The sequence below is a fragment of the Streptomyces sp. NPDC001781 genome, from assembly GCF_053596035.1.
Genome location: NZ_JBSFFI010000039.1, coordinates 1 through 50,025, shown reverse-complemented (window position 1 = coordinate 50,025; position 50,025 = coordinate 1). Strand labels below are relative to the sequence as shown.

41 protein-coding genes, 3 tRNA genes and 1 pseudogene are annotated in these 50,025 nt (G+C 72.0%); 20 read left to right on the top strand and 25 right to left on the bottom strand.

The genetic code is table 11. The annotated features are described in order from the left end of the window. Nucleotides 1-76: pseudogene (locus ACWCV3_RS26540) on the bottom strand (DNA repair protein RecO); the annotation flags it as partial. A gap of 13 nt (nucleotides 77-89) precedes the next feature. Continuing rightward, a complete protein-coding gene (locus ACWCV3_RS26535) occupies nucleotides 90-299 on the bottom strand; it encodes a hypothetical protein (RefSeq protein ID WP_451229080.1) in 210 nt (69 codons plus the stop codon). Between the two features lie 102 nt (nucleotides 300-401). Here ACWCV3_RS26535 and recO point away from each other — a divergent pair, with 102 nt between their 5' ends. Further along, nucleotides 402-1,148 (top strand): DNA repair protein RecO, encoded by a 747-nt coding sequence (gene recO, locus ACWCV3_RS26530; protein ID WP_030814776.1) that lies wholly within the window; start codon nucleotides 402-404, stop codon nucleotides 1,146-1,148. 30 nt (nucleotides 1,149-1,178) lie between these two features. Beyond that, nucleotides 1,179-2,030 (top strand): isoprenyl transferase, encoded by an 852-nt coding sequence (locus ACWCV3_RS26525; RefSeq protein ID WP_451229076.1) that lies wholly within the window; start codon nucleotides 1,179-1,181, stop codon nucleotides 2,028-2,030. Between the two features lie 79 nt (nucleotides 2,031-2,109). Here ACWCV3_RS26525 and ACWCV3_RS26520 read toward each other — a convergent pair whose 3' ends face one another. The 4 genes from ACWCV3_RS26520 to ACWCV3_RS26505 all read right to left on the bottom strand — a co-directional run bounded on the left by ACWCV3_RS26520 (nucleotide 2,110) and on the right by ACWCV3_RS26505 (nucleotide 5,335). Beyond that, nucleotides 2,110-2,526, bottom strand: a complete 417-nt coding sequence (locus tag ACWCV3_RS26520) for a Fur family transcriptional regulator (protein ID WP_451229073.1) — start codon at nucleotides 2,524-2,526, stop codon at nucleotides 2,110-2,112. 180 nt (nucleotides 2,527-2,706) lie between these two features. Then, nucleotides 2,707-3,600, bottom strand: a complete 894-nt coding sequence (locus tag ACWCV3_RS26515) for a metal ABC transporter permease (protein WP_451229070.1) — start codon at nucleotides 3,598-3,600, stop codon at nucleotides 2,707-2,709. Beyond that, nucleotides 3,600-4,379, bottom strand: a complete 780-nt coding sequence (locus ACWCV3_RS26510) for a metal ABC transporter ATP-binding protein (protein ID WP_451229067.1) — start codon at nucleotides 4,377-4,379, stop codon at nucleotides 3,600-3,602. Before ACWCV3_RS26510 ends, ACWCV3_RS26515 begins: the two co-directional genes overlap by 1 nt. Continuing rightward, complete coding sequence (locus ACWCV3_RS26505; protein WP_451229064.1) at nucleotides 4,376-5,335, bottom strand: metal ABC transporter substrate-binding protein; 960 nt, start codon at nucleotides 5,333-5,335, stop codon at nucleotides 4,376-4,378. Before ACWCV3_RS26505 ends, ACWCV3_RS26510 begins: the two co-directional genes overlap by 4 nt. 229 nt (nucleotides 5,336-5,564) lie before the next feature. Here ACWCV3_RS26505 and ACWCV3_RS26500 point away from each other — a divergent pair, with 229 nt between their 5' ends. The 3 genes from ACWCV3_RS26500 (at nucleotide 5,565) to ACWCV3_RS26490 (ending at nucleotide 8,741) form a co-directional block, all read left to right on the top strand. Then, complete coding sequence (locus ACWCV3_RS26500) at nucleotides 5,565-6,947, top strand: glycine--tRNA ligase (RefSeq protein ID WP_161150485.1); 1,383 nt, start codon at nucleotides 5,565-5,567, stop codon at nucleotides 6,945-6,947. 147 nt (nucleotides 6,948-7,094) lie between these two features. Further along, nucleotides 7,095-8,105 carry an aldo/keto reductase gene (locus ACWCV3_RS26495; RefSeq protein ID WP_451229061.1) on the top strand — a complete coding sequence of 337 codons (1,011 nt, stop codon included), beginning with the start codon at nucleotides 7,095-7,097 and terminating at the stop codon, nucleotides 8,103-8,105. Between the two features lie 39 nt (nucleotides 8,106-8,144). After that, a complete protein-coding gene (locus ACWCV3_RS26490; protein ID WP_451229058.1) occupies nucleotides 8,145-8,741 on the top strand; it encodes a TetR family transcriptional regulator in 597 nt (198 codons plus the stop codon). A gap of 55 nt (nucleotides 8,742-8,796) precedes the next feature. On the opposite strand, the gene ACWCV3_RS26485 is transcribed toward ACWCV3_RS26490, so the two are convergent. The 3 genes from ACWCV3_RS26485 to ACWCV3_RS26475 form a co-directional block, all read right to left on the bottom strand. Beyond that, entirely contained in the window at nucleotides 8,797-9,939 is a 1,143-nt protein-coding gene (locus tag ACWCV3_RS26485) for a serine hydrolase domain-containing protein (protein ID WP_451229082.1), read from the bottom strand. A 61-nt stretch (nucleotides 9,940-10,000) separates the two neighbouring features. Next, a complete protein-coding gene (locus ACWCV3_RS26480) occupies nucleotides 10,001-10,225 on the bottom strand; it encodes a hypothetical protein (protein WP_451229055.1) in 225 nt (74 codons plus the stop codon). Nucleotides 10,226-10,297: 72 nt separating this feature from the next. After that, nucleotides 10,298-11,731 (bottom strand): MFS transporter, encoded by a 1,434-nt coding sequence (locus ACWCV3_RS26475; protein ID WP_451229052.1) that lies wholly within the window; start codon nucleotides 11,729-11,731, stop codon nucleotides 10,298-10,300. A gap of 178 nt (nucleotides 11,732-11,909) precedes the next feature. Here ACWCV3_RS26475 and ACWCV3_RS26470 point away from each other — a divergent pair, with 178 nt between their 5' ends. Next, nucleotides 11,910-12,782: a helix-turn-helix transcriptional regulator gene (locus tag ACWCV3_RS26470; RefSeq protein ID WP_451229049.1), complete on the top strand. Its 873-nt coding sequence runs from the start codon at nucleotides 11,910-11,912 to the stop codon at nucleotides 12,780-12,782. A gap of 11 nt (nucleotides 12,783-12,793) precedes the next feature. Here the strand turns inward: ACWCV3_RS26470 and ACWCV3_RS26465 are convergent, their stop codons facing one another. Then, on the bottom strand, nucleotides 12,794-14,239 hold the full coding sequence (locus tag ACWCV3_RS26465; RefSeq protein ID WP_451229046.1) for an MFS transporter: 1,446 nt from the start codon (nucleotides 14,237-14,239) through the stop codon (nucleotides 12,794-12,796). Between the two features lie 157 nt (nucleotides 14,240-14,396). Between ACWCV3_RS26465 and dusB the strand changes: the two genes are divergently transcribed. Next, complete coding sequence (dusB, locus tag ACWCV3_RS26460) at nucleotides 14,397-15,527, top strand: tRNA dihydrouridine synthase DusB (protein WP_451229043.1); 1,131 nt, start codon at nucleotides 14,397-14,399, stop codon at nucleotides 15,525-15,527. A 122-nt stretch (nucleotides 15,528-15,649) separates the two neighbouring features. Here dusB and ACWCV3_RS26455 read toward each other — a convergent pair whose 3' ends face one another. From ACWCV3_RS26455 to ACWCV3_RS26445, 3 genes are all read right to left on the bottom strand, one after another. Then, a complete protein-coding gene (locus tag ACWCV3_RS26455) occupies nucleotides 15,650-17,551 on the bottom strand; it encodes a CDP-alcohol phosphatidyltransferase (protein WP_451229040.1) in 1,902 nt (633 codons plus the stop codon). 387 nt (nucleotides 17,552-17,938) lie between these two features. Next, nucleotides 17,939-19,867, bottom strand: coding sequence for an amylo-alpha-1,6-glucosidase (locus ACWCV3_RS26450; protein ID WP_451229037.1), 1,929 nt, complete (start codon nucleotides 19,865-19,867; stop codon nucleotides 17,939-17,941). Next, nucleotides 19,864-21,267, bottom strand: a complete 1,404-nt coding sequence (locus ACWCV3_RS26445; RefSeq protein ID WP_451229035.1) for an MGH1-like glycoside hydrolase domain-containing protein — start codon at nucleotides 21,265-21,267, stop codon at nucleotides 19,864-19,866. The genes ACWCV3_RS26450 and ACWCV3_RS26445 overlap by 4 nt, the downstream gene beginning before the upstream one ends. Nucleotides 21,268-21,386: 119 nt before the next feature. Here ACWCV3_RS26445 and ACWCV3_RS26440 point away from each other — a divergent pair, with 119 nt between their 5' ends. The 3 genes from ACWCV3_RS26440 (at nucleotide 21,387) to ACWCV3_RS26430 (ending at nucleotide 26,722) form a co-directional block, all read left to right on the top strand. Beyond that, on the top strand, nucleotides 21,387-22,607 hold the full coding sequence (locus tag ACWCV3_RS26440; protein WP_451229032.1) for an ROK family protein: 1,221 nt from the start codon (nucleotides 21,387-21,389) through the stop codon (nucleotides 22,605-22,607). A gap of 406 nt (nucleotides 22,608-23,013) precedes the next feature. Next, nucleotides 23,014-25,734: a pyruvate, phosphate dikinase gene (ppdK, locus tag ACWCV3_RS26435; protein ID WP_451229029.1), complete on the top strand. Its 2,721-nt coding sequence runs from the start codon at nucleotides 23,014-23,016 to the stop codon at nucleotides 25,732-25,734. Between the two features lie 382 nt (nucleotides 25,735-26,116). Next, nucleotides 26,117-26,722 (top strand): DUF6518 family protein, encoded by a 606-nt coding sequence (locus ACWCV3_RS26430; protein ID WP_451229026.1) that lies wholly within the window; start codon nucleotides 26,117-26,119, stop codon nucleotides 26,720-26,722. Between the two features lie 91 nt (nucleotides 26,723-26,813). Here the strand turns inward: ACWCV3_RS26430 and ACWCV3_RS26425 are convergent, their stop codons facing one another. The 4 genes from ACWCV3_RS26425 to ACWCV3_RS26410 form a co-directional block, all read right to left on the bottom strand. Then, nucleotides 26,814-27,434, bottom strand: a complete 621-nt coding sequence (locus ACWCV3_RS26425; RefSeq protein ID WP_451229023.1) for a class F sortase — start codon at nucleotides 27,432-27,434, stop codon at nucleotides 26,814-26,816. 120 nt (nucleotides 27,435-27,554) lie between these two features. Continuing rightward, nucleotides 27,555-28,097 carry a hypothetical protein gene (locus ACWCV3_RS26420; RefSeq protein ID WP_451229020.1) on the bottom strand — a complete coding sequence of 181 codons (543 nt, stop codon included), beginning with the start codon at nucleotides 28,095-28,097 and terminating at the stop codon, nucleotides 27,555-27,557. Nucleotides 28,098-28,397: 300 nt separating this feature from the next. Then, complete coding sequence (locus ACWCV3_RS26415; RefSeq protein WP_451229017.1) at nucleotides 28,398-30,044, bottom strand: M4 family metallopeptidase; 1,647 nt, start codon at nucleotides 30,042-30,044, stop codon at nucleotides 28,398-28,400. A gap of 158 nt (nucleotides 30,045-30,202) precedes the next feature. Further along, nucleotides 30,203-30,895 (bottom strand): SanA/YdcF family protein, encoded by a 693-nt coding sequence (locus ACWCV3_RS26410; RefSeq protein WP_451229014.1) that lies wholly within the window; start codon nucleotides 30,893-30,895, stop codon nucleotides 30,203-30,205. A 131-nt stretch (nucleotides 30,896-31,026) separates the two neighbouring features. Between ACWCV3_RS26410 and ACWCV3_RS26405 the strand changes: the two genes are divergently transcribed. The 4 genes from ACWCV3_RS26405 to ACWCV3_RS26390 all read left to right on the top strand — a co-directional run bounded on the left by ACWCV3_RS26405 (nucleotide 31,027) and on the right by ACWCV3_RS26390 (nucleotide 37,093). After that, nucleotides 31,027-32,301 (top strand): deoxyguanosinetriphosphate triphosphohydrolase, encoded by a 1,275-nt coding sequence (locus ACWCV3_RS26405; RefSeq protein WP_451229011.1) that lies wholly within the window; start codon nucleotides 31,027-31,029, stop codon nucleotides 32,299-32,301. Between the two features lie 106 nt (nucleotides 32,302-32,407). Further along, nucleotides 32,408-33,667 carry an NAD(P)/FAD-dependent oxidoreductase gene (locus ACWCV3_RS26400; RefSeq protein ID WP_451229008.1) on the top strand — a complete coding sequence of 420 codons (1,260 nt, stop codon included), beginning with the start codon at nucleotides 32,408-32,410 and terminating at the stop codon, nucleotides 33,665-33,667. A gap of 139 nt (nucleotides 33,668-33,806) precedes the next feature. Continuing rightward, nucleotides 33,807-35,708 carry a DNA primase gene (dnaG, locus tag ACWCV3_RS26395; protein ID WP_451229005.1) on the top strand — a complete coding sequence of 634 codons (1,902 nt, stop codon included), beginning with the start codon at nucleotides 33,807-33,809 and terminating at the stop codon, nucleotides 35,706-35,708. A 161-nt stretch (nucleotides 35,709-35,869) separates the two neighbouring features. Next, nucleotides 35,870-37,093: an RNA polymerase sigma factor gene (locus ACWCV3_RS26390; RefSeq protein WP_451229002.1), complete on the top strand. Its 1,224-nt coding sequence runs from the start codon at nucleotides 35,870-35,872 to the stop codon at nucleotides 37,091-37,093. A gap of 81 nt (nucleotides 37,094-37,174) precedes the next feature. On the opposite strand, the gene ACWCV3_RS26385 is transcribed toward ACWCV3_RS26390, so the two are convergent. The 4 genes from ACWCV3_RS26385 to ACWCV3_RS26370 form a co-directional block, all read right to left on the bottom strand. Continuing rightward, complete coding sequence (locus tag ACWCV3_RS26385) at nucleotides 37,175-39,103, bottom strand: ABC transporter ATP-binding protein (RefSeq protein ID WP_451228999.1); 1,929 nt, start codon at nucleotides 39,101-39,103, stop codon at nucleotides 37,175-37,177. After that, nucleotides 39,103-40,836 carry an ABC transporter ATP-binding protein gene (locus ACWCV3_RS26380; RefSeq protein ID WP_451228996.1) on the bottom strand — a complete coding sequence of 578 codons (1,734 nt, stop codon included), beginning with the start codon at nucleotides 40,834-40,836 and terminating at the stop codon, nucleotides 39,103-39,105. Before ACWCV3_RS26380 ends, ACWCV3_RS26385 begins: the two co-directional genes overlap by 1 nt. A 126-nt stretch (nucleotides 40,837-40,962) precedes the next feature. Beyond that, the gene (locus ACWCV3_RS26375; RefSeq protein WP_451228993.1) at nucleotides 40,963-42,417 is read right to left on the bottom strand and encodes a xylulokinase; all 1,455 of its coding nucleotides are present in this window, start codon (nucleotides 42,415-42,417) and stop codon (nucleotides 40,963-40,965) included. Nucleotides 42,418-42,514: 97 nt separating this feature from the next. Continuing rightward, nucleotides 42,515-42,844: a YtxH domain-containing protein gene (locus ACWCV3_RS26370; protein ID WP_451228990.1), complete on the bottom strand. Its 330-nt coding sequence runs from the start codon at nucleotides 42,842-42,844 to the stop codon at nucleotides 42,515-42,517. A 171-nt stretch (nucleotides 42,845-43,015) separates the two neighbouring features. Here ACWCV3_RS26370 and ACWCV3_RS26365 point away from each other — a divergent pair. From ACWCV3_RS26365 to ACWCV3_RS26355, 3 genes are all read left to right on the top strand, one after another. Continuing rightward, nucleotides 43,016-43,088 (top strand) — tRNA-Asn (locus ACWCV3_RS26365). 6 nt (nucleotides 43,089-43,094) lie between these two features. After that, nucleotides 43,095-43,167 (top strand) — tRNA-Asn (locus ACWCV3_RS26360). A 188-nt stretch (nucleotides 43,168-43,355) separates the two neighbouring features. Next, nucleotides 43,356-43,429: transfer RNA gene (locus tag ACWCV3_RS26355), tRNA-Ile, on the top strand. An 82-nt stretch (nucleotides 43,430-43,511) separates the two neighbouring features. On the opposite strand, the gene ACWCV3_RS26350 is transcribed toward ACWCV3_RS26355, so the two are convergent. The 4 genes from ACWCV3_RS26350 to ACWCV3_RS26335 all read right to left on the bottom strand — a co-directional run bounded on the left by ACWCV3_RS26350 (nucleotide 43,512) and on the right by ACWCV3_RS26335 (nucleotide 48,041). Continuing rightward, nucleotides 43,512-44,534, bottom strand: a complete 1,023-nt coding sequence (locus ACWCV3_RS26350) for a TolB family protein (protein WP_451228987.1) — start codon at nucleotides 44,532-44,534, stop codon at nucleotides 43,512-43,514. Beyond that, nucleotides 44,531-45,853, bottom strand: a complete 1,323-nt coding sequence (locus ACWCV3_RS26345) for an MFS transporter (protein WP_451228984.1) — start codon at nucleotides 45,851-45,853, stop codon at nucleotides 44,531-44,533. The genes ACWCV3_RS26350 and ACWCV3_RS26345 overlap by 4 nt, the downstream gene beginning before the upstream one ends. Nucleotide 45,854: 1 nt before the next feature. After that, nucleotides 45,855-46,742, bottom strand: a complete 888-nt coding sequence (locus ACWCV3_RS26340; RefSeq protein ID WP_451228981.1) for an alkaline phosphatase family protein — start codon at nucleotides 46,740-46,742, stop codon at nucleotides 45,855-45,857. 312 nt (nucleotides 46,743-47,054) lie between these two features. Continuing rightward, nucleotides 47,055-48,041 (bottom strand): ArsR family transcriptional regulator, encoded by a 987-nt coding sequence (locus tag ACWCV3_RS26335; RefSeq protein ID WP_451228978.1) that lies wholly within the window; start codon nucleotides 48,039-48,041, stop codon nucleotides 47,055-47,057. Nucleotides 48,042-48,233: 192 nt separating this feature from the next. On the opposite strand from ACWCV3_RS26335, the gene ACWCV3_RS26330 reads away from it, so the two are divergent. From ACWCV3_RS26330 to ACWCV3_RS26320, 3 genes are read left to right on the top strand one after another with little or no spacing between them, the layout of a single operon-like run. Then, nucleotides 48,234-48,635: a hypothetical protein gene (locus ACWCV3_RS26330; protein ID WP_451228975.1), complete on the top strand. Its 402-nt coding sequence runs from the start codon at nucleotides 48,234-48,236 to the stop codon at nucleotides 48,633-48,635. A 50-nt stretch (nucleotides 48,636-48,685) separates the two neighbouring features. Then, nucleotides 48,686-49,105, top strand: coding sequence for a hypothetical protein (locus ACWCV3_RS26325; RefSeq protein WP_451228972.1), 420 nt, complete (start codon nucleotides 48,686-48,688; stop codon nucleotides 49,103-49,105). Between the two features lie 40 nt (nucleotides 49,106-49,145). Beyond that, a complete protein-coding gene (locus ACWCV3_RS26320) occupies nucleotides 49,146-49,886 on the top strand; it encodes a D-Ala-D-Ala carboxypeptidase family metallohydrolase (protein ID WP_451228969.1) in 741 nt (246 codons plus the stop codon). Nucleotides 49,887-50,025: the final 139 nt, after the last annotated feature.

Here is a 50,025-nt window from a genome sequence, read left to right as displayed (position 1 = left end):
GTACGGCGGGCTCGCCCTCGTGGTCGGTGAACCGCTCGGCCGTCTCCAGCATGGCGGTACCGGCGGAGGCCGCCGCCCTGCGGGACGGCTCAGTCGAGGACCGCGATGCCGTCCGCCGTGACCGTCGGACGGCCCGACGTGCCGACGAGCACGATCTTCAGGGTGTGCTGGGCCGCGACCTTCGCCACGGAGGTGCCGTCCACGAGGACCTCCGCGCCCGAGAGCAGCGAGGTGGGCGTCGACGTGGACCAGCGCACGGTCATGCCGCCCCAGGCGGCCCGTGCGCACACGTGCGTCACGTCCAACGGGATCGTAGAGCCGGGCGTGGACCAGGTCACAGCCGGGGGCGGATGACCGGAGCGACGCCTTCGCGGGTCTGGGCGTGGGCGAGAATGGACGGCATGAGTCTGTTCCGCGACGACGGCATCGTGCTGCGCACCCAGAAGCTGGGCGAGGCGGACCGGATCATCACCCTGCTGACCCGGGGCCACGGCCGGGTGCGGGCCGTGGCGCGCGGGGTACGGCGCACGAAGTCCAAGTTCGGGGCCCGCCTGGAGCCGTTCTCCCACGTCGACGTGCAGTTCTTCGCGCGGGGCAGCGAGCTGGTCGGGCGTGGGCTGCCGCTGTGCACCCAGAGCGAGACGATCGCCCCGTACGGCGGCGGCATCGTCACCGACTACTCCCGCTACACCGCCGGTACCGCCATGCTGGAGACGGCCGAGCGGTTCACCGACCACGAGGGCGAGCCCGCCGTACAGCAGTACCTCCTCCTGGTCGGCGGCCTGCGCACCCTCGCGCGTGGCGAGCACGCCTCCAACCTCGTCCTGGACGCCTTCCTGCTGCGCTCGCTCGCGGTCAACGGCTACGCGCCGACCTTCGGCGACTGCGCCCGGTGCGGGATGCCGGGGCCGAACCGGTTCTTCTCGGTCGCCTCGGGCGGCTCGGTGTGCGTGGACTGCCGGGTGCCGGGCAGCGTGGTGCCCTCACCGCAGACCCTGATGCTGCTGGGCGCGCTGCTTACGGGAGACTGGGAGACCGCGGACGCGGCCGAGGCGCGGCACGTCCGCGAGGGGAGCGGCCTGGTGTCGGCCTACCTGCACTGGCATCTGGAACGGGGACTGCGCTCCCTGCGCTACGTAGAGAAGTAAGCAGCAAGCACGGCTGAGGAGACGAGAAGCATGGTCGTACGCGGATTTCTGGGGGGCCGGCGCCGGGAGTACCAGGCGCCAGAACCGCACCCGTCCGGCGCCCGCGCGCCGAAGCTTCCCGGTGAGCTGGTCCCCGAGCACGTGGCGATCGTCATGGACGGCAACGGACGCTGGGCCAAGGAGCGGGGGCTGCCGCGTACCGAGGGGCACAAGGTGGGCGCCGAGCAGGTGCTCGACGTGCTCCAGGGGGCGATCGAGGCAGGCGTCCGCAACATCTCGCTCTACGCCTTCTCCACCGAGAACTGGAAGCGCTCGCCCGACGAGGTCCGCTTCCTCATGAACTTCAACCGTGACTTCATCCGCAAGTCCCGCGACCAGCTCGACGCGCTGGGCATCCGGGTGCGATGGGTCGGGCGCATGCCCAAGCTGTGGAAGTCGGTGGCGAAGGAACTCCAGGTCGCGCAGGAGCAGACCAAGGACAACGACCTCCTCACCCTGTACTTCTGCATGAACTACGGCGGCCGCGCCGAGATCGCCGACGCCGCGCAGGCCATCGCCGAGGACGTGAGGGCGGGCCGCCTGGACCCGGCCAAGGTCACCGAGAAGACGGTCCAGAAGTACCTGTACTACCCCGACATGCCCGACGTCGACCTCTTCCTCCGCCCCTCCGGCGAGCAGCGCACGTCGAACTACCTGCTCTGGCAGAGCGCCTACGCGGAGATGGTCTTCCAGGACGTCCTCTGGCCCGACTTCGACCGGCGTGACCTGTGGCGGGCGTGCGTCGAATTCGCCTCGCGGGACCGGCGGTTCGGGGGAGCGGTACCCAACGAGGAACTGCTGGCCATGGAGGCGGCGATGAAGGGCGACGACCCCGCGTCGTAACCACCGCCGAGCGTGAGCCGATGTGAGAGTGCCCCACGCTGTCCGGCGGGGGGCACTGTCGTCGTGCGGTTCCTCCGGCTCAGCCGGCGGCTTCCGCGCAGTCCGCGCAGGTGCCGAAGATCTCCACCGTGTGGGCCACGTTCACGAAACCGTGTTCGGAGGCGATGGCCTCGGCCCACTTCTCCACGGCGGGGCCCTCCACCTCGACCGCCTTGCCGCAGGTGCGGCAGACCAGGTGGTGGTGGTGTTCACCGGAGGAGCAGCGCCGGTAGACCGACTCTCCGTCCGAGGTGCGCAGCACGTCGACCTCGCCGGCCTCGGCCAGCGACTGGAGGGTGCGGTAGACGGTGGTGAGCCCGACCGAGTCGCCCTTGTGCTTGAGCATGTCGTGGAGATCCTGCGCGCTGCGGAACTCGTCCACCTCGTCGAGGGCCGCCGCCACCGCCGCGCGCTGCTTCGTCGCACGGCCCTTCACGGGCGGTCCAGCGGTCGTCACCGGGTGCCTCCTCAATCCTGCGCCTCTGACCGGCCCATTGTGCCAGTCCTCACCCTCGGGTGGTCAGACGCGAAAGCGCCCGTGGCGGTTCGCAGGCGCGGGCACCGGGCCGCGAGAGGTCGAGGTTCCGGGAGGTCCGGTGCCTGCGGTCCGCACCCGGCCGCGCGACGGGAGCCGTGGTCAGACGCCCACCTCGTCTCCCGCCGGCCGCGTCGCCGGGATCGCGCACTCGACCGGGTCCGCGGTCGGCCGGGTCGTCCGGGCGCGGCGGCGGGCCAGGGGGGCGGCCAGGACGGTCATGACGGCGAAGGCGGCGATGGTGAGGAGGACGATCGTGGCGCCCGGAGGGACGTCCTCGTAGAAGGAGGTGATCGTGCCGCCGATGGAGACCGTCACACCCAGGGCCACCGCTATGGCGAACGTCGCCGCGAAGCTGCGGGTCAGCTGCTGGGCGGCGGCCACCGGGACGACCATGAGCGCCGACACCAGGATCAGGCCGACGACACGCATCGCCACGGTGACGGTGACCGCCGCGGTGACCGCGACGAGCAGGTTCAGCGCGCGCACCGGCAGCCCGGTCACCCGCGCGAACTCCTCGTCCTGGCTGACGGCGAACAACTGCCGCCGCAGCCCCAGCGTGACCGCGACCACCGCCGCGCCGAGCACGGTTATCGCGGTCACGTCGGCCGGAGCCACCGTGGACAGCGAGCCGAAGAGATACGACGTGAGGTTGGCGTTGGACCCGCCCGGCGCGAGATTGACGAAGAGCACACCGCCCGCCATGCCGCCGTAGAAGAGCATGGCGAGCGCGATGTCGCCCCGTGTCCTGCCGTACCACCGGATCAGTTCCATCAGCACGGACCCCGCCACGGAGACGAGGGTCGCCATCCACACCGGCGAGGAGTTCAGCAGGAAGCCGAGACCGACGCCGGTCATCGCCACGTGCCCGATGCCGTCGCCCATCAGGGGCTGGCGGCGCTGGACGAGGTAGACGCCGATCGCCGGGGCGATGACGCCGACCAGGACGGCCGCGAGCAGTGCCCGCTGCATGAAGGCGTAGTTCAGGAATTCCATCAGCTCAGCAGTCCCGTACGGATCGGTTCGGCGCCCTCGTGCGGATGCACGTGGTCGTGGCCGGGCAGGGCGTGCTGGCCGACGGCCTTCGGCGGCGGCCCGTCGTGCAGCACACAGCCGTCCCGCAGCACCACCGCGCGGTCGATCAGCGGCTCCAGCGGGCCCAGTTCGTGCAGCACCAGCAGAACGGTCGTCCCGGCGCCGACCTGCTCGCGCAGGGTGGCCGCCAGCACCTCCTGGCTGGCGAGGTCGACGCCCGCCATCGGCTCGTCCATGATCAGAAGCTCCGGCTCGGACACCAGCGCCCGGGCGATCAGCACCCGCTGGTGCTGGCCCCCCGAGAGCGCCGTCACCGAGTCCCCGGCCCGGTCCGCCATGCCGACCAGTTCCAGCGCCCGCTCCACCGCATCCCGGTCCGTCTTGCGGAAGAAGCCGAAGCGGGTCCGCGCCAGCCGCCCCGACGACACGACCTCGGACACCGTGGCCGGCACACCCCCGGCGGCGGAGGTGCGCTGGGGGGCGTAGCCCACACGGGCCCACTCGCGGAAGGACCGCAACGGCGTCCCGAACAGCTCGACGGTCCCGGAAGTGGCGGGCACCTGCCCGATCGCGGTCCGCACGGCCGTGGACTTGCCCGACCCGTTGGCGCCGAGCAGCGCGACGACCTCACCGGGCCGCACGCCCAGGTCGACGCCCCGCAGTACCGGCCGCCCGCCCAGCTCGGCCCGCACGTCCCGCAGCGTCAGTACGGGCGCCGGCTCCCGCTCGCCGCCGGTCACTTGGACCCCAGCGCGCTCTGGAGGGCCTTGAGGTTGGCCCGCTGGACCGCGAGGTAGTCCTGCCCGCGCGACTTCTTCGTGATGCCCTCGATGGGATCGAGCACGTCCGTCCTCAGACCCGCGTCCCCGGCGACGGTCTTCGCGGTCCTGTCGCTGACCAGAGTCTCGTAGAACACGGTGGACACCCCGTCCGCCTCGGCCAGCCTCTGCAGCTCCCGCACCCGGGCCCCGCTCGGCTCCGACTCGGGGTCCAGCCCGCTGATCGCCTCCTCGGTGAGGCCGTAGCGCTCGGCGAGGTAGCCGAAGGCCGCGTGCGTCGTGACGAAGACCTTCGACCGGGTGTGCGCCAGCCCGTCCTCGAAGTCGGTGTTCAGCTCGTCCAGCTGCTTCACCAGGGCCGCGGTGTTCCTCTTGTAGTCCGCCGCGTGGGCCGGGTCCGCCTTCTCGAAGGCCCGGCCGACCCCCTGGGCGACCTCGGCGTACCGCACGGGGTCGAGCCAGATGTGCGGGTCCTTGCCGCTCTCCCCCTCGTGGTCGTGGCCCTCGTGCTCGGCGGCACGGCCCCCGACCTCGGTGCCGTGCTCCTCCAATGTGGTCAGCGTGGTGGCGTCGATCTTCGTCTTCACCGGTGACTGGTCCACCGCCTTGTCCACCGACGGCTGCAGCCCCTTCAGATAGAGGACGGCGTCGGACCGCTCCAGGCCGCCGATCTGCCGCGGGCTGATCTCCAGGTCGTGCGGCTCCTGGCCCGGCGAGCTGAGGGTGGTCACATGCACGTGCTGCCCGCCGATCCGCTCGGCGAGGTAGGTCATCGGATAGAAGGAGGCGACGACGTCGAACTTCCCCGTGTCCCCCGAAGCGGCGCTGCTGTCCGAGCAGGCGGACAGCATGGCGAGGCCCAGCGCGGTGACGGCCGCTGTCGCGGACCCGGATATGAGGCGTCGTCGTACGTTCATGACAGTCATTTTCAACAAAGTTGGAAACGATTGTCAACAAGCTGTCCGCCGGGAACCGGCGAAGCGGATTCCCCGGGTCGGCTTGGTAAGGGTTCGGGCGGGCTTCGACGCCTTCGGGAGGGGGCGCGGCGGGGGCCGATTTGGCCGTGGGGACGCATGCGCCGGTAACCTGAATCATTCGCTGGAAGCATCTCGCTTCAACGCCCGTCGTCGTAATGAAGAGAGCACCGTGGCCGCCGACAAGATCGACACCATCGTCAGCCTGAGCAAGCGCCGTGGCTTCGTTTTCCCCTGCAGTGAGATCTACGGCGGACAGCGTGCCGCCTGGGACTACGGACCGCTGGGTGTCGAGCTCAAGGAGAACATCAAGCGTCAGTGGTGGCGCTACATGGTGACGTCGCGCGAGGACGTGGTCGGTATCGACTCGTCCGTCATCCTGGCCCCCGAGGTCTGGGTCGCCTCCGGTCACGTCGCCACCTTCACGGACCCGCTGACCGAGTGCACCTCGTGTCACAAGCGGTTCCGCGCGGACCACCTGGAAGAGGCGTACGAGGAGAAGAAGGGTCACGCCCCGGCGAACGGCCTGACCGACCTCAACTGCCCGAACTGCGGCAACAAGGGCACCTTCACCGAGCCCAAGCAGTTCTCCGGCCTGCTCTCCACCCACCTCGGCCCGACCCAGGACTCCGGCTCCGTCGCCTACCTGCGTCCCGAGACCGCCCAGGGCATCTTCACCAACTTCGCCCAGGTGCAGACCACTTCGCGCCGCAAGCCGCCCTTCGGCATCGCCCAGATGGGCAAGTCCTTCCGCAACGAGATCACGCCCGGCAACTTCATCTTCCGGACCCGCGAGTTCGAGCAGATGGAGATGGAGTTCTTCGTCAAGCCGGGCGAGGACGAGGAGTGGCAGGAGTACTGGATGCAGCAGCGCTGGAACTGGTACACCAACCTCGGCCTGCGCGAGGAGAACATGCGCTGGTTCGAGCACCCGAAGGAGAAGCTCTCCCACTACTCCAAGCGCACCGCCGACATCGAGTACCGCTTCTCGTTCGGCGGCTCGGAGTGGGGCGAGCTGGAGGGTGTCGCCAACCGCACGGACTACGACCTCGGCGCGCACGCCAAGGCGTCCGGCCAGGATCTCTCCTACTTCGACCAGGAGGCCGGCGAGCGCTGGACCCCCTACGTCATCGAGCCCGCCGCGGGTGTCGGCCGCACCATGCTGGCCTTCCTCCTCGACGCCTACACCGAGGACGAGGCGCCGAACGCCAAGGGCAAGATGGAGAAGCGCGTCGTGCTGCGCCTCGACCACCGCCTCGCGCCGGTCAAGGTCGCGGTGCTCCCGCTCTCCCGCAACCCCGAGCTGTCCCCGAAGGCCAAGGGCCTCGCCCAGGCGCTGCGCCAGAACTGGAACATCGACTTCGACGACGCCGGCGCCATCGGCCGCCGCTACCGCCGTCAGGACGAGATCGGCACCCCCTTCTGCGTGACCGTCGACTTCGACACGCTCGAGGACAACGCGGTGACCGTGCGTGAGCGCGACACCATGAAGCAGGAGCGGGTCTCCCTCGACCAGATCGAGGGCTACCTCGCCGCCCGCCTGATCGGCGCCTGACCTTCGCATTTCCGCCCACCCTCCTGCCCGGACCTCCGGGTCGGAGGGTGGGCTTCTTCGTGCCTGGACGGGGTCTACCCGCAATCCGCTGACAACTAACAACTGACAGATATTGAATTCTGTCAGCTCTCGTGCCAGGCTGGACGCATGACGATCCCCACGCGAAATCTCGGAACCACCGGCCCCCGCGTCCCCGCCCTCGGCCTCGGCTGCATGGGCATGTCGGGCATGTACGGAGAGGCGGACCGCCCGGAGGCCGTCCGTACCGTGCACGCCGCTCTGGACGCGGGCGTCACCCTCCTCGACACCGGCGACTTCTACGCCATGGGTCACAACGAAATGCTGGTCGGCGAAGCCCTGCGCACCGCCCCGGCCCACCTCCGTGACAACGCGGTGCTGAGCGTGAAGTTCGGCGCCCTGCGCGACCCGGGCGGCGCCTGGCTCGGCTTCGACGGCCGGCCCGCCGCGGTGAAGACCTTCGCCGCCTACTCCCTTCAGCGCCTCGGCGTGGACCACATCGACATCTACCGCCCCGCACGCCTCGACCCGGACGTCCCGATCGAGGAGACGGTCGGCGCCGTGGCCGAACTGGTGGAGAAGGGGTGGGTGAAGCACATCGGCCTCAGCGAGGTCGGCCCGGACACCATCCGGCGGGCCGCCGCCACCGCCCCGATCTCCGACCTCCAGATCGAGTACGCGCTGATCTCGCGCGGCATCGAGCAGGAGATCCTTCCCACCCTGCGCGAGCTGGGCATCGGCGTCACCGCGTACGGCGTGCTCTCCCGCGGCCTGCTCTCCGACCACATCTCCGCCGACCGCGACTTCGCCGCCACCGACTTCCGCGCCTTCTCGCCCCGCTTCCAGGGCGACAACTTCCGGCACAACCTGGGCCTGGTCGACTCCCTCCGCGAGATCGCGGAACGGAAGGGGGCCACGGTCGCCCAGATCGCCATCGCCTGGGTCCTCGCCCAGGGCCCCGACATCGTCCCGGTCATCGGCTCCCGCACCCGCGAGCGGCTGTCCGAGACGCTGGGCGCGCCGGACATCACCCTGGACGCGGCCGATCTCGCCACCATCGAGGAGGCGGTCCCGGCCGACGCGGCCGCGGGCGAGCGGTACGCCCCCGCGCAGATGGCCATGCTGGACAGCGAGCGATGAGCGGGAACCGGTGACCGGCGCGCCGGGTACGGTCTAGGCATGGCAGCGACCGAGACCCTGACCGCCGAGCGCATCCTCGAGGCGACGGAGGAGGTGCTGCGCCGCCACGGCCCGGCCAAGGCCACCGTGGTCGACGTGGCCCGCGCTCTCGGCGTCAGTCATGGCAGCGTCTACCGCCACTTCCGCACCAAGGCGGCGCTGCGCGAGGCGGTCACCAAGCGCTGGCTGGACCGCACCTCGGAGCGGCTCTCGGTCATCGCCGGTGAGGAGACCCCCGTCGAGCGGCGGCTGCGGGACTGGCTCGCCGCGCTGTTCGAGGCCAAGCGGCACAAGGCGGGGGACGACCCCGAACTGTTCGCCACCTACAGTGTGCTGGCCGAGGAGAGCGGGGCGACGGTCGGCGAGCACATCACCGACCTCACCGCGCAGCTCGCCCGGATCATCGAGGACGGCGCCGAGTCCGGCACCTTCCGCGCCGCGGACCCGGCCGCCGAGGCCCGCGCCGTCTTCCAGGCCACCGCCCGTTTCCACGACCCCTGTTACGCCCGCGAGTGGCAGCAGCCCGGTGTCGAGGAGGACTTCAAGGTGATCGTGGACCTGCTGATACGCGGGCTGGGCGCACCCGCCGCGCCGTGAACGGCGCCCAGCCGGGCCGCGCCGGGCCGTGAACCGGGGCGCGGCGTGACTCCGGTCAGGCCGTGACCCGCCAGAAGTCCCGCATCACCGCGGGCGGGGTCGGGCCGGTCATCGCCACCTGGGTGAGCAGCACGGTCACCTTCCCGGTGGCCGGGACCAGATGGGCCGTGGTGCCGGTGCCGCCGACCCAGCCGTAGCGGCCGGGCACGTGCCACGGCTCGGTGGGTTCGATGTCGACCGAGCCGCCGTAGCCCCAGCCCTGGCCCTCCAGGAAGAACGGGCTGCCCTCCCGCTGGGCCGGGGTGAGCTGGTCGCTGGTCATCCGGGCGACGGACTCCGGCGAGAGCAGCCCGCGGCCACCGGCCGTCTCGCCTCCGGCCAGCAGCATGCGTGCGAAGGCCAGGTAGTCGTCGGCGGTGGAGACCAGGCCGCCGGCTCCGGAGTGGAAGGCGGGGAGCCGGTCCCAGCCGCTGTCGAAGGTGTCGGCGACCCTCAAGGTGCCGTCGGAATCGGGCTGGTAGGCAGTGGGCAACCGGTGCAGCTCCCGTTCCGGTACGGAGAAACCCGTGTCCTTCATGCCGAGTGGTTCGAAGATCCGCTCGGCCAGGAAGTCCGGCAGCGTCCGGCCCGTCGCCCGTGCGATCAGGGCGCCTTGGAGGTCGGAGGAGGTGTTGTAGAGCCAGGCCTCACCGGGCTGGTGCAGGAGCGGCACCTTGGCGAACTCGGCCAGCAGATCGTCCAGCGCGGGCACGGCGTGCGGGGCGAACCCGCCGCGCTGCAGCTCGAACAGCGGGGCCACGGCGGGCAGGGAGAAGTCCGGCGGGAACCCCCACCCGCACCGGGAACTGAGCACGTGCTCCACGGTGATGGGCCGCTCGGCCGGCACCAGGTCGTCAACCGGGGACCCGGGCGTGCGCACCACCATCGGCGCGGCCAGCTCGGGCAGCCAGCGCGAGACCGGGTCGTCCAGCCCGACCAGCCCCTCGTCGAGAAGCATCAGCAGCGCGGCGGCGGTCACCGGCTTGGTAACGGAGGCGAGCCGGAACAGCGCGTCCCGCTCCAGCGGCGCGGTCCGGCCGGTGTCCGTGTGCCCGACCGCCACCGCCTCCACCTCGTCCCCCCGGGCGACGAGGCCGACCGCGCCGGGCAGGCTCCCGTCGTCCACATGCCGGGCCAGGGTGTCGTGCAGTGCGGTCATGAGGCTGGCCTTCCGGTCGGCGCGGATCGTCATGGGGTACGACTCCCACGGCGCCGGGAACTCATCGCCGGGCCGGGTCCAGGGTCGCCTGATGAGCCTCGGCCAGATGCTCCGTCGCCGGGTGCTCGTCCGTCGGCGCCCAGGGCAGGTGCCGGGCGCCCCGGCGCCAGTCGCAGGTGCCGCAGCCGAAGGTCCGCCGGAGCCCGGCCCGCTCCACCCGCACGACGTGCGCCCGGCCGTGCCGGTCCCACCGGCGCACGCTGGTGCCGATTCTGTTGTCGGTCATGCCGGGAGTGTGCGGCACGCGGGGCAGGGCCAGGCGTGAAAGTCCGGGTGGGAACTGTCACAGGCTTCCGGCTCAACCCACCTCGCGAGGCAGACGCAGGCTCAGCAGGCCGGTGGCGAGGATCGCCGTGAGCTGGGTGACAAGGGCGATCAGCAGGGCGTCCCGCATACCCAGGTGGGGGACCAGGGCGAGGAAGAGGGCACCCAGGGTGGCCACTCCCAGGGCGAACGACGCCTGCTGGGTCGTCGCCATCACCCCGCTGCCCACCCCCGCACGGGCGGCCGGGACCTCGCTGAGCACGATCCGCAGCAGGTTGGGGAGCTGGAGCGCCTGGCCCGCTCCGGCGAGGGCCGCGCCGGGCAGCAGACCGGCGAGCCCCAGTCCGGGCCAGTCCCGCCACACCGTCAGCACGATCAGCAGCACGCCGAAGCCCTGGAGCACCGCCCCGGCGCCCACCACCCGCGTACCGAAGCGGGCGATCAGCCGGGGCCCGGCCAGCGAGACGAGAAGGAAGGAGACCGCCATCGGCGCCAACGCCAGACCCGCACCTACCGGACCCAGGCCCGCGCCCTGCTGGAGGCTCAGCGCGATGACGAACATGAACCCACTGAATCCGAGGCAGAACGGCACCAGGATCAGCAGCCCCTGGCGCAGCGACGGGGTGGCGAAAAGGCTCGGCGGCAGCAGCGGGGTGCGGCCCAGCCGGTCCAGGCGCCGTTCCACCGTCCAGAACATCCCTCCCGCCGCCGGGAACACGGCCAGTGAGACCCAGGTCCACAGCGGCCAGCCCGTCGCGCGGCCCTCGGTCAGCGGGGCGAGCAGTGCCAGCAGGGCCACGGCCAGCAGGACGGTGCCGGCGACGTCGACGGGCTCGGGACGCCGGGCGCGGGTGTCGGGGACGTGGCGCACGGCGAGGATCAGGCCGAGCACGACCACGGGCACGTTCACCAGGAAGATCGAGCGCCAGCCGGTGCCGGCGATGTCCGCCGCGACCAGGACTCCGCCCAGGATCTGGCCCACCACCATGGACAGGCCCGCCGTCGCCCCGTACAGACTCATCGCGCGGGCACGGCGGCCACCGGTGGTGGTGGACTGGATGGTGGCGAGCACCTGCGGCAGCATCAGCGCGGCCGACGCGCCCTGTGCGGCCCGCGCGGCGACCAGGGTCCACGCGTCCGGGGCGAGCCCGCACGCCAGCGAGGTCAGCCCGAAGGCGGCCATGCCGCCGATGAACAGCCGGCGCCTGCCGAACAGGTCACCGAGCCGCCCGCCGAGCACGAGCAGGACGGCGTACGTGACGCCGTACCCGGCCACGACCAGCTCCAGCAGGGCCTCGCTCGCGGAGAGGTCACTGCCCATGGCCGGGAGGGCGACGTTGACGACGAAGAAGTCGACCAGGGGGAGCGAGGCGGCCAGCAGGACGGTCACCAGGCCCGCCCCGTCCAGGGTGGGCGCCGCCGCCGGAGCGCGTACGGACGGTGCGGTGGAGAGAGTGGTCTCGGTCATGCCACCGAGCCTGCGTCTGCCTCCAGACGGGTACCAGAGTGTGCCGGTCCTGGTACCGGAAGTACCCGCCAACGCCCTCGGACGGCCCTTGTCCCGCTTGGAGCCTGGTAGTGGCGGACGCTCATCCTGGTGGCAGCAGTACCTGGAAACCGGATCCGGACGGAGGCACTCTGGAACCATGACGACCATGGCCCAGGAAAGCGCCGCCCCCGAGGTGAGGGGCGCGGCGATCCGGCGCCACGAGCTGGCCGCGTTCCTGCGCAGCCGCCGTGAGCGGATCACCCCGGAGCAGGTGGGGCTGCCGCGCGGGGCCCGGCGGCGTACGCCGGGTCTGCGCCGGGAGGAGGTCGCGCAGCTCTCCTCGGTGGGCGTGACCTGGTACACCTGGCTCGAACAGGCCCGGAACATCCAGGTGTCCGTCCAGGTGCTCGACGCCCTCGCCCGCACCCTGATGCTGGACGCCAGCGAGCGCGCCCACCTCTTCCAGCTGGCCGGGTCGGCGGACCCGACGCCCGCCGCGGTCTGCCCCAGCATCACCCCGGCGCTGCGCGCGACCCTGCGCCAGATGGAGCCGTTCCCGGCGGCGGTGCAGAACAGCAGGTACGACATCCTGGCCTACAACCGCACCTACGCCCGGCTGCTGTGCGACATGGACGCGGTCCCGCCCGAGGACCGCAACTGCATCCTCCTCGCCTACTCCAACCCCGAGTGGCGTTCCTCCATCGTCCACCTCGACGAGGCCCTGCGGCTGATGGCGGCCCGCCTGCGTGCCTCTCTCGCCGGCCACCTCGGCGAACCCGCCTGGAAGATGCTCCTCAAACGCCTCCAGGCGTACCCCGAGTTCCGTGAACACTGGGAGCGCTACGAGGTGGTGGGCAGCCGCTCCAAGACCAAGGAGTTCCTCAACCGCCACGTGGGCCACCTGACCCTGGAACACACCGACCTCTGGCTCTCCCCGGACCAGGGCCCCCGGATAGTGATCTACCCGCCCAGGAACGAGGAGTCCCGGGAACGCCTGGAGAAGCTGCACGCGATAGCGCTGGAGGGCTGAGGTCCGGCCGGTCAGCCGGACGCCCCCACAGGTTGCCGCACCTCCGCCGTCTCCAGCCGCTCAGCCGTCCGCTCCGCCGTCCTGCGGGCCCAGCGGCCGCTGGTCAGGAGGCCGAGGACGAGGACGGCGGCGCCGCACGCGGCGAGGATCCACCAGCCGGGGCGGGCGGCGGAGACGAAGGTGTCGCGGTAGGGGGACGAGCCGATGCCCGCGGCCAGGACCGCGCCGATGACGGCGACGCCGAGGGTCTGGCCGAGCTGGCGGCTGGTGGAGGCGACCGCCGCCGCGACGCCCGCCTGGGCGCGGGGCATGCCGGAGACGGCGGTGTTGGTGATGGGGGCGTTGACGAAGCCGAAGCCGACGCCGAAGAGGACGTAGCCGAGGAGGAGGGTGACGTCGGAGGTCTCGGCCTCGAACAGGGCGAAGAGCAGGCCGCTCAGCGTCATCGCCGTGCCCGCGATCAGCAGCGGAAGCCGCGGGCCCCGGCTGCCGACCAGCCGTCCGGACAGCGGGGCGCACACCAGGGTCGGCACCGCCATGGGCAGCATCCACAGGCCGGCGTGCAGGGCGTCGAGTCCGCGTACGTTCTGCAGGTACAGCGTGGACAGGAAGAGGAACCCGCCCAGCGCGGCGAAGGCGCTCACCGCCGTCATGGTCGCGCCGCTGAACGGCGCCGAACGGAAGAAACGCAGGTCGATGAGGGGTTCGGCGCGGCGGGGTTCGTAGAGGAGGAGGGCCAGCAGGGCGGCGACGGCCAGCGCGGCGAAGGGGAGCACCTCGGCGGGGCTCGCTTGAGGGGCCTCGATGATCGCGTAGGTCAGTGAGCCGAACAGGGCGATCACCAGGCCCTGGCCGACCGGGTCCGGGCGACGCGGCCGGGGCGCGCGGGACTCGGGGACGAAGCGGAGGGTGAGCAGCAGGGCGGCGAGGCCGACCGGCAGGTTGACCCAGAAGATCGAGCGCCAGCCGACCGACTCCACCAGCAGTCCGCCCGCCAGCGGACCGGCGGCCATGGAGATGCCGATCACCGCACCCCACATGCCTATGGCCCGCGCCCGTTCGCGCGGGTCGGTGAAGGTGTTGGTGATGATCGACATGGCGACCGGGTTGAGCATGGAGCCGCCGACCGCCTGGACCATGCGGAACACCACGAGCAGTTCCAGGTCCGGCGCGAGCGAGCACAGCAGGGAACCGGCGGTGAAGATCACCAGTCCCGCCATGAAGACCCGTCTGCGGCCGATCCGGTCCGCCGTGGACCCCGCCAGCATCAGCAGCGAGGCCAGTACCAGCGTGTAGGCGTCGATCGTCCACTGGAGACCGGAGGTGGTGGCGTGCAGCTCGCGCTGCATTGAGGGCAGTGCGACGTTCAGGGCGGTGTTGTCCAGGCTCACGATCAGCAGGCTCATGCAGCAGATCGACAGGACCAGCATCCGCCGCCGGTGACTCGGCTCGGGCATGCGTCCCATCGTACGCGCTTCGATAGTGCGGCTAACTAATGACCCCTACATGATCCTTGGCCCGCCCGTACCCGATGCCTCCCTCAGGGAAGGGGCACCGCCGGGGTGAGGGAGAATGGACGGCGCCCATGCCGTACATCCGTCCCGGAGCCCCCTGATGACCCAGCCGCTTTCCATCGGCCCGCACGCCGTGGTGCCGCCCGTCGTGCTCGCACCCATGGCCGGGATCACCAACGCCCCCTTCCGCACCCTGTGCCGGGAGTTCAGCGGGGGCAAGGGGCTGTTCGTCAGCGAGATGATCACCACGCGGGCGCTGGTCGAGCGCAACGAGAAGACCATGCAGCTCATCCGGTTCGACAAGACCGAGAAGCCGCGCTCGATCCAGTTGTACGGCGTCGACCCGGCCACCGTCGGCAAGGCCGTCCGCATGATCGCGGAAGAGGGCCTGGCCGACCACATCGACCTGAACTTCGGCTGCCCGGTGCCCAAGGTCACCCGTAAGGGAGGCGGCTCCGCGCTGCCGTTCAAGCGGAACCTGCTGCGGGCCATCCTGCGCGAGGCCGTCTCCGGCGCGGGCGACCTGCCGGTCACCATGAAGATGCGCAAGGGCATCGACGACGACCACATCACCTACCTCGACGCCGGCCGCATCGCCGTCGAGGAGGGCGTCACCGCCATCGCCCTGCACGGCCGCACCGCCGCCCAGCACTACGGCGGCACCGCCGACTGGAGCGCCATCGCCCGGCTGAAGGAGCACGTCCCGGAGATCCCGGTGCTCGGCAACGGTGACATCTGGTCCGCCGACGACGCGCTGCGGATGGTCCGCGAGACCGGCTGCGACGGCGTGGTCGTGGGCCGCGGCTGCCTCGGCCGGCCCTGGCTCTTCGCCGACCTGGTCGCCGCCTTCGAGGGCCGCGACGACTTCCAGCGGCCGGTGCTGCGCCAGGTCGCCGACGTGATGGTCCGGCACGCCACGCTGCTCGGTGAGTGGCTCGGCGACGAGGCACGCGGTGTCATCGACTTCCGCAAGCACGTCGCCTGGTACCTCAAGGGCTTCGCGGTCGGCTCCGAGATGCGCAAGCGGCTCGCCGTCACCTCCTCGCTGGAGGAACTGCGGGCCGGCCTGGACGAGCTGGACCTCGGCCAGGCGTGGCCGGCCGGCGCCGACGGTCCGCGCGGGCGCACCTCCGGCAACAACCGGGTGGTCCTGCCGGACGGCTGGCTGAAGGACCCGTACGACTGCGCGGGCATCGGTGAGGACGCCGAGCTGGACACCTCCGGCGGCTGAACGACCACGGGGCCGGCCCCTGGGGGCCGGCCCTCTGGGGCCTCTCGTCCGGATCACGCCGGGCTCGCGAGGCGCGGCACCGGACCCCGCTCCCTGGTCCGGCCTGATCCGAACGAAAGACCCTAGCCCTTCTTCGGGTGCGGCGTGGAGCCGTACGCGGTCAGGAAGCGGTCGCGGAAGAGGTTCATCTTCCACACCGGCGCGTCGTGCGCGGGACGCAGGCCGTCCGACCAGCCCCAGGCGGCGATCCTGTCGAGAACCTTCGGGTCCTTGGCGACGATCGAGACCGGTACGTCCCTGCTGGCGTGGTTGCCGCTGACGCGTGCGATGGGCTGGTGGTCGCCGAGGAATACCAGCACGGTGTCCTTGGAGCCGTAGCGCTCCAGCCACTCGGTGAGCGCGGTGACCGAGTACTGGATCGACTTGCCGTACTCCTGGCGGGACTTGGTGGTGTCCGCGATCACGTCGGCCGGCTTGTTGCCCGCCGCCTCGATGCCCTTGAAGACCGAGCCGTCGCCCAGCTCGTCCCAGCCGACCATCTTCGGGATCGGCCCCCAGGGCTGGTGGCTGGACGTCAGGATGACCTCCGACATCATCGGCTTGTCGTGCTTCCTGCCGTGCACCCGCCGCTGGAACTGCTCCAGGGTGTACTGGTCCGGCATCGTGGACCAGCTGAACTTCGGTCCCTTGTAGCCGAGTTCGAAGGCGTTGTAGACCCTGTCCAGTCCGAAGAAGCTCTGCTCGGGCCAACCCTTCTGGACACCCGGCATCACGCCGACCGTGTCCCAGGCGCCGGACTTCTTGAACACCTTGGTCAGGCTGAGGTGGTCGCTCGCCATCACCGTGCGGTAGCGCTGCTGGTTGCTCACCCAGAGCCCGGACAGGCTGGTGGAGTGGCCGAGCCAGCTGCTGCCGCCGTACGTCGCCGAGGTCAGCCAGCCGCTCCTGGCGTGGTAACCCGCCTTCTTCAGCGCCTCGGTGCGCACGGCGAGGGTCCTGTCCACGCCGGGCGCCATGATCGGGTCCTCGATCGCGCTGCGTCCGTAGCTCTCGATGAAGGTGAAGATCATGTCCTTGCCGCGCAGATCCGGCACGAGCTGGTCGGGCGGGGTCGCGCCGAACGCGTCCACCCTGGCGATCTTCCGGAACTCCGCCTCGTCCTTCAGCGTGTCGGACACCCGCTCGGTCTGGCTCCGCAGGGTGACGGCGGCGCTGTCGGCGGCGAGCGGCACGCCCGCGAGCTGCACCCCGAAGGAGGAGCAGGTGATCCAGACGACCCCCGCGATCAGCGTCCCCCGGGTCGCGGTGGCCGAGTGCCGGGCGAGGACGTCGCTGAGGCGCACGACGGCGTAGGCCAGCGCGGCGAACAGCAGCAGTACGAGGACGATCACACCGGCGGTCGCGGCGAGGGTGGCCGTCCGGCCGAGCGAGTCCTCCAGGTAGGACCGGGCGTCGCCCAGCAGGCTCCAGTCCAGCACCAGGTTGAAGGTCCGGCCCAGGTACTGCTTGAAGCCCATGTCCAGCCAGTTGAGCACCGTCAGCGCCGCGAGCGCGACACCACTGGCCGCGGCGAGCGCGATCCTGGGCCTTCGGGGCAGTGCGAGCAGGATGGCCGCGCCGACGACGGCCTCTCCGGGCAGCCGGAAGAACGTGGCGGGGCCGATGCCGACGACGGTCGCGGGCATCACCAGGGTGCAGACGACCAGGACCGCGGCGAGGACGGTGAGGGTCCGGGACAGGACGCGGGTGCCCCGGGGGTGCTCCGCCCGCCAGCGGGACAGGCGGCTGAAGCGGATTGGCCCGGTGGGGGCGCCGGGGGTGCGCTCGGGAGCGGGGTCCGCCTCGGAACCGGTCCCGGGGACGGTCCGCGCGTCGGGCGCGGTGGCCGCCTCCGCGGCGAGGGCGGCCTCCGGGGTGCCCTTCGTGCGGGGTGCGTGACTCGCCCCCGCCTCCGGGGCGGAGCCAGGGACGGTCTGGGGGCCGCCCTCGGGGCCGGCGCCCGCCTCCGAGTCCCCTGCGCCCACGGGCCCGCCCGGCGTCCCGGGCCCGGCAACCGCATCCGGAGCGCCCCCGGAGTGCGTCTCGGCCCCGTGAGTCCTCGCCTCCGATGCCCCGGCCCCCTCGCCGGCCCCCCGGTCACCGCTCTTCCCATGCTCCACGAGGATCTCCACCCCGCCGCCGGGAGCACCCCCCGGCGCGTCGGGTGACGTATGCGTGTTCTTGTGCTGAGGCAACCCGGAGGTCCTTCCGCGCGAGGCCGGTGACGACGGAGGCGGCGGGCCACGCCGGGGAGGCTGGTACGGCCGTTGCGGGCCGGTCCGCCTGGCCCGCCGCCCTTCCGTACGGTCCGCCGCGGGCCGGTGTTCACGGCCCACGGCAAATACCGGGCAAACGCCCGGTCAAGGCCGCCCTCACGAGCCCCCGACCGCGGTGAGCAGGGCGAGCGGCGCGGCAGCCGAACGGGACTCCCGCACACACGCGTGCGGGTACGGTACCGGCTCGGGGTGAGTGTCACGGCCGTAACCCGCCAGCACTTCGGGCAGCCGGTGCCCGGCGCTCGCCGCCGCGTCCACCAGGCCGCGGGCCACCGCCCGGGCCTCGTCGTGCAGTCCGTAGCGGGCGAGGCCGAGCGCGATCAGCGCGTTGTCGTGCGGCCAGACCGAGCCCCGGTGGTAGGAGAGCGGGTGGTAGGCGGCCTGGCCGGCGGCGAGCGTACGGACGCCCCAGCCGGAGAAGAAGTCCGGCTCCAGCAGCCGGCGTCCGACGGCCTCCCCGTACTCCTTGTCCAGCAGCCCCGACCACAGCAGGTGCCCGGCGTCCGAGGCGAGCGCGTCCATCCGGTTGCCGTCGCCGTCCAGCGCGAGGGCCGGGAAGGACTGCCCGGGAAGCCAGAAGTCCTGCTGGAAGCGGTCGCGCAGACCGGCCGCCGCCTGCTCCAGCAGCGCCGCGTACGTCACGTCGTTCCACACCGTGCGCGCCAGCCACGCCGTACGGCGCAGCGCGTCGTACGCGTACCCCTGCGCGCCGGCCGCCATCACCGCGCCGCCCGGCCGGGTGCCGTCGGCGTGGCAGATGGCGCCGGGGGAGTCCTTCCAGTTCTGGTTGGCGAGGCCGCCCTCGTCGGCGCGGTAGACGAGGTAGCCGCGCGCGCCGAGCCCGCCGTGGTCCAGCATCCAGCCGACCGCCGCCCGGGCGTGTCCCTCGAGCCGGCGCGCCAGGGCGGTTTCCCCGGTGTGCTCGGTGTAGGCGCCGAGCAGGACCAGGAAGAGCGGGGTGGCGTCGACCGAGCCGTAGTACCGCCCGTAGGGCACCTGCCCGAAGTGGGCCAGCTCGCCGTGCCGGACCTCGTGCACGATCTTGCCCGGCTGGGCGACCGGGGAGGCGCTGCCGGCGGTGGCCTGGGCGGCGGCCAGCGCGGGCAGCGTGGCGGCGGCCAGCCGCGGGCGGTACGGCAGCGCGAACAGCGAGGTGAGCAGGGCGTCCCGGCCGAGCAGCGTGAGGAACCAGGGCGCACCCCCGGCCGGCACCCGCAGCCCCTCCCCGTCCGGACCCCGCGCCGGCACCTGGAGCGCGGCCAGGTCGGACAGCCCCCGCACACAGGCGGCCGCCAGCCCCGGCCACGCGGTGGGGAAGGCGACGCCCTCCATGAACTCCGCCTCCGCGGAACGGAGTTCATCGGAGGCGGTGGCGGGGGAGTGGGGGACGCGCACCGCGTGCCGGTCACCGTGCGGGCGGGCCACCACGCGCAGCAGCAGCTCCGCCTCGCCGTGCGGGGCGAGTTCGAGCGTCCAGACCAGCCGCCGGGCGCCGGTGCCGGTCTCCTCCACCGCCTCTGGTGCCGGCTCGGCGGTGATGGTCGTACAGGACCGCCACTCACCGCGCCGGTACCCGAACTCGATCCCGTCGTCCAGGACCTGGCGGCTGCGCACGGCACCCGGCTTGACGTAGGTGCGGTGGTCCGAACGCAGCTCGAACTGGTCGGTGAAGTCCGCGTCGACGGTGAGCGCGAGCCGTACCGCGGTCGCTGTCGGGAGATTGCCGGTGATGCGCACCGACTCCACGAACGAGCTGTCGCTGACGGCCTGTTCCCGCCACAGGGTGTAGGCGGGCGGCTCCTGGCGCCCGCCGCGCGGCACCAGCACACAGCGTGCCGTGTCGCCCTCCCCGACCGGTTTCAGCACCTCCGGCACCGAGCCGTCCACGGTGAGCTGCCAGCGGCTCAGGTGCCGTGCGTCGCGCACGAAGAGCCCCTCCACCCGGCCGCCGCCGCGCACCCCGCTGATGTCGCCCCGGTCGCCCACTTCGGCGAACGTGGCTCCCCGTACGAGCAGTCGGCTCATCTCCGGTCCCCTCCCTCTTCCTCTGTCCCCAAGGCACCGTTCACGTCGTGCAGCAGGTCCAGCGTCAGCGCCGCGGTCCAGCCGAATCCCGGTGCCCCGCACGCCTCGCCGGTGTCCGGGTCGACGTACTCCGCGAACCCGGAGCCCCCGGCCGCGCTCAGAAAGGCGGTGCGCAGGGCGTCGGCCGCCGCCTTCTCACCCCGGGCCCGCAGCCCGCGCTCCACCAGCCAGGCGGTGTTGAACCACGCCGGGCCGCGCCAGTAACGGCTCGACTCGAAGGCCGGCCCGCGCAGGTCGTAACTGGGTACGAGCCCGGTGCGCGCCGCGAAGTGCGGACCGCGCAGGGTCCCCGCCAGCGCGCCGGTCACCTCGCGGGGGAGACCGGGCAGCAGCAGCGGGACCAGGCCCGACACGCTCCGCTCGCGGATCACACCGCCGCGCAGGTCCCGGCACAGGAACATCCCGGACGCGTCGTCCCACAGCCGCTCCACCAGCGCCGCGGTCAGCCGCCGGGCGCGGGCGTGCCGGGCGGCGCCGGAAGAGCCCAGCTCGGCGGCGATACGGGCGAGCGCGTGCTCGGAAGCGATCAGCAGGGCGTTGAAGGACGGGTCCTCCACCGCGAACTCCCCGTCCCCGTCCGCGTAGGCGCCGTCCCGGTAGGCGGACGCCAGGCGCACGTACCGGCCGTAGTCCAGATCGGTCGGCCGGTCCCCGGGAGCGCCGTGGTCGAGGTCGGCACGGCGGAAGGAACGGGCCGGGGCCGGGGTGACGCGGGCCAACGGGCCGTCCCAGCAGGGGCTGTTGTCCATGCCCTGCTCCCACGGGTGCACCACCGACACCAGCCCGCCCCCGCCCAGGTCCCGGTGGCGCAGCAGATAGCGGTGCCAGGCGGCCAGCCGGGGATACACCCGCGCCAGGAAACCGCGCGCCCACGACAGGCCGGGGTCGGCCCGGTGCACCAGCCAGGCGGCCAGCGCGTGCACGGGTGGCTGCACGATGCCGGACGTCTGTACGGTGCGCGGGGCGCCCGCGGCCCGGCCGGCGGAGGAGGAGCGCCAGAAGTCGGGGCTCGGGAAGTAGGCGTCGAGCGGCACGGAGGGGGAGAAGACGATGTGCGGCACCCGCCCGTCCCCCCACTGCGCCGCGAGCAGCGTCTCCAGTTCCGTCTGCGCCCGCGGCGGCGACAGATGCCGCAACCCGATGGCGATGAACGCCGAGTCCCAGGACCACTGGTGCGGGTACAGGCTCCGGGAGGGGACCGTCGAGGTGCCCGTCCAGTTGGCCGCCAGCACGCGGGCGGCCCTGACGTGCAGTGATGCGGCCGAGGGCGCGGGGGAGAGCGGGTCGTACGCGATCTGGCGCCCGGTGACACGGGCTGTGAGCTGGGCAGTGCGATCCACTCGGGACTCCCCGAAGACGTCCGGACGACCTGGTTCGGCTGTGTCTATCGCAGGGTTACGTCTGGTTAACACGCAAAACTCAATATGTAATGCAAACTTGAGGAACACAAGGGGGTGGCATGACCGGAACGTCCGGCAGGACGGCCAGGGGCGGCGCTCAGACGAGCGCCGGTGACCTGCTCGACCTGGTGCGCAGCGGACGGGCCGTCACGCGCGGCGCGCTCCAGCAGATGACCGGCCTCTCCCGTGCCACGGTCGGCCAGCGCCTGGACCGGCTGTTCCGGGTGGGCTGGCTGCGCGAGGGCGCGAGCGGTCCGGTCGGCTCCCCGCTCGGCGGCCGCCCCGCCGTCACCCTGGAGTTCGACGGCTCGCACGCCGTGGTGCTCGCCGCCGACCTGGACACCCGGCACGCCCGCGCGGCCCTGCTCACCCTGACCGGCGAGATCCTCGCCGAACGCCACGGCGCCCTGGTGGTCGAGGACGGCCCCGAGGCGGTCCTGGACGGGCTGGCCCGCTGGTTCGCCGCGCTGCTCACCGAGACCGGCCACGCCCCGGAGGCGGTCTGCGGGATCGGCCTCGGCGTGCCGGGCCCGGTCGACAGCGGGAGCGGGAGGGTGGTCCAGCCGCCGATGATGCCCGGCTGGGACGGCTACGACACGAGGGGCCGCCTCTCCCGCGCCTTCACCGAGCACACCGGCGCCGGGCCGGTCCCGGTACTGGTCGACAACGACGCCGACCTGATGGCGTACGGGGAGCAGCGCACCGGATACCCGGACTGCCGGGCGTTCGTACTGGTCAAGGTCAGTACCGGTATCGGCGCCGGGGTCGTGGTGGACGGCGCGCTGTACCGGGGCGTGGACGGCGGCGCGGGCGACCTCGGCCACATCCGGGTCGGTACCGAGGCACTGTGCCGCTGCGGCTCGTACGGCTGTCTCGCGGCCGTCGCCAGCGGCGGCGCGGTGGCCCGGAGGCTGACGGACGCGGGCGTGCCGGCGGCGTCCGGCTCGGACGTACGGGACCTGCTGGCCGCCGGGCATCCCGAGGCGGCGGCCCTGGCGCGGGACGCCGGACGCCGGGTCGGCGACGTGCTGGCGACCGTCGTGACCCTGCTCAACCCCGGCGTGCTGATGATCGCGGGCGATCTCGCCGGGACGCCCTTCCTGACCGGGGTGCGCGAACTGCTCTACCAGCGGGCACTGCCCCGCTCCACCGCCCACCTCGAGGTCGTCACCGCGAGGCTGGGGGAGCGGGCGGGGCTGATCGGCGCGGGCGCGCTGGTCGTGGAGCATCTGTACGCCCCGGATCGGGTCGAGGAACGGCTCGCCGCGCTCGGTGTGTGACGCCCCGGTCTCCGGTCCGGACCGGGGTCCGCATGGTGAAATCCGGCGCCGTGTGGCAGCGTGATTCTCGCCACCCTTGATAAGGGTCGCGCTCAGATGAGCGGATCTTGAGCGGCTGCACTTCTCCAAGGGGTGGCACTCGGTGCCATCCTGTCGGCGTTCATTGATCGAAATCAAGCGTGCCGATCGTCGCTCACATGAGCAGGTTGTGGCGTTACCGCACGTCCGTCCGTTCAAGAAATGAACACTCGCGTGGCCCTGACGTTGCCTTGTCTTTGCCTGAGATCCTGTGGCAGACGGCTGGTTACAGGCTTATGACGCACGACTGGACGTACCGAGACGCCTTCGATCTGGGTATGTTCCTCGCCGTCAGGGCAGCCACCGTGGCCTCAAGGAGTCGAGACCCGTGTCGGAAAACAAAGAGCCTCACGTAGCGAAGTTCGTCTACGACTTCACCGAGGGCAACAAGGACCTCAAGGACCTGCTCGGTGGCAAGGGTGCCAACCTCGCCGAGATGACCAACCTCGGGCTGCCGGTCCCTCCCGGCTTCACCATCACCACCGAGGCGTGCAAGGTCTACCTCGACAGCGGCGAGGAGCCCCCGGCACTGCGTGACGAGGTGAGCGCGCACCTCGAGGCGCTCGAGCAGCGGATGGGCAAGAAGCTCGGCCAGGCCGACGACCCGCTGCTGGTCTCCGTGCGCTCGGGCGCCAAGTTCTCCATGCCCGGCATGATGGACACCGTCCTGAACATCGGCCTCTCCGACAAGTCGGTGAAGGGCCTGGCCAAGCAGGCCGGCGACGAGCGCTTCGCGTGGGACTCCTACCGGCGCCTCATCCAGATGTTCGGCAAGACCGTCCTCGGCGTCGACGGCGAGCTGTTCGAGGACGCGCTGGAGAAGGCCAAGGAGGCCAAGGGCGTCCAGGTCGACACCGAGCTGGACGCGGCCGACCTGAAGAAGCTGGTCACCGCCTTCAAGAAGACCGTCAGGACCGAGGCCGGCCGCGACTTCCCGCAGGACCCGCGCGAGCAGATGGACCTCGCCATCCACGCGGTCTTCGACTCCTGGAACACCGATCGCGCCAAGCTCTACCGCCGCCAGGAGCGCATCCCGGGCGACCTGGGCACCGCGGTCAACGTCTGCTCCATGGTGTTCGGCAACCTGGGCCCCGACTCCGGCACCGGCGTCGCCTTCACCCGCGACCCCGCCTCCGGGCACCAGGGCGTCTACGGCGACTACCTCCAGAACGCCCAGGGCGAGGACGTGGTCGCGGGCATCCGCAACACCGTGCCGCTCGCCGAGCTGGAGAACATCGACAAGGCGTCCTACGACCAGCTCATGCAGATCATGGAGACGCTGGAGAACCACTACAAGGATCTCTGCGACATCGAGTTCACCATCGAGCGCGGCAAGCTGTGGATGCTCCAGACCCGCGTCGGCAAGCGCACCGCGGGCGCGGCGTTCCGTATCGCCACCCAGCTCGTGGACCAGGGTCTGATCGACGAGACCGAGGCGCTCCAGCGGGTGACCGGCGCGCAGCTGGCGCAGCTCATGTTCCCCCGCTTCGACGAGGACGCGCGGGCCGAGCAGGTCGGGCGGGGCATCGCGGCCTCGCCGGGCGCGGCGGTCGGCAAGGCGGTCTTCGACTCGTACACCGCCGTCAAGTGGTCCCGTTCGGGTGAGAAGGTCATCCTGGTGCGCCGGGAGACCAACCCCGACGACCTGGACGGCATGATCGCCGCCGAGGGCATCCTCACCTCGCGCGGCGGCAAGACCTCCCACGCGGCCGTGGTCGCGCGCGGCATGGGCAAGACCTGTGTCTGCGGCGCTGAGGAACTGGAGGTCGACACCAAGCGACGCCGGATGATCGTGCCCGGCGGGCACGTGGTGGAGGAGGGCGACGTCATCTCCATCGACGGCTCCTCCGGCAAGGTGTACCTCGGCGAGGTGCCGGTGGTCCCCTCGCCCGTGGTGGAGTACTTCGAGGGCCGGATGCACCCGGGCGCCGACGACGCCGACGAACTGGTCGAGGCCGTGCACCGGATGATGGCCTTCGCCGACCGCAAGCGCCGGCTGCGGGTCCGTGCCAACGCGGACAACGCCGAGGACGCGCTGCGGGCGCGGCGGTTCGGGGCGCAGGGCATCGGGCTGTGCCGCACCGAGCACATGTTCCTCGGGGACCGGCGTGAGCTGGTGGAGCGCCTGATCCTGGCCGACACCGGGGCGGAGCGCGAGGAGTCGCTGAAGCAGCTGCTCCCGCTCCAGAAGCAGGACTTCGTGGAGCTGTTCGAGGCGATGGACGGCCTGCCGGTGACGGTACGCCTGCTCGACCCCCCGCTGCACGAGTTCCTGCCCGACATCACCGAGCTGTCGGTCCGCGTGGCCCTCGCCGAGTCCCGGCAGGAGCCGCACGAGAACGAACTCCGGCTGCTGCAGGCGGTGCACCGGCTGCACGAGCAGAACCCGATGCTGGGTCTGCGCGGTGTGCGTCTCGGACTGGTGATTCCGGGTCTGTTCACCATGCAGGTCCGCGCCATCGCGGAGGCGGCCGCCGAGCGCAGGAACGCCAAGGGCGACCCGCGCGCCGAGATCATGATCCCGCTGGTCGGCACGGTCCAGGAGCTGGAGATCGTCCGCGAGGAGGCCGACCAGGTCATCGCGGAGGTCGAGGCGGCGACGGGTACGAAGCTGAAGCTGGCGATCGGCACGATGATCGAGCTGCCCCGCGCCGCGCTGACCGCCGGTCAGATCGCCGAGGCCGCCGAGTTCTTCTCCTTCGGCACGAACGACCTCACCCAGACGGTGTGGGGCTTCAGCCGGGACGACGTGGAGGCATCCTTCTTCACGGCGTACCTGGAGAAGGGCATCTTCGGCGTCAGCCCGTTCGAGACGATCGACAAGGACGGAGTGGGCTCGCTGGTCAAGTCGGCCGCCGCGGCGGGCCGTGCGACCCGTCCGGACCTCAAGCTCGGCGTCTGCGGCGAGCACGGCGGCGACCCGGAGTCCGTCCACTTCTTCCACGAGGTTGGCCTGGACTACGTCTCCTGCTCCCCGTTCCGCATCCCGGTGGCCCGCCTGGAAGCCGGCCGCGCGGCGACGGAGTCCACGGGCAGCGACCACCGCTGAGCCCCGGAGCCCTTCGCCGGTCCCCGACCCTCACCACCGATCGCCGACGGGCTCCGGCACCAAAAGAGAGGCGGCACCCTGTGCGGGGGTGCCGCCTCTTCGGGCATGGGTGAGGCCTGTCCGGCTACGGCACCGAACATGCCGGATGGTGTTTGCCGGCGTGCTGAAACCGCGCGGAGCTGTTGTGCCCTCGATGTGCCCTGGCGGGTCCGGCGCCGGGTCGTCGAAGGCCCCATGTCCTGGCCGGCCGGCCGCGGCAGTCTCGGCCGCCGCTACGCCCCCCTGCGACCACCTGGCCCTGCTCGGCCTCGCCGCAGCCCTCTGCTGCTGCGGACGAATCCGTCAACTGACCACGTGGGCAGGGTCTGTGTAGGCTGCGGGCATGAAGATCACGCTGGGGGCGGTCGTGGCCGGACTGGTCTTCGGGTCGCTCACGTCCGTCACCAACGTCCTGTCCTCTCCGTACGGGGAGATCGGGGCCCGCGTCGCCGGAAGTGCTGTGGGGGAGACCAGCAGGGTGCTCAGCTTTCTGCTCGACGCGGGATGGGCCTGGGCGGCTCTGGCGGTGACGGTCGGCTGGGCGGCCGTCACACCGGGCCGAGGGGCTCTTTGCGGAGTGGCGGCGCTGACGAGCGCGACGGTGTCGTACTACGTCGTGGATCACTATCTGTGGGACGCGGGCAGCGACATGCTCTTCTGGCTGCTCTTCGGAGTTCCAGCCGGACCGGTCCTGGGCTGGGTGGGTTCCCTGATCAGACGGCCCGGCTGGACCGGACTGTGCGCCGCACTGGTCGTCCCCGTCGGAGCCGCCGTGCAGATGGCGGTTCTGCCACCCGGTGCGGGTCTGATCGACGCGGACCCCGCCACGGTGGCGGCGGGGATCGTCTGGACGGGGGCGGCGCTGAGTGCTGCCGTCGCTCTTCACCGGTTCTGGCGTCAGCGGTCCGCCAACGAATCCGCGGGTGGATACAGCCGGCCCGGCTCCTGAACTCAGGCACTTCGCCCGGGGGTGGCACACCGCCGCGTCGTCCTCCTCGTGCTCGTCCCGCGCCGCCGGCCGCCGGGCCGGGCTTCGGCCCTCAGGTGCCGTGTGCGCCCGTCAGGTGTGCGAACACCACCACGTTCCCCTGGTACCCCGTCGACCTGGAGTACCCGCCTCCGCAGGTGATCACCCGGAGTTCCGGGCGGGTCGAGGCGCCGTAGACCCTCTCGTCGGGGAAGTTCCTCGCGGAGTACACCTCCACCGCGTCCACCGTGAAGACGGCCGTCGTGGCGTCCTCGCGGTCCACCTCGATCGTGGCGCCGCGCCTGAGGGCGCCGAGGTCGTAGAAGACGGCGGGGCCCTGGGTGTTGTCGACGTGGCCGGCGACGACGGCGGTGCCGGTGTCGCCGGGGGTGGTGCCGGCCTCGTACCAGCCGGCGAGGTTCTTCTCGGCGGGGGGAGGGGCGTCGAGGCTGCCGGAGGAGGTCAGGGAGAGGCCCGTCAGGGGAGCGTTCACCCGGATCGCGGGGATGCGGATACGGGTGGGCGGGGACGCCGTCAGCGGTGGGGCGGCGCCGCGTCCGCCACCCGGATCGGGACGGCCCTCGGCGGCGGACGGCTGCGGGGGTGAACCGGTACCGGTACCGAGCAGCCAGACACCGGTACCGAGCGCGAACGCCGTGACGGCGGCTATGGCGGTGTCGCCGATCCTGCGCATGGGAACCCCTTCCCGGAGACGACCCTTGGGGAAGGCCCGCCCCCTAGGGGTCACGAGGGGCATCGGACCCTTAGGGGGCGGGGCTTCGCGGTACCGGCGACGGACAGCGGAGGGTGTCCGTCAGATCCCGTCGCCTCTCGCCCGGCGATGCAGGAGCCAGGTACCGCCCGCGGCGGCGACGGCCAGAGCCGCCACACCCGCCGTGGTCTGCACGGGGCCGGGGCCCAGAGCGCCGCCGACCCCCGTCTTCACACTGCCGTGCGGCTGCACCTGCCCGTGCGCCCCGGCCATGGTCACCGTCAGGTCCCCCGTGACCCGCTTCCCGCCCTCCGCACACCGCGCGACGATCTCGTAGGTACCCGGCTGCGCCCCCGCCGGTACCTGGAACTGCCCGATCGCCTCGCCCTCGTGCGTGGTCGGCGCCAGCGCGAACGTTCCCGCGCCCACCGCCCCCGCGTCACCGACCGCCACGCCCTTCTCCCCGCAGGCCGCGGTGTTCACGGTGACCTGGCTGCCGGGCAGCGCGGTGGACGGGTACACCCGGAGGCCGCCTGCCCGCGCGGCCGTCGGGTGCGCCGCGCCCGCGTGGGCCGGAACGGTACCGAGACCGGCCGCGGCCACGGCCAGCGCGGTACCGGTCAGCAGACGGGCGGTGCGTCGCATGGTGCTCCCCAGAGCTTGTCCGACTCATGTCCTCGACTCGTGCGGCGCGGGGGACGTGCCCCCGCCCTTCCGAGGTAAAGGCCACCGCGCCCGGCCCGCCTCCCGAGCAGCCGCCCCCGCTGCGGTGAACGGGTGGCGCCCGCCGCCTCCGCACGGGTGAGCCGTTCTGACGTAACAGCAGCTCAGGGCCGCATCGAGGGCACGGAGCCAAGTGCACACGAATGGCGTGCGGCCGGGGGGAAAGCGAAAACGGTGCGCCGGACCCCGACGCACCGTCAGCCACCGCTCGCGCGAGGAGGCTCAGTTCACGTTCACCGCGCTCCACGCCGCCGCGACCGCGCCGTACTCCGCGCTCCCGGCGCCGTACAGGTCCCTGGCCGCGTTCAGGGTCGCCGTTCGGGCGCCCGCGTACTTGGTGGACGACGTCATGTACACCGTCAGCGCGCGGTACCAGATCCTGCCGACCTTGTCCCGGCCGATGCCGGTCACCGACTGGCCGTTGGCCGTCGGGGAGTCGTAGGAGACACCGTTGACGGTCTTCGCGCCGCTGCCCTCGGCGAGGAGGTACGCGAAGTGGTTGGCGACGCCGGAGGAGTAGTGCACGTCCAGGTTGCCGAGCGAGCTGCTCCAGTAGTCGGCCGAGTTGCCGTCCTTGGAGGGCTTGTCCATGAAGCGGAGCGCGGCCTTGCCGAAGCCGGGCTTCACGATGCGCTCTCCGATGAGGTAGTCGCCCTTGTCGGTCGCGTTGTCGGCGTGCCACTCGACCATCGTGCCGAGGATGTCCGAGGTCGCCTCGTTCAGGCCGCCGGACTCGCCCGAGTACGTCAGCGCGGCGGTCTTGGAGGTGACGCCGTGCGTCATCTCGTGCCCGGCCACGTCCAGCGCGACCAGCGGGCCGAAGGTGGTGCCGTCACCGTCGCCGTAGGTCATGCAGAAGCAGCTGTCGTCCCAGAAGGCGTTGTTGTAGTTGCTGCCGTAGTGGACGCGGTTGTACGAGCCCTTGCCGTCGCCCGCGATGCCGTTCCGGCCGTGGACGTCCTTGTAGTAGTCCCAGGTCTGGTCGGTGCCGTACTGGGCGTCGACGGCCGCCGAGGCGCGGTCGGCGGTGGCGCCGGTGCCCCAGTGGTTGTCGGCGTCGGTGAACACCGTCGAGGGGGCGCGGCTCAGGCAGATCCCGAGGATGCACAGGTCGGTCTTGTTGGCCGCGTCGCCGGTGTACGTGTTGCCGCGCGTGGCGTCCTTGAGCTGGTACGCCGAGCCCGACTGGGTCGTCTGCAGCGGAACCGTGCCGCTGTAGAGCGACTTGCCGTCGCCCGCGGCCGTCTCGATGCTGTCCCAGGCGTCGATGCGGGCGCCGGTGCGGGCGTCGGTCAGCACGGTGCGGCCCACCGGGTTGCCCAGGGTGTCCAGCCCGACCGCGTTGGTCCGCCAGGCCAGTCTCGGCCTGCCGTGCAGGGCGTCGACGACCAGCTCCGGCTTGGCCTTGGCCTGCTTCAGCTTCCGGGGGCTCGCGGAGCGCAGCGCGTCCACCGCGATCCCGGCCGCCTTCGCGCCGCTCAGCTTCGGTGTGACGGTGGGCAGTTCGAGCGCCGAGCGGGTGGCGCGGTCGGCGCCGCGGTATCCGCCGCCGGAGTCCAGGTGGACCACGAAGTCCCCGCCGAGCACGGGAAGCCGGTGGTAGGTGCGGTCGTAACGGACGTGCTGCGTACCGTCCTTGTCGACGATCACGTCCCGGACCTCGGTGCCCTGGCCGGCGGTGAGGCCGAGACCCGCGGCATGGGACACGAGGAGGGAGGCCGCGTCCGCGAGCGTGGTCGCCCGCTTCGGCGCGGTGTCGGCCTGGGCGGCGGGGGACAGGGCGGTGACCAGCAGTGCCGCCGCGGCGGCGGCGCCGGTGGCGGTGGCGATGCGACGGGACCCGGGGACGTGCTGCCGTATCCGGCTCATCGGTCTCCTTGGGTTGAGGCGCCTGCGAGGCGTGGGGGTGGCGCTGATGTCCTAGAGATTTAAGGGGCCATGACATGTCATGTCCATAGCACCGGCAGGGGGTCCGATGGCGTTCTCGTGGAGATCCCCCACGGGGCGTGACGGCGCGTGGAGATCCCTCAGGGGACCGGCGGCCAGGACGCGCCCGCCAACGCCCGCTGGATGCCCCGCTCCCGCGGTCCGAGGAACTTGGGGGGCGGCTGGAACACCGCGTCCAGCGCCGCCTTGCCCGCGGCGAAGACCTCGCGGGTGCCGCCGTAGAACCAGGTGGCGTCGTGCACGTCCTCCACGCCCAGGCCGTACGACGAGACGCCGGCCGCCTCGCACAGCGCGACCGCGCGGCGGACGTGGAAGGTCTGGCTGATCAGGATGGCCTGCCGCACGCCGAAGACGCGGCGGGCCCGGACGCAGGAGTCCCAGGTGTCGAAGCCCGCGTAGTCACTGACGACGCGTTCGGCGGGGACGCCGTGGCGGCTGAGGTAGGCGCGCATCGCGCTCGGTTCGTCGTAGTCCTCACGGCTGTTGTCTCCGGTGACCAGGACCGCCTTGACGCGGCCGGCGCGGTACAGGCGGGCGGCCGCGTCCAGGCGGCGGGCCAGGTACGGGGACGGGCCGCCCTTCCACAGGCCCGCGCCGAAGACGACCGCGACGTCGGTGCGCGGCACGTCGGCCGCCGTACGCAGCCGGTCCGCCGTGGAGAGGTGCAGCCAGGTCGACGGCAGCAGCGCGAGCACGCACCCCGCGACCACGCCCCGCACCAGCCGTCGGCGCCCCCGCACCGTGTGCGGCAGCCTCGGTCGGCCCGTCCTCATCCCGCCCCCCGTGTTCGTTCCCGTGCCGGAGGACGTGATCCGCGGCCGTGCGGTTCACTCCGGCCCCGCACGACGGAACAATTCCGTCACCCCTGCCGCGCGATGTCCGTACCGGCGCTTACTGTCGAGGCATGGAAGGCACCGCACACCCCTCGGCCTACGATCCGACCTCCGTCGAACGCTGGGCACCCGAACCCGACAAACGCCCCGGCCGCACCGCCTTCCAGCGCGACCGCGCCCGCATCCTGCACTCCGCCGCGCTGCGCCGCCTCGCGGGCAAGACCCAGGTCGTCACGCCCGGCACCCGCACCCCCGCCTGGGACGCCACCCCCCGCACCCGCCTCACCCACTCCCTGGAGTGCGCCCAGGTCGGCCGCGAGCTGGGCGCGGCCCTCGGCTGCGACCCCGACCTCGTCGAAGCGGCCTGCCTCGCGCACGATCTCGGCCATCCCCCCTTCGGTCACAACGGCGAACAGGCGCTGAACGAGTTCGCGGACGACATCGGCGGCTTCGAGGGCAACGCCCAGTCCCTCAGGCTCCTCACCCGCATCGAGCCCAAGCGCTTCACCCCCGAGGGCTCCGTCGGCCTCAACCTCACCCGCGCCACCCTGGACGCCGCGACCAAGTACCCCTGGCCGCGCGGAGCCCACCCCACGGACCCGAAGTCCCCCAAGTTCGGCGTCTACGACGACGACCGTCCCGTCTTCGACTGGGTCCGCAAGGAGGCCCCCGGCACCCGCACCTGCTTCGAGGCCCAGGTCATGGACTGGTCGGACGACGTCGCGTACTCGGTGCACGACGTGGAGGACGGGCTGCACGCCGGCCACGTGGACCCCGACTGCCTGCACGCCACCCCCGAGCGGGAGGCGGTCTTCGAGGTCGCCATCGGCCGATACGTCCCCGCCGACACCGATCCCGCCGAACTCGCCGAGGCCCTAGACCGGCTCCAGGACCAGGAGTGGTGGCCGCACGGCTACGACGGGACCGCGGTCGCCCAGGCCCGGCTCAAGGACGCCACCAGCCAGCTCATCGGCCGCTTCTGCCTCGCCGCCGAGACCGCCACCCGCGCCGCGTACGGCACCGGCCGCCTCACCCGGTACGGCGCCGAACTCGTCGTACCCCGCGAGGCGCGCATGGAGTGCGCGGTGCTCAAGGCGGTGGCGGACCGGTACGTGATACAGCGCGCCGAACAGGAACTGCTCCGCGCCGATCAGCGCATCGTCGTCGCGGAGCTGGCCGAGGCCCTCACCCTGCGCGCGCCGGACGGGCTGGAGCCGCAGTTCAGAGCGCTGTTCGACGAGGCGGAGAGCGACCGGGCGCGCAAGCGGGTCGTCGTCGACCAGATCGCCTCGCTGACCGACGCGTCCGCCCGCACGCTGCACGCCGGGCTCACCGGGCATATGTAGCGGGTACATGACGGGAGGTGGCCCGTTTCCGGCCATCCCCTCTTCCCGCACCACCTCGCGTGCGGGACGCTCGCCTGAAGGCGGCATCGTTACGAGGAGGCATCAAGTGGTCGACGCGGATCAGACGTTCGTCATCGTCGGAGGCGGGCTGGCCGGAGCGAAAGCGGCCGAGACGCTCCGCGCGGAGGGGTTCACCGGCCGCGTGATACTGATCTGCGACGAGCTGGACCACCCCTACGAGCGCCCGCCGCTGTCCAAGGGCCACCTGCTCGGCAAGGAGGAGCGGGAGCGCGTCTTCGTCCACGAGCCCGCCTGGTACGCGCAGAACGACATCGAGCTGCACCTCGGCCAGACCGTCGACGCCGTCGACCGCGCCGCCCGGACCGTCCGCCTCGGCGACGACGGCACCCTGGTCCGCTACGACAAGCTGCTGCTGGTCACCGGCGCCGAACCCCGCCGCCTCGACATCCCCGGCACCGACCTCGCGGGCGTCCACCATCTGCGCCGCCTCGCCCACGCCGAGCGCCTCAGGGGCGTGCTGGCCGCCCTCGGCCGGGACAACGGCCATCTGGTGATCGCGGGTGCCGGCTGGATCGGCCTGGAGGTCGCCGCCGCCGCCCGCGCGTACGGCGCCGAGGTCACCGTGATCGAACCGGAGTCCACCCCGCTGTACGGCGCCCTCGGCCCGGAACTCGGCAACCTCTTCGCGGAGGTGCACCGCGAGCACGGCGTCCGCTTCCACTTCGGGGTCCGGCTCACCGAGATCATCGGACAGGACGGCATGGTCCTGGCAGCCCGCACCGACGACGGCGAGGAGCACCCGGCGCACGACGTGCTGGCCGCCATCGGCGCCGCCCCTCGTACGGCCCTCGCCGAGGCGGCCGGCCTGGAACTGGCCGACCCGTCCGTGGGCGGCGGCATCGCGGTGGACGAGCGCCTGCGCACCTCCGACCCCGACATCCACGCCGCCGGTGACGTGGCGAACTTCCCGCTCCCGGGCGGCCGGCTGCGCGTCGAGCACTGGGCCAACGCCCGCAGCGGCGGCGCGGCGGCCGCCCGCGCGATGCTCGGCCAGGACGTCACCTACGATCCCGTGCCCTACTTCTTCTCCGACCAGTACGACCTGGGGCTGGAGTACAGCGGCTGGGCACCCCCCGGCTCCTACGACCAGGTCGTGATCCGAGGCGACGCGGGCAAGCGGGAGTTCATCGCCTTCTGGGTGCGCGAGGGCCGGGTGCTGGCCGGGATGAACGTGAACGTGTGGGACGTCACGGAGCACATCCAGCGCCTCATCAGGTCCGGCGCCGAGGTGGACGTCGACGCCCTCGCCGACCCGCACGTCCCGCTCGCGGACCTGATCCCCTGAGGGCCTGTCTTCCGGATCCGGCCGGCCCAGAGCCGACGGCGCCGTCGTGCCGGACCCCGCGACCCCGGCGAGATCCGGAAGACGGGCCCTGGGAACCGGGCGCGCGGGGAGCGCCCCCGGACCCCCGTAGAATTCATGCGTGGCAGGACGGATCAACGACGAGGACGTGAAGGCGGTACGGGACGCGGTCCCGATCGACGCCGTGGTCTCGGAGTACCTCCAGCTACGCAACGCGGGCGGCGGCAACCTCAAGGGCCTCTGCCCCTTTCACGACGAGAAGTCGCCGTCCTTCCAGGTCAGCCCGAGCAAGGGACTCTTCCACTGCTTCGGCTGCCAGGAGGGCGGCGACACCATCACCTTCGTGATGAAGGTGGACCACCTCTCCTTCTCCGAGGCCGTCGAGCGCCTCGCCGGCCAGGCCGGCATCACCCTGCGCTACGAGGAAGGCGGCTACAACCCCGCCCACCAGCGCGGCGAACGCATCCGCCTGGTCGAGGCCCACAAGATCGCCGCCCAGTGGTACGCCGAGCAGCTCGCCTCCAGCCCCGAGGCCGACACCGGCCGGATCTTCCTCGCCGAACGCGGCTTCGACCAGGCCGCCGCCGTCCACTTCGGCGTCGGCTACAGCCCCCAGGGCTGGGACCACCTCACCCGCTACCTGCGCGGCAAGGGCTTCAGCGACAAGGAACTGATCCTCTCCGGCCTCGCCCAGGACGGCCGCCGGGGCCCCATCGACCGCTTCCGGGGCCGCCTGATGTGGCCCATCCGGGACATCGGCGGCGAGGTCGTCGGCTTCGGCGCCCGCAAGCTCTACGAGTCCGACAACGGGCCCAAGTACCTCAACACCCCCGATACCGCGATCTACAAGAAGTCCCAGGTCCTGTACGGCATCGACCTGGCCAAGCAGCAGATCGCCAAGTCCAGCCGGGCCGTCGTCGTCGAGGGCTACACCGACGTCATGGCCTGCCACCTCGCCGGGGTCACCACCGCCATCGCCACCTGCGGCACCGCCTTCGGCGGCGACCACATCAAGATCCTGCGCCGGCTGCTCATGGACAACGGCTCGGCCCGTGTGATCTTCACCTTCGACGGCGACGCCGCCGGGCAGAAGGCCGCGCTGCGCGCCTTCGAGGACGACCAGAAGTTCGCCGCCGAGACCTACATCGCCGTCGCCCCCGACGGCATGGACCCCTGCGAACTCCGCCTCGCCAAGGGCGACGAGGCGGTCGCCGACCTGGTCCAGCCCCGCACCCCCCTCTTCGAGTTCGCACTGCGCCAGATCGTCGCCCGCTACGACCTCGACACCCCGGCCGGCCGCGCCGCCGCGCTCGACGAGGCCGCGCCGGTCGTCGCCCGGATCAAGAACAGCGGCGCCCAGCACGAGGTCGCGGTCGACCTCGCGGGCATGCTCGGCATCCTCGACACCCAGTTCGTGGTCAAGCGCGTCGCCCAGCTCGCCCGCTGGGCCCGTGACCGCGGCGGCAAGGCCGCCCCGCAGACGCAGTCCCGCGCCCCGCAGCAGAGCTGGGAGGCCGCGCCCCGCGCCACCGGCGGCCCCGCCCTCACCCTGCGCAACCCGGTCTACGCCACCGAACGCGAGCTCCTCAAACTCGCGCTTCAGCGACCGGAGTTGGTGTCTCCCGCCTTCGACGCCTACGGCCTCGACGAGTTCACCGCACCCCCCTACGCGGCCGTCCGCCAGGCCATCGCGGAGGCCGGCGGCGCCGAGTTCGGCACCCAGGACCCCCAGGAGTACGTGGTCCGCGTCCGCGAGGCCGCCCCCGACGACACCGTACGGGCCATGGTCACCGAGCTGGCCGTGGAGACGATCATGCGCCGCACGGTCGACGAGACGTACGCGGGCATGGTGCTGGTGCAGATCAGGCGCCGCGCCGTCAGCCGCCGCCTCGCCGAGCTGCAGTCCACCCTCACCCGGCTCGGCAGCACCGACCCGGCCCAGTCGGCGGCCGTCCAGAACGAGATGATGGTGCTCACCCGGTACGACCGGGCACTCCAGAACGAGGGCCCGGACGCCCTCTAGCGCTGTGACCGGAAAGGTTCACCGGACGCCGCGAGCCTTCCGGCAAACCTTTCCAGTCACAGCACTGACGCCCCAGGATCACCACGCGGTCACGGACCGGAAGCAAAAAGTCACCGCAAGACCCTCGTGGCGAAGATGTGTCGTACCCCACACTGGGGGCGGTGCCCGAGTCCCCGGAGCGCAGGCCGTCGACCTCGCGCTCCGCCGCGCCGCTGCCGCACCCCCCCGGAGCAGCGATCATCCTGGAGGTCGCCCCCGTGCAGACCCACACCCTCACGCAGACGGCCCGTGGCGCCCACGGAGGTGCCGAGCCGGGCCTGCTCGGGGCCGTGCCCGCGCAGAGCCATGGCGACCCGGAGGCGGCCCCGGAATCCCTGCCGGAGGACGCCCCCGAGCCTTCGCCCGAGGTGCTGGCCGACGGCGGCGACGAGCTCGTGACGCCGGTGCGCGCCACCTCCCGCACCGAGAGCGGTGGCCCCTCCGCCGACCTGTTCCGCCAGTACCTCCGCGAGATCGGCCGCATCCCCCTGCTCACCGCCGCCGAGGAGGTGGAACTCGCCCGCCGGGTGGAGGCCGGCCTCTTCGCGGAGGAGAAGCTGAGCGGCACGGACGTGCTGGACAGCGGGCTCGCGCTCGACCTCGACCGGATCGTCGTGATGGGCCGCATGGCCAAGCGCCGCCTCATCGAGGCCAACCTGCGCCTCGTCGTCTCCGTCGCCAAGCGGTACGTGGGGCGGGGGCTGACCATGCTCGACCTGGTCCAGGAGGGCAACCTGGGGCTCATCCGCGCGGTGGAGAAGTTCGACTACGCGCGCGGCTACAAGTTCTCGACCTACGCCACGTGGTGGATCCGGCAGGCCATGTCACGCGCCCTCGCCGACCAGGCCCGCACGATACGGGTGCCCGTGCACGTGGTGGAGCTGATCAACCGGGTCGTCCGTGTGCAGCGGCGCCTGCTGCAGGAGCGGGGCCATGAGCCGACCCCCGAGGAGGTCGGCGCCCATCTCGAACTTCCGCCCGAACGGGTGCGGGAGGTCCTGCGCCTGGCGCAGGAACCCGTCTCCCTGCACGCGCCGGTGGGGGAGGAGGACGAGGTCGCGCTGGGGGATCTGATCGAGGACGGGGACGCGGCCAGCCCCGTGGAGTCGGCGGCGTTCCTGCTGCTGCGGCAGCATCTGGAGGCCGTGCTCTCCACCCTCGGGGAACGTGAGCGCAAGGTCGTCCAGCTGCGGTACGGCCTGGCGGACGGCCGCCCGCGCACCCTGGAGGAGATAGGCCGCCTGTTCGGTGTGACACGGGAGCGGATACGGCAGATCGAGTCCAAGACCCTCGGCAAGCTCCGGGACCACGCCTACGCGGATCAGCTCCGGGGCTATCTGGACTGAACCCCGCCCGGCACACGGGCAGTCGCGGGGCAGGCGGCACGGGTGGACGCGGCGGCGACGCGCGCCCACCCCCGCCCCGCCTCAGTCGACCTCGGCCACCGCCTGCGCGAACTGGGCCTTGTACAGCCGGGCGTAGGCGCCGTCGGCCGCCAGCAGCTCGGCGTGCGCGCCCTGTTCGACGATCGCCCCGTTCTCCATCACCAGGATCGTGTCAGCGTCCCGGATCGTGGAGAGACGGTGGGCGATCACGAAGGACGTACGTCCGTCGGCGAGCTTCGCCATCGCCTTCTGGATGAGGACCTCGGTCCGCGTGTCCACGGAACTCGTCGCCTCGTCCAGCACGAGGATCACCGGCTCGGAGAGGAAGGCCCGGGCGATCGTGATGAGCTGCTTCTCGCCGGCGCTCACCCCGGTGCCCTCGTCGTCGATCACCGTGTCGTACCCGTCGGGCAGCGTACGGATGAACCGGTCCGCGTGGGCGGCCCGCGCGGCCTCCTCGATCTCGCCACGGGTGACCTCGCGGGAGGAGCCGTAGGCGATGTTCTCCGCGATGGTGCCGCCGAACAGCCAGGTGTCCTGGAGCACCATGCCGATCCCGGCCCGCAGGTCGTCGCGGGACATGGTGCGGACGTCCACCCCGTCGAGACGGATCCGGCCACCCGTGACGTCGTAGAACCGCATCAGGAGGTTGACCAGTGTGGTCTTCCCCGCGCCGGTCGGGCCGACGATGGCCACCGTCTGGCCCGGCTCCACGGTGAGCGAGAGATCCTCGATCAGCGGCTTCTCCGGGTCGTACCGGAAGGACACGTGGTCCAGCTCCACCCGGCCGCGCCGCTCGGCGGGACGCGTGCCCGGCACCGGGTCCGCCTCCTGCTCCTCGGCGTCCAGCAGCTCGAACACCCGCTCCGCCGAGGCCACCCCGGACTGCACCAGGTTGGCCATGGAGGCGACCTGGGTCAGCGGCATGGAGAACTGGCGGGAGTACTGGATGAACGCCTGCACGTCACCGATGGACAGCGTGCCCGAGGCCACCCGCAGACCGCCGACGACGGCGACCAGCACGTAGTTCAGGTTGGACACGAACATCATCAGGGGCTGCATGACCCCGCTGTGGAACTGCGCCTTGAACGCGGCCTCGTACAGCTGCTCGTTCTGCTCGGCGAACTGCCGCGCCGACTGCTCCTGACGGCCGAACACCTTCACCAGGGTGTGCCCGGAGTACATCTCCTCGATGTGGGCGTTCAGCGTGCCGGTGGTGCGCCACTGCTGCACGAAGTGCGGCTGGGACCGCTTGCCGACCCGCGTGGCCACCACGAAGGACAGCGGCACCGTCACCAGCGCGACCAGCGCGAGCAGCCAGGAGACGTAGAACATCATCACCAGCACGCCGATGATGGTCAGCACCGCGTTGATCAACTGGCCCATCGACTGCTGGAGCGTCTGCCCGATGTTGTCGATGTCGTTGGTGGCGCGGGAGAGCACCTCACCGCGCTGCCGCTTGTCGAAGTAGGACAGCGGCAGCCGCGACAGCTTGGTCTGCACCTGCTCGCGCAGCCGGTACATCGTGCGGTTCACGGCCCGGTTCACCAGCCGGGTCGCCACCGCCATCAGCAGACCCGCGACCAGGAACACCCCGAGCGCCAGCAGCAGCACTCGGCCGACGGCGTCGAAGTCGATGCCCTGGCCGGGCGTGAAGTCGGTGCTGCGCAGCATGTCCGCGACCGAGCCCTGGCCCCGCGCGCGCAGCGAGTCCAGCACCTGCTCCTTGGACGCCCCCGCGGGCATCCGCCGGCCCACGATGCCGGCGAACACCAGGTCGGTGGCCTGGCCGAGGATCTTCGGGCCGATCACGTTCAGCCCCACGCTGACCACCACGCAGGCCAGCAGGCCGTAGATGGTGACCCGTTCGGGCCGGAACTGGGCCACCAGCCGCCTGCCCGAGTTCTTGAAGTCCATCGACCGCTGGTCGGGGCCGCCCCCGGCCATCATGCGCCCCATGGGACCGGCCATCAGGCGGCCTCCGCTTCCGTGAGCTGGGAGAGCACGATCTCCCGGTACGTCTCGTTGCCCGCCATCAGCTCGTGGTGGCGGCCGGAGCCCACCACCCGGCCCTCGTCCAGCACGATGATCCGGTCCGCGTCGCGGATGGTCGCCACCCGCTGGGCCACGATCACCACGGTGGCGTCCGCCGTCTCCCGGCCGAGCGCCGCGCGCAGCGCCGCGTCCGTGGCGTAGTCGAGTGCGGAGAAGGAGTCGTCGAAGAGATAGATCTCCGGGCGCTGGACCAGCGTGCGGGCGATGGCCAGACGCTGGCGCTGACCGCCCGACACATTGGTGCCGCCCTGTGAGATCGGCGCTTCGAGACCGCCCTCCAGCCGCTCCACGAACTCCCTGGCCTGCGCGGTCTCCAGCGCGGCCCACAACTCGTCGTCGGTGGCGTCCGGCTTGCCGTAGCGCAGGTTGCTGCCGACGGTGCCGGCGAACAGGTACGGCTTCTGCGGGACCAGGCTCACGGTGCGGGCCAGCAGGGCCGGGTCGGCCTCGCGGACGTCCACCCCGTCCACCAGGACCTCGCCCTCGGTGGCGTCGAACAGCCGGGGGACCAGGCCGAGCAGGGTCGACTTGCCGCTGCCGGTCGAGCCGATCACGGCCGTCGTCTCGCCCGCCCGCGCCACCAGGTCGATGGAGCGCAGCACCGGCTCCTCGGCACCCGGGTAGCCGAAGCCGGCGTTGCGGATCTCCAGGTGTCCGCGCCCGCGCAGCCCGGTGACCGGCGCGGCCGGCGGCACGACGCTGGACCGGGTGTCCAGCACCTCCTGGATGCGCTCGGCGCACACCTCCGCGCGCGGCACCATCATGAACATGAAGGTGGCCATCATCACGGACATGACGATCTGCATCAGATAGGCGAGGAACGCGGTCAGGTCGCCGATCTGCATGCCGCCGCTGTCGATGCGGTGCGCGCCGAACCACACCACGGCGATGGACGACACGTTCACCACGGTCATCACCATGGGGAACATCAGCGCCAGCATCCGGCCGGTGGCGAGCTGCATCTCGGTCAGGTCGCCGTTGGCCTTCCCGAACCGCCCCTGCTCGTACTCGTCGCGGACGAAGGCGCGGATCACGCGGTTGCCGGTGATCTGCTCGCGCAGCACCCGGTTCACGGTGTCCAGCCGGGTCTGCATGGACCGGAACAGCGGCCGCAGCCGGCGCACGATCAGCATCACGCAGACACCCAGCACCGGCACCACCGCGATCAGCACGGCGGACAGCGGCACGTCCAGCCCGAGGGCCAGCACGATGCCGCCGACGCACATGATGGGCGCCGACACCATCAGCGTGAACGTCAGCAGGACCAGCATCTGGACCTGCTGCACGTCGTTGGTCGTTCGGGTGATCAGCGACGGCGCGCCGAAGTGGCCCAGCTCCCGGGAGGAGAAGGACTGCACCCGGTCGAACACGGCGCCGCGCAGGTCCCGGCCGAGCGCGGAGGCGGTACGGGCGCCGAAGTACACGGCTCCGATGTTGCACACGACCTGGACCAGCGAGATGCCGATCATCAGGGCGCCGAAGGTCAGGATGTAACCCGTGTCACCCTCCACGACACCGTTGTCGATGATGTGCGCGTTGAGGGTGGGCAGGTACAGCGTGGCGCTGGTCTGGAGGAGCTGGAGCACCACCAGCAGGGCGATGGGTTTCTTGTAGGGCCTGAGACAGGTCCGCAGCAGTCGTATGAGCACGCTTGTCTCTCGGAGTCGGCGGTGGGGCGGTGGAACTGCCCATGGCCCTATCGTCGGGCACTCCACCGGTGTTACCTCAACCGATTAACCCATCAGTGCCCCACCGCCTCCGGCCGGTACGCGCCCTTACGCCCGGAACGCCCCCGGATGCGTCTGCTCCCGCACCGCCACGTACTGCTGGCGCACCGCCTGCCCCACGGCCAGGTCCTCGCCCGGCTCCAGCACCTGTGCGGCCGCTCCGTGCCAGGCGGGCGGGGTCCGCGGGTCCAGGGTGCCCTGCGCGGCCCCTAGGGCCCACGCGGCCTGGCGGGCGGCACCGATCGCCGCGTAGTCGGCGGGCTGCGGCACGACCACCTGCACCCCGAACAGCGACGGCGCCATCGCCTGGACGGCGGGCAGCTCGGCGGCCTGCCCCAGCAGGAAGATCCGCCGCACCGCCACCCCCCGCCCGCGCAGCACGTCCAGCGCGTCCGCGAGCCCGCACAGCATCCCCTCGAAGGAGGCCCGCGCCAGGTGCTGGGCCTTCATCGACTCCCGGCGCAGCCCGGCCAGGGTGCCCGCGGTGTGCGGCAGGCTGGGGGTGCGCTCGCCCTCCAGGTAGGGCAGCAGCACCAGGCCGTGCGAGCCGGGCGTGGACGTGAGCGCCAGCTCGGAGAGGGCCTCCAGACCGGGCAGGCCCAGCAGTTCGGCGGTGCCGCGCAGGGCCCGTACGGCGTTCAGCGTGGTGACGACCGGGAGGTGCATGCCGGTGGCGTCGGCGAGGGAGGTGATCATCCCGCTCTGGTCGGCCAGCGCCTCGGTGTGCACGGCCATCACCGAGCCGGACGCGCCCAGCGAGACCACCGCGTCGCCCAGGCCGATCCCGAGGCCGAACGCGGCTGCCATCGTCTCGCCCGTACCGGCGGAGATCAGCAGACCCTCCGGGGTGGTGCCCGCCGCCTCGGCCGGGCCGATCACCTCGGGCAGCGCCACCTGGTGGCCGAGCGCCAACTCGACCAGGTCGGGCCGGTAGGCGCCGGTGGCGGCGGACCAGTAGCCGGTGCCCGAGGCTCCGCCCCGGTCGGTGGTCCGGCGCGCCGGCCGCCCCAGCAGCTGCCAGACCAGCCAGTCGTGCGCCTGGAGCAGTACGGCCGTGCGCCTGGCGTTCTCCGGCTCGTTCTTCGCCAGCCAGCGCAGCTTGGTCACCGGCCGCGCGGCCTGCGGCACGCAGCCGACCGCCTGCGCCCACGCCTCCCGGCCGCCGAGCGTGTCGATCAGGTCGGCGGCGGCCACCTGGGCCCGCTTGTCGGCCCCGGCCATCGCGGGGCGGACGGTGTTGCCCTGCGCGTCGAGCGGGATCACGGCGTTGGCCTGCGTGGAGACGCCGATGGCCTGCACGCCCTCCAGTAGCCCGCCGCCGGCGGCCTCCCCCAGGGAGAGCAGCCACGCCTGCGGGTCGACGTCACTGGGCCGCGGGGCGCCGTCCGGCACGTCCAGCGGATGCGGGGCGTACCCCTGGCGCAGCACGGCCCCGGTGTCCGTGTCGCAGACCACGATGCGAGTGAATGCGGGCGAACTGTCCAACCCGGCGACTATCCCCATGGTTCAGATTCTGCCGCAGAGCGGGGGCTGCTCCGGCCGGTACGCCTGTGCCCCCTGAAGCCGCTGCTCCGGGGGCACGCGCGCGGGGTGTGCCGGTTCAGGGGTGGCTGGTGCCCCAGTCGTCCTCGGCCGGCCGTCCGTGGCCGTTGCGGCCGAGCCGGGCGCGGACGCGGTCGGTGAACGACTCGGGGACGTGATCGCCGACCTTCTCGCTCATCGTGTGCAGTGCCTTGCCCGCGTAGACCTTGCCCTGCTGGGCCGCGACCTTGCCATGCTGTGCCGCGGTCTCGGCGGAGTTGCGCACGGCGGGGTTCTGCGCGATCCCTCGAGCGGCCTTCTTGATCTGCTCGTAGCGCTGCTGGCCGGCGCGTGCTCCGAGTACGTATCCGACGGCCAGTCCGGCGACGAACGTGAGCCGGTAGCGCATGTGGGCCACCCTTCCTTGCGTAGTCCCTGACGGGGATCTGTGGTGCTGTGCCGGCGCCGGAGGCGAACCGATTGGCGGAGCACCCCCCTGCTTGCGCTAATGTATGTGTCGCAGCGAGCGCCCGCCCCCTGGCAAATACCCAGGTGGATGCGTTCGATGCAGACGAAGCGATCCCCTGTAGCTCAATTGGCAGAGCAGCCGGCTGTTAACCGGCAGGTTACTGGTTCGAGTCCAGTCGGGGGAGCTTCGGTCCCCTGTAGCTCAATTGGCAGAGCAGCCGGCTGTTAACCGGCAGGTTACTGGTTCGAGTCCAGTCGGGGGAGCGCGTTGAACGAGGACCCTGCGGGGTCCTTTTTCATGCCCTGTCCGCTGTCCGGGGACGCCGGGGGAGCCTGGCGGAGTCGTTCCAGGTCAGGGAAGCAGCGCGGAAGCCGACCATCCGAAGCAGGAGATCGTATGAGCGGCTATGCTGCGGCAGACGGCGCGCACAGTTGTGCGCGACACGCCGCGAGGGGCGGTAGCTCAGCCGGTTAGAGCAGCGGACTCATAATCCGTCGGCCGTGGGTTCGAGTCCCACCCGCCCCACCCGCACCAGCACCCGGGTACGTCCAGGGTCTTTCGTTCTGGACCAGCCCCCCGCGAACCGGCCTGATCCGAACGAGGGGCCCTAGCCCACGTACGCCGGAGAGACCGCGGCCATCGCCACGCGGTGGGCCCGGCCCGTGCCGTCGGCCGGGACCGTGTAGAGGTCGGCGCCGTAGTCGCCGGGGAGGGCGTAGACGACCGTGTGGTCGTCGCGCCACACCAACTGGTCGTCCACGCTGCGGGGTTCGGCGAGGGGTGTTTCCCGGCCGGTGCTCAGGGTCAGGACGTACAGGTGCCAGGGGGCGTCCTTCGGGGCGCCCTTGACGCGTTTCTTGTAGGCGATACGGGTGCCGTCCGGGGAGAGGGACGGGCACTCCACGTTCGGGTGCAGTGTGGTGAGCGTGCGGGTGCGCAGGTCGCCGCGGACCAGGTAGGTGCTGCCGTGCGTGGCCATGGTGGCGAAGAAGGTGCGGTCGTCGGCCGCGAAGGTGATGCCCCAGAAGTTCACGTCCGCCGCCCGGTAGGGCCGGCCGTCCCTGACGATCCGGTACGCCTCCAGACTCGGGGTCAGCCGCCCGGTACGGGTGTCGGCGATCGCCGCACGGGTGGAGAAGGCGGTACCGGCGTACGAGTCGCCGCCCACGAACGCCGTCCAGGCCGCGAACCGGCCGCTGGGGGACACCCGGGCGCGCGAGGGGATGCCCGGTACGTCGTAGCGGGCGCGCTCCTTCAGCCCGGCGTCCAGGATGACCGCGCGGTAGGTGTCCCGGACCGGTCCGTGCACCGCCCGCAGGCACACTCCGGTACCCGAAGCGGCGTAGAAGCGCAGGCACTTGACACCGGACGCGGTGCGCGGGCCGGCCGGGTCGGCGGCCGGGGCCGACACCAGCTCGTCGCGGTGCGGACCCCAGGCCATGTTCCGGAAGACCACGCGCGGGCCGCCACCGGTCAGCGTGAGCCGTCCGGCGGTGATCCGCGGGCCGCCCGGGCGGGGCTCGTCGCGCCGGGCGGCCCGGGCCGAGGCGTGCAGCACGGACGCCGCCGCGACAGCCGCCAGGACGACGAGCGCCGATGCCAGGATCAGGACACGGGAACGGAGGGTCATGCGGGCCTTTCCGGGGAGGCGGGCGACGGGGACACCGAAGGCCGGGCCGGGCTCGGCGGCGCGACGGGCCGCAGGGCGAGCGCGAGGAGGCCGCACAGCGCCAGGGCGACGGCGGAACCGGTGAGCGCCGCGCGGTCGCCCCACGCCGTCCAGGCCGCGCCGAAGCACAGCGAGCAGGCGAAGCGGGCCAGTGCCTGGCCCGTCTGGACCAGGGCGAGGCCGGAAGAGCGGAGTTCCGGGGGCACGGTGTCGGAGGCCGCTGCCATCAGCACCCCGTCGGTCGCCGCGTAGAAGGCGCCGTGCAGGAGCAGGACGGCGTACGGCAGGGCGGGGCCGTGCCAGGAGGAGAGCAGCAGGCCGTAGGCCAGGAGCAGGGCGAGGTGGCCGCCGACGAACACCCGCCAGCGGCCGGTCCGGTCGGCGATCCGGCCCAGGGGCACCGCCGTCAGGAGGAAGGCCGCCGCCGTCCCGAGCGGCAGCAGCGCGAACCAGCGGGCCGGCACGTCGAGCCGCCGTTGCAGCAGCAGGTAGACGAACGAGTCGCTGACCGTGGCGAGTCCGAGCAGCAGCGCGCAGACGGCGATGCGGCGCAGGTCCCGGCGGCGCAGCAGGGCGAAGGCGGACCGCAGGGTCGCCCGGCCGGCGCTCGGCGGCAAGGGGGTCGCCGCGCCTCCCGGTACGAAGAGCACCAGTACCAGGACACCCACCACCGCCACGCAGAAGCTCACCGTGAACACCGCGTCGTAGCCGTCGACCGTGGCGCGCAGGACGAGGAAGGCGGCCAGTGGGCCGAGCAGGGCGCCCGCCGTGTCCATCGCCCGGTGCACACCGAAGGCCCGGCCGCGGGTCGCGGGGGTGCTGGACAGGGAGATCAGCGCGTCGCGCGGGGCGGTGCGAAGGCCCTTACCGGTGCGGTCCAGCGCCAGTACCAGGCCGATCGGGGTCAGCGTCCGGGCCACCAGCAGCAGCGGCTTGCAGGCCGCCGACAGGGCGTACCCGGCGCCCGCCACCCACTTGTGGCGCCCGCCGCCCCGGTCGGCGAGGTGGCCGCCGGCCAGCCGGACGAGTGCCGAGACACCGTTGTAGACGCCGTCGAGCAGCCCGAATCCCAGCGGGGTCAGGCCGAGGCCCGCCACCAGGTACAGGGGCAGCACGGCGGTGACCATCTCCGAGGAGACGTCGGTGATCATGCTGACCGTGCCGAGCGCCAGCACGGTGGGGGCGACCGCGGTGAGGCGCCGCCCGGCCCTGGGCCGGACGGCGTCCGCCGCGGACACCGCCGACCGGGTCGCCCCGGCGTGGCTGTCCGCTACGTACATGTCACGAGGTCCAGATACCGGTGATGTCCTTGCCGGAGGCGGCGTTTCCGGCGTGTGGCAGGCCGTGCATGTCCTCCAGCGTGCGCAGCAGGTCGTAGTGGTTGTAGGTGGCCGACGAGGTGGAACCCGCCGTCACGGGCTGGCCGTACAGCACCGTCGGGATGCGGTTGCCGCTGAGCCGGTTGTCCTCGTCGAAGGTGACGACGAGCAGGCTGTTGTGGGTCCTGGCCCACGTCGCGTAGGCGCCCAGCTTGTTCTTCAGCCAGGTGTCGCCCGTGGAGACCGAGCAGTCGTGCATGTCGCTGCACAGGTCCGGGACGACGAACGAGACCTGGGGGAGGGTCGAGTAGTCCGCCGGGAACTGGGTGAAGGTCTTGGCGGTGGACGTGGGTACGTTGCTGAAGCCGAACCACGGGTTGTGCTTGCGCGCGTAGTTCCCGCTGCTGCACGTGGTCGAACCCTGGCCGGGCAGCGTCTCGTTGTAGCTGGCCCACGACTTGCCCGCGCCGATCAGCTCCGAGGCGAGGTTGGGCGCGGAGGAGAAGCCCGGGGTGTAGCAACTGTCGTCGGTGATGCCCTGCGTGGAACCCGAGAACAGGGCGAAGTAGTTGGGCTGGCTGGGGTGGGTCTCGCCGTAGGAGGCGGTGAGATCGGCGCCGCCGGTGCGCAGCGAGTTGATGTACGGCGCGCTGGAGGAGCCGATCACCTGGCTGTAGGCGTGGTTCTCGAACACCACGACGACCGTGTGGTCCGGGGTCGGGACCGAGGCCGCGGCCTGGGCGGGCGAGGAGCCGCCGACCCCCGACCACAGCCACGCCGCGGCGGCGACGAGGGCGAGAGCGGACGCCACGGCGGCACGGCCGCGGCGGTGGACGTTTCTGCCGGACACTTCTGACCTCCGGAGGGGGAGCGGAGCGTGGGGGATGCGTCACGAGCATGTACGCGCCAATCCAGCGTCGCCCCACGGCACCCGTCCCGCCAGATGAAATCCGGATGAACGCCGGCTCCCAGCCGTCTTCGGCCCGATTCCGGTGGTCCGTGCCGCCGTCCGCCGGGGCGGACCGCCGGGCGCGTTCCGGTAAGCGGGCGACCCCGTCGCGTACGACTCCGACGCGCCGCCGCACACCGGCAGGACCCTGGACGGCGAACTCCGGCTCGCAGCGGCCGCCTCGGGTGCCGTCGCGTGCTGCCCGTCACTGCTTCACCCGCCGGGCTCCCCCGCGTTCCGGCTCAGCATCGTCGCCCCCAGCAGGGTCAGGGTGTGGATGACGGAGTTCCCGTGGCGGTGGCTGGTGATGAGGCCGGCGTCCCGGAGGGCGGTGGTGTGATGGGTGGCGGTGGCGGGGGTGACGCCGGCGCGGTGGGCGGCCTCGGTGGTGGTGGCGCCGGCGGCGGCCGCGCGCAGCACCCTCGCCCTCGCCCGGCCCAGGAGGACCTCCAGGGAGGCTGAGCCCGCGGCCGGGCGCGGTGGCTCGTGGTGGACGGAGTAGGCGAGGACCGGGGGCAGGGCGGGGTCGGCCAGGGAGACCGGGCTCTTCCAGCAGAAGTAGGAGGGGATCAGGAGCAGGCCCCGTCCCTGGAGGCGGATGTCGTGCTCCGTCGGGTAGGTGCCGATCTCCAGCCGGGGGTGCCGCCAGCGCACCGCCGGGCCGAGGCCGCCCAGGAGGCCCTCGGTGCCGCCGTCGAGCGAGTGCCGCGCCAGCCGTACGCGCTCGGTGTGCACGCCCTCGTGCATCCACTCCTCGTGCGGCTCGATCACCGCGCGGTGGTAGGCCCGCAGGACGCTCACCAACTCGGTCCGCGACTCCCTCTCCGGCAGCCGGGCGAGGTGCGCGGGCACGCGCCGTATCCGGGCCAGCACCGCCAGTTCCGCCGTCACCCGGGCCGGGGGCGTCGCCAGGATGGCCTTCAGCCCCGCCTCCAGACCGTCCGCGCCCTCCAGCGGGGTGAGGAAGTCCGGCCAGTACGACGCGCGCGGATACAGCGGGAGCAGGATGTGCCGGACCGCGCTCTCCAGCCCCGCCTCCCGTAACCGCTCGCGGGCCGCGCGGTACCAGTGCGCGTAGGCCCAGCGGCCGGCCGGTGTCTGGAAACGGTGGAGGCTCGCGGCGATCTCCCACAGGGCGTGCGGGGCGGCGGCGACCCGCGTCCTGGCCAGATCCTCCGCAGTGAAATGGAAGCGAAGCACGCTCAACACCCTTTCCACCGGCGTCATTTCACCCTGTTCGAATGAGCATGACAGCCGAAAGCGCACACCGGAGCATGAACTCGCTCCGCCGCACCGATCCCCGAGGCACCACCCGCACCTCCGCCTGTCCCCGGCCCATCGAACGAGCCCGCGAACCGAGCCCACGGAACGAACGGACACCGAAGGAATCCGATGGCGAAGATCCTCACCCACCCGGCCGCGGCGGCGGCCCTGCTCGCGGCCCTCGCCGTCTCGGCGCCCGCGACCGCGTCGGCCGCCCCCGCCGACACCTCGTCGGCTGCCGCCAGTTGTTACGGCGGCGCCGTCACCGTCAGCTACGGCGACGCCGCCGAGTTCGGCCCGTACACCACGACCTCCCGCTGCTCCGACATCAACCTCCGCATGGTCAGCGGCGACGCCGAGTTCGTCTGGGCCTGCGTGAAGTTCGTCCGCGTCGGCGAGTGCAACTACTGGACCAAGGTCGGCCGGAGCTGGAAGACCATCGCCACCGACGTCAAGGACGGCAGCAAGTTCACCATGCCCCTCGGCGTCGACCTCGAAGGCGCCTCGGCGCGCGTCCAGATCGCCTTCTGAACCCCCGTACGGGCCCCAACTCCCGCTCTCCACTAGTGATCGGACCCACCATGACCCGCACCCGGAGAACCGCGGCCGTCCTCGCCGCCACCACCGCGCTGCTCGCCGCCGGCGCCACCGCCCCGGCCGTCGCCCAGCCCGAGACGGCCGCCGCCACCTCCTGCTACGGGGGCGCCAAGTCGCTCACCTACCGCTACTCCACCGCCGCGGTCGAGTACGGCACGTACACCACCACCTCGCGCTGCTCCGACATCAACATCAAGCTCAGCAGCTCGGCCACCGGCTTCCTGGACGCCTGCATCGTCTTCGTGGACCACACCACGCTGTGCAACCACGACAACACCTACTCGACGTTCGGCCCGCAGTGGGCGGCCGTCGCCACCGACGTCAAGGACGGCACCCGCTTCAAGCTGCGCGTGCACGCCTACGACACCGACGCCCAGAACGTCCCGTTCCAGCTCGCCTTCTGACCGCAGACGCCTTCTGGACGGAAACACAAGGGAGTTCACGATGACCTTCTCGCCGAACCGCCGCACCATCCTGCGCGGCACCCTCGCCGCCACCGCGGGCGTCTTCGCCGGGCCCGTCCTGCTCTCGGGCAGCGCGCAGGCGTACAACTGGACCCGCACCATGAACCAGGGCGCCAGCGGCGCCGACGTGACCGAGCTGCAGATCCGGGTGGCCGGCTGGGCGGCGGACTCCGCCTCGCAGTCGCGGGTGAGCGTCGACGGCGACTTCGGCCCCGGCACGGCCGCCGCGGTGCGCCGCTTCCAGGCCGCGTACGGCCTCTCCGTCGACGGCAGCGCCGGTCCCGCGACCCAGGCGCAGCTGAACGCCTTGGAGCAGTCCGACGGTTCGACCGCGCACTTCAACTGGAGTGAGTTCTACGACCGTTCCAACGGAAACTTCAACGGCGGCAAGGTGAGCGCGGCCGCCGTCAAGGAGAACGCCCGCCGGGCCATGTACAAGCTGGAGGCGCTGCGCAAGAAGCTCGGCAATGTGCCGATCACCGTCAACTCCGGTTTCCGCAGCATCGCGCACAACGCCGAGATCGGCGGCGCCAGCGACAGCATGCACCTGTACGGCACCGCGGCCGACCTGGACGTGCCCGGCGTCTCCAACCGCACCGTCTACCAGAAGGCCGAGACCTGCGGCTTCTCCGGCCTCGAGCACTACGACACCGACCACCAGCACGTCGACAGCCGTGCCGACCTCGGCCGCTCCTGGTGGTGGGAGAGCGGCACCATCTGATCCGCCGCCGCCCGGGGCCGGGGACCGCACGAGGTCCCCGGCCCCCCCCCCCCCGCCCCCCGCCCCCCACCGCCAGGGGACCGCCCCCCCCCCCCCCCGCCCCACGCCCCCGCCGCCCCCCCCCCGCCCGCGGCCCCGG

Coding starts and splice junctions, on each gene's coding strand:
- ACWCV3_RS26350 (WP_451228987.1), bottom strand. CDS start 44,534: ATGACCCTCCGTTCCCGTGTCCTGATCCTGGCATCGGCGCTCGTCGTC.
- ACWCV3_RS26325 (WP_451228972.1), top strand. CDS start 48,686: ATGACCCGCACCCGGAGAACCGCGGCCGTCCTCGCCGCCACCACCGCG.
- ACWCV3_RS26505 (WP_451229064.1), bottom strand. CDS start 5,335: ATGAACGTACGACGACGCCTCATATCCGGGTCCGCGACAGCGGCCGTC.
- ACWCV3_RS26410 (WP_451229014.1), bottom strand. CDS start 30,895: ATGAGGACGGGCCGACCGAGGCTGCCGCACACGGTGCGGGGGCGCCGA.
- ACWCV3_RS26415 (WP_451229017.1), bottom strand. CDS start 30,044: ATGAGCCGGATACGGCAGCACGTCCCCGGGTCCCGTCGCATCGCCACC.
- ACWCV3_RS26485 (WP_451229082.1), bottom strand. CDS start 9,939: ATGACCGCACTGCACGACACCCTGGCCCGGCATGTGGACGACGGGAGC.
- ACWCV3_RS26420 (WP_451229020.1), bottom strand. CDS start 28,097: ATGCGACGCACCGCCCGTCTGCTGACCGGTACCGCGCTGGCCGTGGCC.
- recO (WP_030814776.1), top strand. CDS start 402: ATGAGTCTGTTCCGCGACGACGGCATCGTGCTGCGCACCCAGAAGCTG.
- ACWCV3_RS26375 (WP_451228993.1), bottom strand. CDS start 42,417: ATGGGGATAGTCGCCGGGTTGGACAGTTCGCCCGCATTCACTCGCATC.
- ACWCV3_RS26450 (WP_451229037.1), bottom strand. CDS start 19,867: ATGAGCCGACTGCTCGTACGGGGAGCCACGTTCGCCGAAGTGGGCGAC.
- ACWCV3_RS26525 (WP_451229076.1), top strand. CDS start 1,179: ATGGTCGTACGCGGATTTCTGGGGGGCCGGCGCCGGGAGTACCAGGCG.
- ACWCV3_RS26490 (WP_451229058.1), top strand. CDS start 8,145: ATGGCAGCGACCGAGACCCTGACCGCCGAGCGCATCCTCGAGGCGACG.
- ACWCV3_RS26345 (WP_451228984.1), bottom strand. CDS start 45,853: ATGTACGTAGCGGACAGCCACGCCGGGGCGACCCGGTCGGCGGTGTCC.
- ACWCV3_RS26425 (WP_451229023.1), bottom strand. CDS start 27,434: ATGCGCAGGATCGGCGACACCGCCATAGCCGCCGTCACGGCGTTCGCG.
- ACWCV3_RS26480 (WP_451229055.1), bottom strand. CDS start 10,225: ATGACCGACAACAGAATCGGCACCAGCGTGCGCCGGTGGGACCGGCAC.
- dusB (WP_451229043.1), top strand. CDS start 14,397: ATGACCCAGCCGCTTTCCATCGGCCCGCACGCCGTGGTGCCGCCCGTC.
- ACWCV3_RS26470 (WP_451229049.1), top strand. CDS start 11,910: ATGACGACCATGGCCCAGGAAAGCGCCGCCCCCGAGGTGAGGGGCGCG.
- ACWCV3_RS26405 (WP_451229011.1), top strand. CDS start 31,027: ATGGAAGGCACCGCACACCCCTCGGCCTACGATCCGACCTCCGTCGAA.
- ACWCV3_RS26465 (WP_451229046.1), bottom strand. CDS start 14,239: ATGCCCGAGCCGAGTCACCGGCGGCGGATGCTGGTCCTGTCGATCTGC.
- ACWCV3_RS26330 (WP_451228975.1), top strand. CDS start 48,234: ATGGCGAAGATCCTCACCCACCCGGCCGCGGCGGCGGCCCTGCTCGCG.
- ACWCV3_RS26515 (WP_451229070.1), bottom strand. CDS start 3,600: ATGGAATTCCTGAACTACGCCTTCATGCAGCGGGCACTGCTCGCGGCC.
- ACWCV3_RS26440 (WP_451229032.1), top strand. CDS start 21,387: ATGACCGGAACGTCCGGCAGGACGGCCAGGGGCGGCGCTCAGACGAGC.
- ACWCV3_RS26370 (WP_451228990.1), bottom strand. CDS start 42,844: ATGCGCTACCGGCTCACGTTCGTCGCCGGACTGGCCGTCGGATACGTA.
- ACWCV3_RS26320 (WP_451228969.1), top strand. CDS start 49,146: ATGACCTTCTCGCCGAACCGCCGCACCATCCTGCGCGGCACCCTCGCC.
- ACWCV3_RS26385 (WP_451228999.1), bottom strand. CDS start 39,103: ATGGCCGGTCCCATGGGGCGCATGATGGCCGGGGGCGGCCCCGACCAG.
- ACWCV3_RS26430 (WP_451229026.1), top strand. CDS start 26,117: ATGAAGATCACGCTGGGGGCGGTCGTGGCCGGACTGGTCTTCGGGTCG.
- ACWCV3_RS26495 (WP_451229061.1), top strand. CDS start 7,095: ATGACGATCCCCACGCGAAATCTCGGAACCACCGGCCCCCGCGTCCCC.
- ACWCV3_RS26475 (WP_451229052.1), bottom strand. CDS start 11,731: ATGACCGAGACCACTCTCTCCACCGCACCGTCCGTACGCGCTCCGGCG.